General features: G+C 57.6%; 57 protein-coding genes and 1 pseudogene (2 of these 58 cut by a window edge). 36 read left to right on the top strand and 22 right to left on the bottom strand.

The window, feature by feature from the left end:
- Window positions 1-386 carry the 5' portion of an NfeD family protein gene (locus AAC060_RS10630; protein WP_339825917.1) on the bottom strand. The gene continues 94 nt to the left of window position 1, outside the view, so only the first 386 of its 480 coding nucleotides appear in the window; the start codon lies at window positions 384-386; its stop codon lies beyond the left edge, outside the window.
- Between the two features lie 26 nt (window positions 387-412).
- Window positions 413-1378: an SPFH domain-containing protein gene (locus AAC060_RS10625; RefSeq protein ID WP_339825914.1), complete on the bottom strand. Its 966-nt coding sequence runs from the start codon at window positions 1376-1378 to the stop codon at window positions 413-415.
- Between the two features lie 102 nt (window positions 1379-1480).
- Between AAC060_RS10625 and AAC060_RS10620 the strand changes: the two genes are divergently transcribed.
- The 5 genes from AAC060_RS10620 to AAC060_RS10600 all read left to right on the top strand — a co-directional run bounded on the left by AAC060_RS10620 (window position 1481) and on the right by AAC060_RS10600 (window position 6508).
- On the top strand, window positions 1481-2977 hold the full coding sequence (locus AAC060_RS10620) for a M28 family peptidase (protein ID WP_339825912.1): 1497 nt from the start codon (window positions 1481-1483) through the stop codon (window positions 2975-2977).
- A gap of 49 nt (window positions 2978-3026) precedes the next feature.
- Window positions 3027-4505: an IMP dehydrogenase gene (gene guaB, locus AAC060_RS10615; RefSeq protein ID WP_339825909.1), complete on the top strand. Its 1479-nt coding sequence runs from the start codon at window positions 3027-3029 to the stop codon at window positions 4503-4505.
- A 9-nt stretch (window positions 4506-4514) separates the two neighbouring features.
- Window positions 4515-4733, top strand: coding sequence for a hypothetical protein (locus tag AAC060_RS10610; RefSeq protein ID WP_339825906.1), 219 nt, complete (start codon window positions 4515-4517; stop codon window positions 4731-4733).
- Complete coding sequence (locus AAC060_RS10605) at window positions 4730-5908, top strand: RsmB/NOP family class I SAM-dependent RNA methyltransferase (RefSeq protein ID WP_339825904.1); 1179 nt, start codon at window positions 4730-4732, stop codon at window positions 5906-5908. Before AAC060_RS10610 ends, AAC060_RS10605 begins: the two co-directional genes overlap by 4 nt.
- 69 nt (window positions 5909-5977) lie before the next feature.
- Window positions 5978-6508, top strand: a complete 531-nt coding sequence (locus AAC060_RS10600; RefSeq protein ID WP_339825901.1) for a tetratricopeptide repeat protein — start codon at window positions 5978-5980, stop codon at window positions 6506-6508.
- A gap of 21 nt (window positions 6509-6529) precedes the next feature.
- Here AAC060_RS10600 and AAC060_RS10595 read toward each other — a convergent pair whose 3' ends face one another.
- From AAC060_RS10595 to AAC060_RS10585, 3 genes are all read right to left on the bottom strand, one after another.
- Window positions 6530-7480, bottom strand: a complete 951-nt coding sequence (locus AAC060_RS10595) for a DUF481 domain-containing protein (RefSeq protein WP_339825898.1) — start codon at window positions 7478-7480, stop codon at window positions 6530-6532.
- Window positions 7481-7501: 21 nt separating this feature from the next.
- On the bottom strand, window positions 7502-7987 hold the full coding sequence (locus tag AAC060_RS10590; RefSeq protein WP_339826334.1) for an RNA pyrophosphohydrolase: 486 nt from the start codon (window positions 7985-7987) through the stop codon (window positions 7502-7504).
- Window positions 7988-8206: 219 nt separating this feature from the next.
- The gene (locus AAC060_RS10585; RefSeq protein ID WP_339825896.1) at window positions 8207-9157 is read right to left on the bottom strand and encodes an alpha/beta hydrolase; all 951 of its coding nucleotides are present in this window, start codon (window positions 9155-9157) and stop codon (window positions 8207-8209) included.
- 182 nt (window positions 9158-9339) lie between these two features.
- Here AAC060_RS10585 and AAC060_RS10580 point away from each other — a divergent pair, with 182 nt between their 5' ends.
- The 7 genes from AAC060_RS10580 to AAC060_RS10550 all read left to right on the top strand — a co-directional run bounded on the left by AAC060_RS10580 (window position 9340) and on the right by AAC060_RS10550 (window position 18108).
- A complete protein-coding gene (locus AAC060_RS10580; RefSeq protein WP_339825894.1) occupies window positions 9340-11229 on the top strand; it encodes a 2-oxoacid:acceptor oxidoreductase subunit alpha in 1890 nt (629 codons plus the stop codon).
- Complete coding sequence (locus AAC060_RS10575; protein WP_339825892.1) at window positions 11226-12257, top strand: 2-oxoacid:ferredoxin oxidoreductase subunit beta; 1032 nt, start codon at window positions 11226-11228, stop codon at window positions 12255-12257. The genes AAC060_RS10580 and AAC060_RS10575 overlap by 4 nt, the downstream gene beginning before the upstream one ends.
- 142 nt (window positions 12258-12399) lie before the next feature.
- A complete protein-coding gene (locus AAC060_RS10570; protein WP_339825889.1) occupies window positions 12400-13392 on the top strand; it encodes a metal-dependent hydrolase in 993 nt (330 codons plus the stop codon).
- A gap of 14 nt (window positions 13393-13406) precedes the next feature.
- Window positions 13407-14798, top strand: coding sequence for a deoxyribodipyrimidine photo-lyase (locus tag AAC060_RS10565; RefSeq protein ID WP_339825887.1), 1392 nt, complete (start codon window positions 13407-13409; stop codon window positions 14796-14798).
- Window positions 14798-15583 (top strand): SDR family oxidoreductase, encoded by a 786-nt coding sequence (locus AAC060_RS10560; protein WP_339825884.1) that lies wholly within the window; start codon window positions 14798-14800, stop codon window positions 15581-15583. Before AAC060_RS10565 ends, AAC060_RS10560 begins: the two co-directional genes overlap by 1 nt.
- 55 nt (window positions 15584-15638) lie before the next feature.
- On the top strand, window positions 15639-16883 hold the full coding sequence (locus AAC060_RS10555) for a cyclopropane-fatty-acyl-phospholipid synthase family protein (protein ID WP_339825882.1): 1245 nt from the start codon (window positions 15639-15641) through the stop codon (window positions 16881-16883).
- A 19-nt stretch (window positions 16884-16902) separates the two neighbouring features.
- A complete protein-coding gene (locus tag AAC060_RS10550) occupies window positions 16903-18108 on the top strand; it encodes a serine hydrolase domain-containing protein (protein WP_339825879.1) in 1206 nt (401 codons plus the stop codon).
- Here AAC060_RS10550 and AAC060_RS10545 read toward each other — a convergent pair.
- Together AAC060_RS10545 and purF are read right to left on the bottom strand one after the other, a co-directional pair.
- A complete protein-coding gene (locus AAC060_RS10545; protein ID WP_339825876.1) occupies window positions 18101-18802 on the bottom strand; it encodes an SDR family NAD(P)-dependent oxidoreductase in 702 nt (233 codons plus the stop codon). The two genes, AAC060_RS10550 and AAC060_RS10545, sit on opposite strands and share 8 nt — an antisense overlap.
- A 2-nt stretch (window positions 18803-18804) precedes the next feature.
- Entirely contained in the window at window positions 18805-20328 is a 1524-nt protein-coding gene (purF, locus tag AAC060_RS10540; RefSeq protein WP_339825872.1) for an amidophosphoribosyltransferase, read from the bottom strand.
- Window positions 20329-20505: 177 nt separating this feature from the next.
- Between purF and hisI the strand changes: the two genes are divergently transcribed.
- The 5 genes from hisI (at window position 20506) to AAC060_RS10515 (ending at window position 24353) form a co-directional block, all read left to right on the top strand.
- A complete protein-coding gene (hisI, locus tag AAC060_RS10535; protein WP_339825870.1) occupies window positions 20506-20877 on the top strand; it encodes a phosphoribosyl-AMP cyclohydrolase in 372 nt (123 codons plus the stop codon).
- On the top strand, window positions 20874-21404 hold the full coding sequence (locus AAC060_RS10530; RefSeq protein WP_339825868.1) for a hypothetical protein: 531 nt from the start codon (window positions 20874-20876) through the stop codon (window positions 21402-21404). Before hisI ends, AAC060_RS10530 begins: the two co-directional genes overlap by 4 nt.
- A gap of 31 nt (window positions 21405-21435) precedes the next feature.
- Entirely contained in the window at window positions 21436-21873 is a 438-nt protein-coding gene (locus AAC060_RS10525; RefSeq protein ID WP_339825866.1) for a MerR family DNA-binding transcriptional regulator, read from the top strand.
- Between the two features lie 53 nt (window positions 21874-21926).
- Window positions 21927-23729 carry an acyl-CoA dehydrogenase C-terminal domain-containing protein gene (locus AAC060_RS10520; RefSeq protein ID WP_339825863.1) on the top strand — a complete coding sequence of 601 codons (1803 nt, stop codon included), beginning with the start codon at window positions 21927-21929 and terminating at the stop codon, window positions 23727-23729.
- Between the two features lie 351 nt (window positions 23730-24080).
- Window positions 24081-24353, top strand: a complete 273-nt coding sequence (locus AAC060_RS10515; RefSeq protein WP_339825860.1) for a hypothetical protein — start codon at window positions 24081-24083, stop codon at window positions 24351-24353.
- Between the two features lie 33 nt (window positions 24354-24386).
- On the opposite strand, the gene AAC060_RS10510 is transcribed toward AAC060_RS10515, so the two are convergent.
- The 3 genes from AAC060_RS10510 to AAC060_RS10500 are packed head-to-tail and all read right to left on the bottom strand — an operon-like array spanning window position 24387 to window position 27341.
- The gene (locus AAC060_RS10510; protein WP_339825858.1) at window positions 24387-25127 is read right to left on the bottom strand and encodes a dienelactone hydrolase family protein; all 741 of its coding nucleotides are present in this window, start codon (window positions 25125-25127) and stop codon (window positions 24387-24389) included.
- Entirely contained in the window at window positions 25124-26044 is a 921-nt protein-coding gene (gene cysK, locus AAC060_RS10505) for a cysteine synthase A (RefSeq protein ID WP_339825855.1), read from the bottom strand. Before cysK ends, AAC060_RS10510 begins: the two co-directional genes overlap by 4 nt.
- 16 nt (window positions 26045-26060) lie before the next feature.
- Entirely contained in the window at window positions 26061-27341 is a 1281-nt protein-coding gene (locus tag AAC060_RS10500; protein ID WP_339825853.1) for an MFS transporter, read from the bottom strand.
- Window positions 27342-27515: 174 nt separating this feature from the next.
- Here AAC060_RS10500 and AAC060_RS10495 point away from each other — a divergent pair, with 174 nt between their 5' ends.
- From AAC060_RS10495 to AAC060_RS10480, 4 genes are all read left to right on the top strand, one after another.
- Entirely contained in the window at window positions 27516-29234 is a 1719-nt protein-coding gene (locus AAC060_RS10495) for a DUF885 domain-containing protein (protein WP_339826332.1), read from the top strand.
- A 169-nt stretch (window positions 29235-29403) separates the two neighbouring features.
- Window positions 29404-30093: a L,D-transpeptidase family protein gene (locus AAC060_RS10490; protein ID WP_339825851.1), complete on the top strand. Its 690-nt coding sequence runs from the start codon at window positions 29404-29406 to the stop codon at window positions 30091-30093.
- A 282-nt stretch (window positions 30094-30375) separates the two neighbouring features.
- On the top strand, window positions 30376-30516 hold the full coding sequence (locus tag AAC060_RS10485) for a hypothetical protein (RefSeq protein WP_339825848.1): 141 nt from the start codon (window positions 30376-30378) through the stop codon (window positions 30514-30516).
- Window positions 30517-30552: 36 nt separating this feature from the next.
- Window positions 30553-30795, top strand: a complete 243-nt coding sequence (locus AAC060_RS10480; RefSeq protein ID WP_339825845.1) for a hypothetical protein — start codon at window positions 30553-30555, stop codon at window positions 30793-30795.
- Between the two features lie 363 nt (window positions 30796-31158).
- On the opposite strand, the gene AAC060_RS10475 is transcribed toward AAC060_RS10480, so the two are convergent.
- Window positions 31159-33477: a UvrD-helicase domain-containing protein gene (locus AAC060_RS10475; RefSeq protein WP_339825842.1), complete on the bottom strand. Its 2319-nt coding sequence runs from the start codon at window positions 33475-33477 to the stop codon at window positions 31159-31161.
- Window positions 33478-33575: 98 nt separating this feature from the next.
- Between AAC060_RS10475 and AAC060_RS10470 the strand changes: the two genes are divergently transcribed.
- Both AAC060_RS10470 and AAC060_RS10465 read left to right on the top strand, forming a co-directional pair.
- Window positions 33576-33896, top strand: coding sequence for a hypothetical protein (locus AAC060_RS10470; protein ID WP_339825839.1), 321 nt, complete (start codon window positions 33576-33578; stop codon window positions 33894-33896).
- A gap of 140 nt (window positions 33897-34036) precedes the next feature.
- Window positions 34037-34162 carry a hypothetical protein gene (locus AAC060_RS10465; RefSeq protein ID WP_339825836.1) on the top strand — a complete coding sequence of 42 codons (126 nt, stop codon included), beginning with the start codon at window positions 34037-34039 and terminating at the stop codon, window positions 34160-34162.
- Here the strand turns inward: AAC060_RS10465 and rsmD are convergent.
- Entirely contained in the window at window positions 34159-34701 is a 543-nt protein-coding gene (rsmD, locus tag AAC060_RS10460; RefSeq protein WP_339825833.1) for a 16S rRNA (guanine(966)-N(2))-methyltransferase RsmD, read from the bottom strand. The two genes, AAC060_RS10465 and rsmD, sit on opposite strands and share 4 nt — an antisense overlap.
- Before the next feature lie 138 nt (window positions 34702-34839).
- Window positions 34840-35652, bottom strand: coding sequence for a pseudouridine synthase (locus AAC060_RS10455; protein ID WP_339825830.1), 813 nt, complete (start codon window positions 35650-35652; stop codon window positions 34840-34842).
- A gap of 95 nt (window positions 35653-35747) precedes the next feature.
- Between AAC060_RS10455 and AAC060_RS10450 the strand changes: the two genes are divergently transcribed.
- Complete coding sequence (locus AAC060_RS10450; RefSeq protein WP_339825827.1) at window positions 35748-36527, top strand: DUF1223 domain-containing protein; 780 nt, start codon at window positions 35748-35750, stop codon at window positions 36525-36527.
- A gap of 73 nt (window positions 36528-36600) precedes the next feature.
- Window positions 36601-37935, top strand: coding sequence for an MFS transporter (locus AAC060_RS10445; protein WP_339825825.1), 1335 nt, complete (start codon window positions 36601-36603; stop codon window positions 37933-37935).
- Here the strand turns inward: AAC060_RS10445 and AAC060_RS10440 are convergent.
- The 8 genes from AAC060_RS10440 to purB all read right to left on the bottom strand — a co-directional run bounded on the left by AAC060_RS10440 (window position 37932) and on the right by purB (window position 45541).
- A complete protein-coding gene (locus AAC060_RS10440; protein WP_339825823.1) occupies window positions 37932-39254 on the bottom strand; it encodes a bifunctional folylpolyglutamate synthase/dihydrofolate synthase in 1323 nt (440 codons plus the stop codon). The two genes, AAC060_RS10445 and AAC060_RS10440, sit on opposite strands and share 4 nt — an antisense overlap.
- 33 nt (window positions 39255-39287) lie before the next feature.
- Window positions 39288-40142 (bottom strand): acetyl-CoA carboxylase, carboxyltransferase subunit beta, encoded by an 855-nt coding sequence (gene accD, locus AAC060_RS10435; RefSeq protein WP_339825821.1) that lies wholly within the window; start codon window positions 40140-40142, stop codon window positions 39288-39290.
- Window positions 40143-40242: 100 nt separating this feature from the next.
- Complete coding sequence (gene trpA / locus AAC060_RS10430) at window positions 40243-41037, bottom strand: tryptophan synthase subunit alpha (protein ID WP_339825818.1); 795 nt, start codon at window positions 41035-41037, stop codon at window positions 40243-40245.
- Window positions 41034-42269: a tryptophan synthase subunit beta gene (trpB, locus tag AAC060_RS10425; RefSeq protein ID WP_339825816.1), complete on the bottom strand. Its 1236-nt coding sequence runs from the start codon at window positions 42267-42269 to the stop codon at window positions 41034-41036. The genes trpA and trpB overlap by 4 nt, the downstream gene beginning before the upstream one ends.
- 87 nt (window positions 42270-42356) lie before the next feature.
- Entirely contained in the window at window positions 42357-43001 is a 645-nt protein-coding gene (locus AAC060_RS10420; protein ID WP_339825815.1) for a phosphoribosylanthranilate isomerase, read from the bottom strand.
- Window positions 43002-43136: 135 nt separating this feature from the next.
- The gene (gene pyrF / locus AAC060_RS10415) at window positions 43137-43811 is read right to left on the bottom strand and encodes an orotidine-5'-phosphate decarboxylase (RefSeq protein WP_339825814.1); all 675 of its coding nucleotides are present in this window, start codon (window positions 43809-43811) and stop codon (window positions 43137-43139) included.
- The gene (locus AAC060_RS10410; RefSeq protein ID WP_339825811.1) at window positions 43808-44158 is read right to left on the bottom strand and encodes a LapA family protein; all 351 of its coding nucleotides are present in this window, start codon (window positions 44156-44158) and stop codon (window positions 43808-43810) included. The genes pyrF and AAC060_RS10410 overlap by 4 nt, the downstream gene beginning before the upstream one ends.
- Window positions 44159-44233: 75 nt before the next feature.
- Entirely contained in the window at window positions 44234-45541 is a 1308-nt protein-coding gene (gene purB, locus AAC060_RS10405; RefSeq protein ID WP_339825809.1) for an adenylosuccinate lyase, read from the bottom strand.
- Between the two features lie 114 nt (window positions 45542-45655).
- Between purB and AAC060_RS10400 the strand changes: the two genes are divergently transcribed.
- Window positions 45656-46756 (top strand): ATP-dependent 6-phosphofructokinase, encoded by a 1101-nt coding sequence (locus tag AAC060_RS10400; protein ID WP_339825806.1) that lies wholly within the window; start codon window positions 45656-45658, stop codon window positions 46754-46756.
- Between the two features lie 15 nt (window positions 46757-46771).
- On the opposite strand, the gene radC is transcribed toward AAC060_RS10400, so the two are convergent.
- On the bottom strand, window positions 46772-47476 hold the full coding sequence (gene radC, locus AAC060_RS10395) for a DNA repair protein RadC (RefSeq protein ID WP_339825803.1): 705 nt from the start codon (window positions 47474-47476) through the stop codon (window positions 46772-46774).
- Between the two features lie 150 nt (window positions 47477-47626).
- On the opposite strand from radC, the gene AAC060_RS10390 reads away from it, so the two are divergent.
- The 10 genes and pseudogenes from AAC060_RS10390 to recO form a co-directional block, all read left to right on the top strand.
- Window positions 47627-50770 (top strand): YdbH domain-containing protein, encoded by a 3144-nt coding sequence (locus AAC060_RS10390; protein WP_339825800.1) that lies wholly within the window; start codon window positions 47627-47629, stop codon window positions 50768-50770.
- An 82-nt stretch (window positions 50771-50852) separates the two neighbouring features.
- A complete protein-coding gene (locus tag AAC060_RS10385) occupies window positions 50853-51038 on the top strand; it encodes a YnbE family lipoprotein (RefSeq protein ID WP_339689702.1) in 186 nt (61 codons plus the stop codon).
- 80 nt (window positions 51039-51118) lie between these two features.
- The gene (locus tag AAC060_RS10380; RefSeq protein ID WP_339826330.1) at window positions 51119-51433 is read left to right on the top strand and encodes a YdbL family protein; all 315 of its coding nucleotides are present in this window, start codon (window positions 51119-51121) and stop codon (window positions 51431-51433) included.
- A 333-nt stretch (window positions 51434-51766) separates the two neighbouring features.
- Window positions 51767-52117 carry an AtpZ/AtpI family protein gene (locus AAC060_RS10375; RefSeq protein WP_339825797.1) on the top strand — a complete coding sequence of 117 codons (351 nt, stop codon included), beginning with the start codon at window positions 51767-51769 and terminating at the stop codon, window positions 52115-52117.
- Window positions 52118-52162: 45 nt separating this feature from the next.
- On the top strand, window positions 52163-52915 hold the full coding sequence (locus tag AAC060_RS10370) for a F0F1 ATP synthase subunit A (protein WP_339826328.1): 753 nt from the start codon (window positions 52163-52165) through the stop codon (window positions 52913-52915).
- A gap of 40 nt (window positions 52916-52955) precedes the next feature.
- Window positions 52956-53174: pseudogene (locus AAC060_RS10365) on the top strand (F0F1 ATP synthase subunit C); the annotation flags it as partial.
- A 174-nt stretch (window positions 53175-53348) separates the two neighbouring features.
- A complete protein-coding gene (locus tag AAC060_RS10360) occupies window positions 53349-53834 on the top strand; it encodes an ATPase (protein WP_339825794.1) in 486 nt (161 codons plus the stop codon).
- Between the two features lie 23 nt (window positions 53835-53857).
- Window positions 53858-54385, top strand: coding sequence for a F0F1 ATP synthase subunit B (locus AAC060_RS10355; RefSeq protein WP_339825791.1), 528 nt, complete (start codon window positions 53858-53860; stop codon window positions 54383-54385).
- A gap of 136 nt (window positions 54386-54521) precedes the next feature.
- Window positions 54522-56459: an excinuclease ABC subunit UvrC gene (uvrC, locus tag AAC060_RS10350; RefSeq protein ID WP_339825788.1), complete on the top strand. Its 1938-nt coding sequence runs from the start codon at window positions 54522-54524 to the stop codon at window positions 56457-56459.
- On the top strand, window positions 56452-56522 hold the 5' end (the start) of the coding sequence (recO, locus tag AAC060_RS10345; protein WP_339825785.1) for a DNA repair protein RecO. Its footprint extends 664 nt past the window's final position; the window shows 71 of its 735 coding nt (coding positions 1-71); the start codon lies at window positions 56452-56454; the stop codon falls past the right edge of the window. The genes uvrC and recO overlap by 8 nt, the downstream gene beginning before the upstream one ends.

Here is a 56522-nt window from a genome sequence, read left to right as displayed (position 1 = left end):
CCTTTTTTCATGTTCGGCCCTTTGGCTTTCCATTCGCCATCGGCGACCTTCACCCGTCCGCTGGTGGCAGAAACCGCCTCCACAACGGTTACAGTCCGTCCGACCAGTTGCGCCGAACGGTTGTTGAGCAGCGGGCTTTCGCTTTCGACATTGTGCGTCAGATACCAGCGCCGCCCGCCGAGCACCGCGGCTATCGTCGACAGGCCAAATACGGTCAGCTGACCGGCAAAGGTCATGTCGATGAACAGCGACAGGATTCCGGTCACAGCCGCTGCTGCCGCCACCCAGATCAGGAAGACGCCGGGCACGAACAGCTCCGCCAGCGCAAGCAGCGCGGCTAGGCCCAGCCAGACATATTCCGGGTTGCTGATCGTGAAGTCATCCATTGCTTATGCTCTGCTTTCTCTTCGCCTCACTTGTCCTTGTTGTCGAAAGGACCTTTGCGCGCGGGTGGTGAAAACATCTGGGTATTTTCGCCGAGTGCTTCTTTGGCCAAAGCGCCAATGCCGCCCAATGTTCCGATCAGCTGCGTGGCTTCTATCGGGAATAATATGGTTTTGGCGTTCGGCGACGTAGCGAATTTTTCGACTGCCTTCACATAATCCTGAGCGACAAAATAGTTGATCGCCTGTGCGTTGCCGCCGGCAATCGCCTCGGACACCATCTGGGTTGCTTTTGCTTCGGCCTGAGCCTCACGTTCGCGGGCTTCTGCGTCGAGGAAGGCTGCTTCCTTGCGGCCTTCAGCCTGCAAGATCTGGCCCTGCTTCTCGCCTTCGGAGCGCAGGATTTCGGAAGCGCGTGCGCCTTCGGCATCGAGGATGTTGGCGCGTTTTTCACGTTCTGCCTTCATCTGTCGGGCCATCGCGTTGATGATATCCTGCGGCGGACGGATGTCCTTGATCTCGACCCGGGTGATCTTGATCCCCCAGGGCGTCGTCGCATCGTCAATCACGGTCAGCAGCCGGCCGTTGATCTCGTCGCGCTTGGAGAGTGTTTCATCAAGGTCCATCGAACCCATCACGGTGCGCAGGTTGGTGGTGACGAGGTTGAGGATCGCGTTGTAGAGATCATTGACCTCATAGGCGGCCTTGGCTGCGTCGAGCACCTGGAAGAACACCACGCCGTCGGTGGAGATCATCGCATTGTCCTTGGTGATGATTTCCTGGCCCGGAATATCAAGCACCTGTTCCATCATGTTGACCTTGCGGCCGACGCGGTAGAGAAACGCCGGATAGAAATTGAATCCCGGCTGGGCGGTCGTCGTGAAACGGCCAAAATATTCGATTGTATAATGATAGCCCTGGCGGACGATCTTGATGCTCGCAAAAAGATAGATGATGGTGACCAATAGCACCAATAATAATAGTGAAACGCCCATTTCCATTCTCCCTTGCGAACCGTCTCATTGTCATTGATTATTTGCGGGATAATGCCAAGGAAAAAGCGAATTATTCGGGTTGGAAAAAGGGTTGCTGTTACAATGCGTTTCATTGCCGCTTTCATTTTATCGGGTCTGCTTTTCTCCGGCGCGGCACGCGCGGAGGCGATTGGCGAGGCTGACCTGCTCAAGCATATCGAGATATTGGCGAGTGACGCGTTTGAAGGGCGACAGCCCGGAACCGTCGGCGAGAACAAGACCGTCAACTATATCGCCACGCAATGGGCGGAGGCAGGGCTGAGGCCCGCAGGGGAAAAAGACAGCTGGTACAAACCGGTGACATTGGTGGAGCGTGTGCCGGAGAGCTCCCGGATAGATTTCTCCGCTGCAGCTTCGGGCAGGGCGGTGCGATTGCAACAGGATGAGCTTATCTTGCGCGGCCGGGAGGCCTCCTTCCGGCAAGCCGATATGGCCGTTGTCTTTGCCGGCTATGCGGAGGCGGCAGAGGATAGCCCGTCGGTCGCGGGAAAGCTGGTCGTGCTGCCGAGCACGCCACCGGAAGACAGGGACGAGTTGCCGGATTTTCGAACTCGAAAAATGCAGTTGATCCAGGCCGGCGCGGTCGGGGTGATTTCGATCCTTGAAGATCAGGACCGCTGGTCGCGACTTCAGCGCTTCTATCAGCGAGGATCGACGACATTGGCTGATCCGGAAAATCATGCGGCGCTCGAAGGGGTGATCAGCCTCGACCAGTTCAGGAAGTTGATCAAGCAATCCGGACTTGATGCCGACAGGCTGCTGGAGGAGACCGCTTCCATCTCGGTGCTTGACCTTGATCTGAGCGCGGACGCGACGGCCAGGACCCGGGTTCGATCCTATGTGTCGCACAATGTGATCGGAAAAATCCCCGGCACCAGTCCTGCGAACGGGGCGGTGCTGTTCGTGGGGCATTGGGACCATTTCGGAATATGCCGGGTGGAAGATCCGCTGGCGCCCGAGCAAGACCGGATCTGCAATGGCGCAGTGGATAATGCCAGCGGCATTTCTTTGCTGATCGAAACGGCCAAGCGCCTGTCCGGCGGAGATCATGACCGGGACATATATTTTCTGGCGACCACCGCCGAGGAGAAGGGCCTGCTTGGTGCGCGGGCATTTGTCAGCGACCCGCCAATCGCACTCGAAAATTTCGTTGCGGTTTTCAACGCCGATACCATCGCGCTTTCGGACGACGGGCAGAAAATTGCAGCTGTCGGTCTGGGCCAGTCCGCGCTCGACAAGGATATCGAGATGCTCGCCGCACAAGAGGGGCGGGAGATTGACCGTAGCGGCAAATCGGATGCCTATCTCAAGCGTCAGGACGGCTATGTTTTTCTGGAGCGCGGCCTTCCGGCCTATATGATTACCAGCGCTTTCGCCGACGAGGACAGGCTCAAGGCCTATATTGAGGGGCCCTATCATGATGTTAGCGATGAGGTGAATGAGGGATTGATGCTGGCAGGAGCGGCTGCCGACGCCAATTTTCACGTCGCGCTGGGCCGTTATTTCTCCTCCACCGCAACATATCCCGGATTAGCCACTAGCGGCGGAGCCGATAACTGATTACATGGGCCGCCACAGAATCAAATTCAGACATCGGAAAGTGGCGACAATGAGCAGGTCAGGCAAACATAAAGAAATTCGATTGGGACTGACTTTTGACGACGTTCTGCTGCGGCCAGCCGCTTCCGAGATCGTACCGAGCCAGGCCAATACAAAAACCCGCCTGACCAAGCTGATCGGGCTCAATATCCCGGTTCTTTCATCCGCCATGGATACGGTGACCGAGTCGGACATGGCGATCGTCATGGCGCAGATGGGCGGCATTGGTGTTTTGCATCGCAACCTCACCGTCGAACAACAGACCGCTGCCGTGCGGCAGGTAAAGCGTTTTGAATCCGGCATGGTAGTCAATCCGATCACCATCGCACCCGATGCAACCCTTGCAGAAGCGCAGGCGACCATGGAGCAGAACCGGATTTCCGGAATTCCCGTGGTCGAGAAATCGGGCAAACTGGTCGGCATATTGACCAATCGCGATGTCCGTTTTGCCGAAAATCCCAAACAGCTGATTTCCGAGCTGATGACCAAGGACAATCTGGCGACCGTTCCGGCCGGGGTAAGTCAGGAAGAAGCGCGGCGTACGTTGCACCAGCGGCGCATCGAGAAATTGCTGGTGGTCGACAATGACTATCGCTGCGTTGGCCTGATCACGGTCAAGGATATCGAGAAAGCGGTCACCTATCCCAATGCCACCAAGGACGAAACCGGACGTTTGCGCGTTGCGGCGGCGTCGACCGTTGGTGAAAGCGGACTCGAGCGGACCCAGGCGCTGATCGATGCAGAATGTGATCTGATCGTGGTTGATACCGCCCATGGTCACAGCGCGATGGTTGCTCGGGCCGTGGAAGATATCAAGAAACGATCGAACAATACCCAGATCATTGCCGGTAATGTGGCCACCGCTGCGGCGACCCGCGCGCTGATCGACGCAGGGGCAGACGGTATCAAGGTCGGCATCGGACCCGGTTCTATCTGTACCACTCGAGTCGTCGCCGGCGTGGGCGTTCCCCAGCTGACCGCGATCATGGAATGTGCGGAAGAAGCCGAGAAGTCCGGTATCCCGGTCATCGCCGATGGCGGATTGCGGACATCGGGCGATGTTGCCAAGGCGCTGGCCGCCGGTGCATCTGCCGTGATGATCGGATCGCTGCTCGCCGGAACCGAAGAAGCGCCGGGCGAGACATTTCTCTATCAGGGCCGTGCTTACAAAAGCTATCGCGGCATGGGGTCGGTCGGCGCAATGGCGCGCGGATCGGCGGACCGCTATTTCCAGCAGGATATCAAGGACCAGATGAAACTGGTGCCGGAAGGTATCGAAGGGCAGGTGCCGTTCAAGGGCCCTGCGCGCGATGTCATTCATCAGCTGGTCGGCGGTGTGAAAGCGGCCATGGGCTATACCGGTTCGGCGACGCTCGAAGATCTTCGCGATCGGGCCGAGTTCATCCGGATTACCAACGCCGGATTGCAGGAAAGCCACGTCCATGACGTAGCGATCACCAGAGAAGCGCCAAATTATCCCACGCGTTAGGAGCTTTGCATGGATCTCATAATCGAGGCGAAAATATTGCTGCTGATGTTTGTCTGGCCTGCGGGGCAGACGGATGCCAGACCGCTTTGGACGAATGACGTTTATTCGACGTTCGAAAGTTGTGAGGAATCCGCTTCCGAGCGCAAGACGATGGTCGAGAGGGAATATGGATCGGATGCACGGATAGTATATTATTGTTTCGACGCCGACGATCGCATGGACAAGTGACCCCTTCGGCAAGGCTGCAAGCCGCGATAGAGATGCTCGACTGGATCATCGCCGCGGCGCGCGACAATGGGGCGTCTGCCGATAATATCGCGAAGAAATTCTTCAAAGAGCGCCGCTATGCCGGATCGGGTGATCGTCGCGCTATTCGCGAACTGGTCTATTCCGCCATCCGGCGCTGGGGAGACCGGCCGGAAAGCGGCAGGCAGGCCTTGCTTGGTCTGGTGGCGGAACAGCCCGAGTTGCGTGAGCTTTTTAGCGGTTCAAATTATGGCCCTGCGGCGATTGCAGAAGGTGAACCGGTCGCTAGCGGTGCGCAGATTCCAGACTGGCTGGCGGACAGGTTCGCCAGTTTGATCGACGAAACCGAACGAACTCCCTTGTTCGATCGTGCGCCGCTGCACGTCCGGGTCAACGGGCATCGCTCAACGGATATGGAAGTCAAATCGGCCTGGCCGGAAGCAGTCGCTTTGGCCTTGCCGCATGGTTATGAGCTTCCGGCGGGAAGCCAGCTGGAAGACAAGGCGCTCTTTCGCGAAGGCGCCATCGAGATTCAGGATCTCGGCAGTCAGGCCATCGCGATGGCAGGCGCTGCTGCCAAGCCGGCTCTGGTTCTCGATCTATGTGCAGGAGCCGGCGGCAAAACCCTCGCATTGGCGGCCATGCTGCCTCCGGAGAGCAAGATTATCGCAGCGGACACGGATCGCGGCCGGTTGAGCCGGATAGAGCCCCGCAAGCGCAGAGCCAGTGCCCGCAATATCGAGACAATTTTGCTCGCACCGGGCAATGAAATAGAATCGCTTGGCCATCTGAAAGCCAGTTGCGATCTGGTGTTGATCGATGCGCCATGCAGCGGGACTGGAACCTGGCGGCGCAATCCCGAATTGCGCTGGCGGATGTCGCCAAAGCGGCTCGATCACACGACAGAATTGCAGCAGCGGCTGATGGAGTTGGGTAGCGAGATGGTGAAGCCCGGCGGCAGGCTTGTTTACGCCGTTTGCTCGCTTCTTGATGCAGAAGGCGGTGACCAGACGGACAAGTTTCTCGAGAACCATCCGCAATGGCAGGAAATATCGATTGATTTGCCGGTTGGCCGCCCATATCGTAAAGGCACACTTCTCTCACCGCATCATGACGGAACGGATGGCTTTTATTTTACGTGCCTCGAAAAATTGTGAAAGCAAATCATGTTAAGCCAGCATGCAGGTGAATCTGGCTATGGTCGCGAGAGTTTATTGGAGCTGATTATGCGTTTTTCACCGGCTGTTATTGCCTTGTCTCTTGTTTTTGTTACTGTTTCCAGCGCCAGTTTCGGCCAGGCTGCCGATATAGAAATCAAGCAGCGCTCGGTCGAATATATGCAATTGGGTGAAGCCGCGCAGAAACGTGGCGAGCTCGATCTTGCAGCGGACCTTTATGAAACATCGCTGGTCGTCGATCCGCGCAATGGTTCGGCCTTCATCGCTTTGGCACAAATTGCCCGCGTTCAGCAGCTGCCTGGCAAGGCGATCCGCCTGTATCGCGAGGCTCTCATATTGGATCCGAACAATCTTGATGCACTGGCGGGGCAGGGTGAGGCTCTCATCCAGCGGGGCGCGCTGGAAAAGGCCCGCGTGAACCTGTCGCGGATTGAAACCTTGTGCCGGTCGAGCTGCTCACAGAATGACCAGCTGGCGTCTGCTATCAAACTGGCAGACAAGAAACCGGTCCTATCGGCCGAAGCGGTTACGCCAAAGCCAAAAGTTGGTGATGAAGAACCGGATACCGAAACACCCTAACGGGCGTCGTTTTCCAGACGTTTAGAAGTCATAGACCAATGTTGCGCGACTGAGAGTATCGGTTTTGATACTGCCAGCTGCAGGGTTGGTTTCATGTTCTATCGTATAGGAAAAGCGTGCTGAAAGTGAACCGAGAAGCTTTGCGTCAAGCGCTGAGGTGGCATTGAATGTTGTGTTGTCACTATCGATGACGGCAACGGCCGAAGTGAAGCCTTTTGCATCGCTGGCATAAGTACCACCGGCATCATGGGAAAATTTCAGATGGTCGGAAATCTTCCAGTCCAGGTCCAGCCCAACCAATGCGGCCAGGCTGCTTTTGCTCTCTCCGTCAGCAAAGTCGGTTATCCGGATTGCAGGGCCTGCCTTGATAGCGAGCCGCAAGTCTTTGGTTTTGACCAGCTCATAGCCCAGTCCGCCTGAAACGGTGTAGCGGGCAGAATATCCCTGAAAGCGGTCCCGCTCAAATTGCGCGAGGCCATAAGCGTAAAGGCTTTCGTCGAACTTGTAATTGGGCTCGATGGTTGCGCTCAACTGATCGCGGGTCGTTACGCCGGCACTGCGTTGATAGTCGGCGCGCGCCAGAAAATTCAAACGCCATTTTATGGCGTCCTTGGCCAGTTTGATGCCGCCGGAAAGACCCAGATTGCTGGTATTCCCGGTTGAACGAAAACCTCCAAGTTCCCCCTGGCCTTTCCAATGTTCAAAGAAACCGGCCTCTTGTTTCTCGCGCAGCTCGGCTTCGGCTTTTGCTGCAAGTTGCTTATTAAAGCTCGACATGATGGCATCGATTTCGGCGTGATCATCCGGATTAGTGGCTTTCGCCAGTTTTGCGACAGCCTGAACATCCTGTTTGTTGCCGGATGCAATGGCCGCGTCGATCATTGCTTTAACCGGTGCCGGTAGTACGGCATTGGCAGGCGTGGAAATGCTGGCCGCAATGATGATTGCGACTGCGGAGGCTGTTCTGGACATAGAAAATCTCGCTTACTCGAACTAAATCAGCGGTAGAAATTCTTTCAACACCGCACGATACAGGTCCCTTTTGAAGGGAACAATCAAATCTGGCAAGCCTTGCGGATCGGTCCATTTCCAGTTTTTGAATTCGGGCTGATCGGTCTGGATATCGATATGATCGTCCTCGCCGGTGAAGCGCATCAGGAACCAGCTTTGCCGCTGGCCGCGATATTTGCCTTTCCAGATCTTGCCGAGCAACTCGTCCGGAAGGTCGTAAAGATATTCTTCGGTGCTCCGGCCAATGATCTGGACAAGGTCAGTGACGACACCGGTTTCCTCACGCAGTTCGCGCAAGGCTGCAGCTTCGGCTTTTTCGCCTTGGTCGATCCCGCCTTGCGGCATTTGCCATGCGTCGGGATATTGGCTGTCGGCCGCGTCCAGTCGCTGGCCGACGAATACCTGGCCCTCCCGGTTGGCGAGCATGATACCGGCGCAAGGGCGGTATGGGAGATTGCTATAATCGATTTTACTAAGCCTTTCAAAAATGTCCTGCTGCGCGGGTTTCCCTGAAGAAGTCAGACGAATCCCTGTAGCGCGACAGGACAAGAAGTTTGGCGGCGTTTATAGCGCATTTATCGCTGCCTAACCAAGCTACACTTGATGCAGGCTTCAACCATTTGCATCCGCTGCAAATAATAGGGAAAAGCTACCGATATTCTGACAAATTCCGGCAAGCGTTCCGCTCTATGATTCCAGCGATGCGAGCAATGTATTCCAGGCTGCAATCATTGTGTCGACATCCTGCTGCGCTGACGGCACGGCCTTGCGGAGATTGATGAAGCCATGAACATTGCCGGCCATTTCGATGAAATGCGTGTTCACGCCGTGGCGGATCAAATCGGCAGCATAATCGCGTCCCTGATCGCGCAACGGATCCAGACCGGCGGTGATCAGCACCGTTGGCGGCGATTTGGCAAGGTCTCCGAGATAGGGTGATACGTGAATGTCATCGTCCTTCGGCGCATAATGGCTGTCGAAATATTCCATGCTCGCCTTGGTGAGCAGAAAGCCTTCGGCGAATTCGTCCATCGATCCACCCTCTGCATCCATGCGGGTCGCTGGGTAGATGGGGAATTGGGCGACGACAGGAACCGACGCTGGTTCGGTTGCGAATATTTGTCCGACCACTAACGCAAGATTACCGCCGGCGCTATCGCCGCAGGGGATCAATCCGCTGATCTTGAGTTTGAGCTGTTGCTGATTGTCGGCAACCCAGCGAGTCGCGGCGAGACTGTCCTGCGGTGCGGCGGGGAAGGGGGCTTCCGGAGCCATGCGATAATCAACCGCTATGACCGGGATGCCTGTTTCGCGCGCGATATAGGTGCAGAAACTATGGTGGGATTCCAGGTCGCCGATGACAAAGCCGCCGCCATGGTAAAACATGATGACGGGTGTCTCCGCGCTTCTTTCGGCCTGGCTATCATATAGACGGAGCGCTATATCACCCGCCGGGCCGGGGCAGGCGATATCTTCTATCCGCGCCAGATCGACCGCGTCTGCCTCCAGCATAGTGCCCATCATATTGTACATTTCACGGGCTGTGGCGGGTTCGACCTCTGACATGAGCGGCTGGTCCGACTGGGCCATCATTGTCAAAATCATCTGCACATCGGGGCGTACATAAGCGTCAGTCATCGATCATCTCCTAGCGTTTAACTGATCGATTAGATCAGGCTATGATCACTAGGCAAGCGCTAATCGGGACGCGCGTCCCAAACAAATGCTTTATCCCTATTAGTTTTTGTGGTTTGAAGCAGCGTGCATAGCTGCTCTAGAGCGGCTTATGTAATATAAATAAAAGGCACGGAAAATCCATTATGGCCACCGCATTGAAGCAGGAAGAATCGAATAGTCCCTCTCAAGACAACGCTGAAAATGTTGTTGTCCGTTTCGCCGGCGATAGCGGCGACGGGATGCAGTTGACCGGAGGGCAGTTCACCCTGTCGACGGCGCTGGCGGGGAGCGACCTTGCGACTTTCCCCGATTTTCCTGCTGAAATCCGGGCGCCACAAGGCACATTGTTCGGTGTTTCCGCGTTCCAGATCAACTTCGGCAGTCGCGCGATTGAAACCGCTGGTGATCAGCCCGATGTGTTGATCGCGATGAACCCGGCGGCGCTGAAGACCAATGTCGATGCCTTGCGGGCGGGCGGTCTGATCATCGCTGATGCCGGCGAGTTCGGAAAACGGAACCTCGACAAGGCGAAATATGAGAATAATCCGCTGGAAGACGGATCCCTGGCGAAATGGCAATTGCTCAAGCTGGATATTTCCGCGCTGACGCTCGAAGCGGTGAAGCCGTTCGGGCTGGGTAACAAGGAAGCCCTGCGCTGCAAGAATATGTGGACGCTGGGTCTCGCACTGTGGATGTTCGAGCGCGACCGGCAACCGATTGTCGAATGGCTGAAAGGCAAATTTGCGAAATTGCCGGATGTTGCGGAAGCCAATATTGCGGCGCTCAACGCGGGCCATGCTTATGGCGAAACGGCGGAGCTGTCTGGTGACGGTCTTGGCAGTGGCCATTTGACTTCGCGCACGGTCGGCGCCGCTCCCTCGGCACCGGGTAAATATCGCACGGTGACGGGCGCAGAGGCGCTGTCGCTCGGTCTGGTCGCTGGCGCGCAACTGGCTGGCTTGCCGATGTTCTTTGGCGGTTATCCGATCACGCCAGCTTCGGCGATCCTGCATCACCTGTCGCGGCTGAAAGAATTCGGCGTGACCACATTCCAGGCAGAAGACGAAATTGCAGCCATCGCGGCGGCGATCGGCGCGAGCTATGCCGGTAAACTCGGTATTACGTCATCCTCCGGTCCCGGCATTGCGCTGAAAGGCGAGGCGATGGGACTGGCGATCATGACCGAACTTCCTTTGGTCATTGTCAATTCGCAGCGCGGCGGACCTTCGACCGGACTGCCGACCAAGACCGAGCAATCGGATCTCTATCAGGCTGTCTATGGCCGCAACGGCGATGCGCCGATGCCGGTCATTGCAGCGCGCTCGCCCAGCGATGCCTTTGAATGCGCAATCGAGGCGGTGCGGATTGCGGTACAATATATGACCCCGGTCATGCTGCTCACCGACGGCTATATTGCCAATGCGGCAGAGCCGTGGAAAATACCGGATGTTAGTGGTCTCGAGCCATTCCCGACGACCTTCCTGGAAACGATGCCGGAAGGCGGATTGAAACCTTATTCGCGCGACGAGAAGCTGGCGCGGCCATGGATCAAGCCAGGTACGCCGGGCTTGATGCACCGTATCGGCGGCATCGAAAAGGGCATTGATACCGGGCATATTGATTATGGCGCGGCCAATCATCAGAAGATGACTGAAATCCGCCGCGACAAGGTGCTGGGCGTAGCGGACAGTATCCCGGATCAGGATGTTGCGCTGGGCAAGGCTGGCGGCAAGCTGGCGGTTGTCGGCTGGGGTTCGACCTTCGGGCCGATCCATCAGGCGGTCCGCCGGGCTGTTGAAGCGGGCAAGGATGTCGCCCATATCCACATCAGGAATATCTGGCCGATGCCGAAAAATCTCGGTGACTTGCTGAAAAGCTACGACCGTGTGATCGTACCGGAAATGAATATGGGACAGCTAAAAACCTTGTTGCGCGACCAATTTCTGGTTGATGCGAAACCGGTGACCAAGGTTTCCGGCCAGCCGTTTACCATCGCCGAGATCGAGACGGCGATTGAGGAGAATCTGTCATGAACGAGATGACCAAAATCACGACCACGCTGAAAGACTGGGAAACCGATCAGGAAGTACGCTGGTGCCCCGGTTGCGGCGATTACGCGATCCTGAAGGCCGTGCAGCGCACCATGCCCGATCTGGGTGCTGATCCGTCCAAGACGGTTTTTGTCAGCGGTATCGGCTGCTCCTCGCGCTTTCCTTATTATATGGAGACCTATGGTTTCCATACGATCCACGGTCGCGCGCCCGCGGTTGCAACCGGCGTGAAGCTGGCCAATCCGGAACTGGACGTCTGGATCATCACCGGCGACGGCGACGCGCTGTCGATCGGCGGCAACCACACGATGCACTTGCTGCGCCGCAATCTCGATTGCCAGGTGATGCTGTTCAACAATGAAATTTACGGACTGACCAAGGGTCAATATTCGCCGACCAGCCGTCAGGGCACGCAAAGCCCCTCGACGCCTTATGGTTCGGTCGACCGGCCCGCATCGCCCTGTGCCTTTGCGCTGGGTGCCGGTGCACGCTTCGTTGCGCGCGGTATCGATATCCACAAGGGCCTGCCCGACGTTCTCAAGGCGGCCCATGCCCACAAAGGCACGTCCTTCATCGAGATTTTCCAGAATTGCATCGTCTATAACAAGGATGTGTTCGAGGAATTTGCGGCGAAGAAAACCGCGGCCGACACGCAGCTGCATCTGATGAACGGCGAGCCGATGCTGTTTTCAAAGGGCACCAAGGGTATCACGCTGAATCGCAAGACGTTGCAGCTGGAAGTCGTCGATGTCGTCGATGGCGACTGGCAGGCAGCCGATGTGATCGTTCATGATGTCACCAACCGTTCGGTGGCGCATATGCTGATCGAAATGCAGTTCGGTGAATTCCCGATGGCATTGGGCGTGCTTTATGACGATCCGCGGCCGACGTTCGAAGCGGCTGTTGTCGCTCAGAATGAAGCTGCTGCGGCTGGCAAAACACCGGATTTGCAGGCTTTGTTGAGCAAGGGTCAGACCTGGACCGTGACCGAGGGTGGGCCGGAACTGTAAAGATTTTTGACTCGCACGAAGACACGAAGGCACTGAGACGCAGCCACTTTCACAGATGGTGTGAAGCGACTAGCCAATCAATATTATGATGGTTAGATCGGAACTTCCTTCGTGCCTTCGTGTCTTCGTGTGAGCAAAAAATTTGGATAACCTGACCCACAGCCTAGCCGGTGCCGTTCTCGGCCAGATGGGCCTCAAGACAAAAACCGGCCTCGGCATGGCGACGCTGATCATCGCCGCCAATATTCCCGATATCGATGCGGTGGCGACCTTGCTCGACGGGGTACAGCATTTGGCTATCCGGCGCGGGATTACCCACGGGCCGATCGCAATGCTGGTGCTGCCCTTGTTGCTGACCGGGATCATGATATGGTTTGACCGCTGGCAGACGAAGCGCGGGAAGCGGCCCGTGGACCGGTTACCGATCCATAAGGGCTGGTTGCTGGCTCTCGCCTATATCGGTTGTCTCAGCCATCCGGCGCTGGACTGGCTCAACAGCTATGGCATCCGCCTGCTGGAGCCGTTCTCGTCGCAATGGTTTTACGGTGACAGCATCTTCATCATCGATATCTGGATCTGGGTTGCGTTGATTGCCGGTGTCTGGCTTTCGCGACGACGGGAGAAAAAGGGCGGCGGCGCTTGGCAGCGTCCGGCATGGATCAGCTTTGCTACAGTCTGCGCCTACATCTTTGCCAATGGCCTGATCACCGGCAAGGCGGAGGCAGAGACCAAATCGCTGCTCGATAGTGATGTTGCTGAAACACAAGCCTCCGGTCCAATATCGGGCGCGCCGGAAATGGTTGTAGCCAATCCGCTTCCGCTCCAGTTCTGGAAGCGGGAAATATTATGGCGCAATGAATCCGCTTACGGGTCTGGATCCTATAGTCTTTTTGATGGGCTGGTATTGGGCGAGAAGCGTGGAATTCCCGGAAACAGCGCGTCTCTCGCACGGGAAATGGCAAGGTCCAGCACCGATGCGGCCGCATTTCTATTCTGGTCAAGGATGCCGGTCATCAAGGCGGTCGGTGCCCGTGTGACCATCAGAGACCAGCGCTTCATGGACCCGCTGGTCGGCGACCGGTTCACCGTCCGGGCCAATGTCCACAAGGACAGGTTGGAACAAGCGCTTCCCTGAGACATGGGAAGGATATGACAAAACCATCCATCATCTGGTTCCGCCGCGACCTGCGTCTGGCCGATCAAGCTGCCGTCATCGCGGCGGCTTCAAACGGTCCGGTCATTCCGGTCTATATTCTCGACGACGAAACGCCCAGACACCGCATCATGGGCGGGGCTTCGCGCTGGTGGCTGCACCGGTCATTGGAAGATTTGGAAGCATGTTTTCAGGCTTTGGGATCGCGTCTGATCCTGCGCCGAGGAGCCGCTGCAGAGCATTTGGCCGAAATTGTCAAATCGACCGGCGCGGATGAAATTCATGCCCTGCATCATTATGAGCCATGGTGGCGCAATGCCGAACGAATGTTGGAAAAGTCACTCGGCGATGAGGCGCGCTTGATCCTGCATGACGGCAATTATCTGCTGCCGCCCGGGACGGTTACCACAGGGGCCGGCACACCCTATAAAATCTACACGCCTTTCTGGAAGGCGCTGCGCCAGCATATGCCGCCGGGGGAGCCCGTTCCGGCACCCGATAGTCTCGATACACCGGACAGCTGGCCGGATAGCGATGCTCTGGGCGACTGGGGGCTATTGCCGACCAAGCCGGACTGGGCGGCAGCCTTCGGCGACCACTGGCAACCCGGCGCAGCGGGCGCGGCAGATAATCTCGAGGATTTTGCCGACAAGGCGGCGGGCTATGACGAAGGCCGTAACCTGCCGTCGGAGGAACTGGTGTCCCGCCTGTCACCGCATCTGCATTTTGGCGAGATCAGCCCGGCGACCGTCTGGAACCGGTTGGCGGGGCAGGGGAGCGCGGTGGAAACCTATCTCAAGGAGCTGGTCTGGCGCGACTATGCGCAAAATGTGATCGATCAATATCCGCAATATGGCGGCGAGAGCTATCGCGAGAAAATGCGCGCCTTGCCGTGGCGCGATATGGACGATGATGCGGTGAAAACTGACTTCAACGCCTGGTGCGAGGGCAAAACCGGCTATCCGATTGTCGATGCCGGGATGCGGGAATTGTGGGTGACCGGCTGGATGCACAATCGGGTGCGGATGATCGCGGCCAGTTTTCTGATCAAACATCTGCTGATCGACTGGCGCGAGGGCGAGAAATGGTTCTGGGACACTTTGGTCGATGCAGATTACGCGTCCAACAGCGTCAACTGGCAATGGGTGTCGGGCACCGGTGTCGACAGCAACATGTTCGTCCGGATCATGGCGCCGCTCAGCCAGTCGGAAAAGTTCGATGCCGGAGACTATATCCGGCGATGGGTTCCGGAATTGACCGAAATTGACAATCCCTATATTCATGATCCGGAAGAATCCGGATGCAAACCGGCAAATTATCCGGCTAAGATCATCGGCCATCGGGCAGGGCGTGAAAGGGCGCTCTCGGCTTATCAGGAGGTGAAATAATGACTGATCGGATGAGTGGAAAATTCTGTGTAGTGACCGGCGCCGCGCGCGGCATCGGCAAGGCGATCGCCAAGGCTTTCGTCGATGAAGGCGCGACGGTGCTGCTAACCGATTGCGATGAAGAGACATTGGGGGCGACCGGTGAGGAACTGGATTGCGAGACACTGGTTCTGAACGTGCAGGAGGAGGCCGAGTGGGCACGGCTTGCCTCTCTATATCCGGTTGCAGATGTTGTCGTAAACAATGCCGGTGTGACCGGTTTCGAAAATGGTATCGGTCCGCACGACCCGGAGAATGCATCGCTCGAAGACTGGCGCGCGGTGCACCGTGTCAATCTCGACGGGACCTTTCTCGGTTGCCGCTATGCGATCCGGGCAATGAAGGCCAAGGGCAATGGCTCGATCATCAATATCTCGTCGCGATCGGGGCTGGTCGGTATTCCCGGCGCTGCCGCCTATGCCTCCTCCAAGGCGGCCATTCGTAATCACAGCAAATCGGTCGCGCTCTATTGTGCGCAACAGGGCTGGCAAATTCGTTGCAATTCGATCCACCCGGCCGCGATCATGACGCCAATGTGGGAACCGATGCTGGGCGAAGGCGCCGCGCGGGCGGAGTCGGAAGCCGCCCTGGTCCGCGACACGCCGTTACGGCGCTTCGGCAAGGGTAGTGAAGTGGCGGCTATCGCTGTTCTGCTGGCATCCGACGAAGCGGGTTATATCACTGGATCGGAACTGAATATCGACGGCGGCATTCTCGCCGGGTCCGCAGCCGCACCGGGAAGCTGAACTAAGGGATAGTTCTACGTTGCCAAGCGCTTAGCGCTGGTCCATATTTGCGCCCATGAACGTCGAAACTCCCAAACGCGGGCAACATCTGCTCGATGCGCGCAAACGCTTCGCCACCGGCGGAGGATTTTTCGCGCGCCTGTTCGCGCCCGGCTTTCATCATATTCTCGACCGGATCGATGCCGGCATGGACCATGGCACGTTCGAGGGAAAACTGCCCGACGGGACCACCAGGATATTGGGCGGCCGTGGTGAAGGACCGATGGCGGAAATAAACCTGCACAGCTGGAACGCACTGCTGCGGCTAATCAACGGCGGGTCGGTCGGCTGGTACCGGGCCTGGGAACTTGGCGAATGGGACAGTCCCGATCTGGTGTCGGTGTTCGACCTGTTCACCCGCAATCGAAAGGGGCTGAAAAGCACAGGACGTGCATCGGGTTTCTTCAACTGGGTCGTCAAGCGGCGGCACCAGAAGCGCGACAATGACAAAAGGCGCGCGCGGCAGAATATTCAATATCATTATGATCTCGGCAATGATTTCTACCAGCTCTGGCTGGACGAAAGCATGAGCTATTCCAGCGCCATTTTTGCCGATCCGGCAGATAGTCTGGAGCATGCACAGCGCAATAAAATTGATGCAATAGCGCAGCGATTGGCGACCAAGACCGGTAACAGCGTGCTGGAAATCGGCTGCGGCTGGGGCTCGCTGTCGGGCAGTCTGGCGCGCGACCATGGTCTGGAAGTGACCGGCATTTCGCTATCCGATGAACAGACGGCATGGGCGCGGGATCATCATCCGGAGGCGCAATTTCTGATCCAGGACTATCGCGATGTCGAAGGGCAGTTTGATGCCATCGCCAGCGTCGAGATGGTTGAAGCGGTCGGCCAGCAATATTGGCCCGATTTCCTCGACTGTATCGCTCGCAATCTGAAGCCCGGCGGCCGGGCGGCCCTGCAATATATCTGTATCGCGGACGATATTTTCGAACAATATGCAGCCAGTGCCGACTTCATCCAGACTTATATTTTTCCCGGTGGCATGTTGCTGTCGGAGAGTCGCTTTCGCGCGCTGGCCGAAGCCCGGGGCCTGCAATGGACCGATCAGAAAAACTTCGGCCTCGACTATGCGGAGACGCTCAAAATCTGGGGCGAGCGCTTTGACGAGGCGGTCGATCGCGGGGACTTGCCGACCGGTTTTGACGAGCATTTCGTCCGGCTGTGGCGCTATTATCTCGCATATTGCGAGGGCGGGTTTCGTGGTGGCGGCATCGATGTCGCTCAGGTAACGTTGATAAAATAATGAAAAAACGGGGGAGTGAATGATGAAATTATTGGGGACACTGGCGCTGCTGAGCGCAACCTGCCTGAGCCTGACGGCGTGCGAGCAGGTGCAAAAAGTGGCGGCGGATGCTGTTGGCCTGCCGACCGACAAGAATATCCTGTTCTGGACCGATGCGCAGCGGGACAAGGCGTTCCGGATGATGGACACATTGGTGCCGTCCAACACCATCGAGGCAGGCGAGAATCCTAAGGTCTTGGAAACGGGCACGGCTCTGCCGGACAGTTTCGAGGTTGCGGGCAAGCCTCTGTCGATAGACGAATATATGGAACAGCAGAGACTGGCCGGGATGGTCATTTTGCAGGACGGCAAAATCCGCAAGGAAGAATATCGCCGCGATTTCGACAAGGATGACCGATGGACCTCCTTTTCGGTCGCGAAGTCGCTGGTCTCGACTCTGGTCGGCGCGGCTATCAAGGACGGACATATCAAATCGCTCGACGATCCTTTGACCACCTATATCCCCGAGTTGAAGGGCAGCGGCTATGACGGGGTGACGGTGTTGCAGCTGTTGACCATGACGTCGGGTGTGAAGTGGAACGAGGATTATGCCGATCCGGAATCGGATGTGGCCTTGTTCAACAATACCAAGCCGGTCGACGGGATGGATCCTATCATCGTCTATATGAAGACGCTGAAGAACGAAGCGACGCCGGGGACACGTTGGCAATATAATACCGGAGAGACCAATTTGATCGGTGTCCTGGTGGCCAAGGCAACGGGCAAGACCTTGTCTGAATATTTGTCCGAAAAGGTCTGGCAACCCTATGGAATGGGGCAGGATGCCGAATGGTTGCTCAACGAGGGCGGCAAGGAAATCGGCGGCTGCTGCATCTCGGCGACGGTGCGTGACTATGCGCTGTTCGGGCAGTTCGCGATGAATGGCGGCAAGATCGGAGAGACCTCTGTTGTCCCGGATGGCTGGTTTGACAAGGCCGGTACAAAACAGGCGGACATTGGCGCCCCGGGTCGCGGCTATGGTTATCAATGGTGGACCTTTGACGACGGCAGTTTTGCCGGACAGGGTATTTTCGGCCAGGGAATCTTCATCGATCCGGCGCACAAGCTGGTCATTGCGACCAACGGCAACTGGCCGAGCGCATCACCCGACGAGCAAAAGAACCAGCGGATCGCGTTTTTTGAAGCGGTGAAAAAATATGTGAGTGCAGAACCGCCGGTTAGCTGATCCGGAAATGCTCGCCGGTGGCAAAGTCGCTGGCGAGTATTTCAACCAGCCGTGCGGCGACGACCGATGGCAGTTTGACACTGGCCGGATCTTCGCCCGGATAGGCATTGGCCCGCATTTCGGTGCGGGTCTTGCCGGGGTCGATAATTGCGGTGCGAATTTTTCCCAGATTGCGCATTTCTTCACCATAGCTGAGCACAAGTGTCTCAAGCGCGGCCTTTGATGCACCATAAGCACCCCAAAATGCCCGGGGCTTGCGCCCGACACTGCTGGTGATAGCCAGCAGGCGGGCATTTTCGCTCTTCCGCAACATCGGATCGAATCCGGCGATCAGCGCTTGCTGCGCGATCAGATTGAGCGTCAGAATCTTGTTGAATTCCTTGCCATCAATCGTCGGAACCGGTCCGAGCGATCCGAGCATCGCCGCGTTGAGCACGAGAATGTCGAGACCGTCCCAGCGACCGGAAATCGCGGTGGCAAGACGGCCGATACTGTCGCCATCGGTCAGGTCGAGCGGCGCGATGGTCGCGTTGCCGCCAGCGAGATGGATCTGTTCCTCGAGCTTCTCGAGTCCTTCGGCGTTGCGCGCCGTGATCACGACATGGGCGCCTTCCTTGGCCAGTGCCAAGGCGGTTGCCGCACCGATACCGCGGCTTGCACCCGTAACGAGCGCCAGTTGGCCTTCAAATTTCATAGTCAGTTCGCTGATTGTTTGAGGCGAGGCAGGTCGCCGGATGGTTCATGGTCGCGAGCCGTGCCCGATGAGTCGGAACGCTCGTTGAGCATCGACAACTGGTCAGTTTCTTCCTCGCCATCGCGGTCGGTGAGAACGGTCGGATAGGCGCCGGTGAAACAGGCATCGCAATATTGCGGCTGGATGTCGTGGCGGGTTTCTTCACCAGCGGCGCGGTAGAGGCCGTCGATCGATACGAACGCCAGGCTGTCGGCCTGGATGAATTCGCGCATTTCCTCGATCGATTTCCGGGCAGCGAGCAGTTTTTCCCGCTTCGGCGTGTTCACGCCATAGAAGCAGCTGTGCATCGTCGGCGGGCTGGCGATCCGCATATGGACTTCGGCTGCACCGGCTTCGCGCATCATCTGGACGATTTTCAGGCTAGTGGTGCCGCGCACGATCGAGTCGTCGACCAGCACGATTTTCTTGCCGTTGACCAGCGGACGGTTGGCATTGTGCTTGAGCTTGACGCCGAGATGGCGGACGCCGTCGGTCGGCTGGATGAATGTGCGGCCAACATAATGCGAGCGGATGATGCCGAGTTCGAACGGAATGCCCGATTCTTCGGAAAAACCGAGGGCGGCTGGGGTGCCGCTGTCCGGAACCGGAATGACATAATCCGCGACCACCGGGCTTTCGATCGCCAGCTGCGCGCCAATGCCCTTGCGGACGCTGTAGACCGAGCTGCCATCGACAATCGAATCGGGCCGCGAGAAATAGACATGTTCGAAAATGCAGGGTCTGGCCTGATTCTTGGGAAAGGGACGATGCGAGCGCAGTTCACCGTTGGTGACCACGATCAGTTCGCCGGGTTCGACGCTGCGGACATATTCTGCGCCGACCAGATCGAGCGCGACGGTTTCGGACGCGAAGACATAGGCTTCGCCGATCCGGCCCATGACGAGCGGACGGATGCCGAGCGGATCGCGGCAGGCAATCATGCCTTCGGCGGTCATGCAGATCAGCGAATAGGCACCTTCGACCTGTCTCAGGGCATCGATGAACTTGTCGAGCAACGTGCGATATTTGGATGTCGCGACGAGATGGATGATGACTTCGGTATCGCTGGTCGACTGGAAAATAGAGCCATGGCGAACCAGCTCGTCCCGCAATGCCAAGGCATTGGAAATATTGCCATTATGGGCGATGGCAAAACCGCCGGAAGCAAGGTCTGCTTCGAGCGGCTGGACATTGCGCAAGGTGCCTGCACCGGTGGTCGAATAGCGGACGTGGCCACAGGCGGAATCGCCGCGCAGACGGTTGATAATCTCTTCGCTGTCGAAATTGCCTGCTACCGGACCAAGCGCACGGTGGCTGTAGAATTCCTTGCCGTTGCGGCAGGTGATGCCGGCGGCTTCCTGTCCGCGATGCTGGAGAGCGTGGAGGCCGAGCGCAACCATGGCGGCTGCGTCGTCGATGCCGGCGATCCCGAACACGCCACACTCTTCCCGTAGCTTATCGTCATCAAACGGGTGGGTTGTCAGCATATCTCACCTGGCATGTTATTGGACGGGCGCGGGATGCCTGCCATATAGGTACGAAAGGCTGCTTTGTCTGCCCCCAATGTCATAAAATCATAATATTGCTCGATTGGGCAGAAAGGGGCTCCGCCTATCGCGCCATTAGCCGTTGCACGGGAACGGATCGCGCCTTAATCCACTGCCATGACAAAAAGTGAACATGATCGAGAGACCGGAAATGCGCTCCAGCCGAAATATGATTCGAACGGCTTGATCACGGCTGTTGTCAGTGATGATTCATCCGGAGAACTGCTGATGCTGGCCCATATGAACGCCGAGGCGCTGCAGCTGACCCAGGAAAGTGGCATCGCGCATTTCTTTTCCCGCAGCCGCCAGCGCCTTTGGAAGAAGGGCGAAACATCGGGCAATATATTATCGGTGACCGAGATGCGGATAGATTGTGATCAGGATGCGCTCTGGATCAAGGCTGTGCCGGCGGGTCCCGCCTGCCATACGGGTCAGAGAAGCTGCTTTTACCGGAAAATCGTCGACGGCAAGCTGGAGCCGGTCGTTTGAGTCGCTGTCTTCCCCTGATATTGGTTCTGGTTCTGGCGGGCTGTGGCCAGGGGCAATCGAGTCCTGAAAAGCCGGACGCCGAACTGCCTGCGCTGGAACAGGCCGCGATCGATGCGGGCGTCATACCCGATGTCCGCAACGTCACACTTTCCGGTGCCTTTGAACGGCGAAGCGATCTGGGGACCGACCGTTTTTGCGCGGTTGGCAATGATGAGAACGGCTATCAGGTCGGGATGATCGCGATGTTCGGGCCGGCCACCAAGTGCGAAGGCATGGGCGAGGCGGAACGCGATGGAGAAAATATCCGCATAACCCTCAATAGTGGAGAAAAGTGCAGCTTTACCGCTCGTTTCGATGGCGTTGAACTGAAATTGCCCGGTGCGATGCCAAAGGCTTGTGCGAGCTATTGCAGCCCGCGCGCCGGCTTTAACGGAGTCAGTTTTTATCTGGTCGGCGAGGGCGATGCGGTTGCCCGTTCCACTCGTGGCAGTGATTTTGAAAATCTCTGTCCGGGTGCCGAGGATTGACGTTTACGTTAGCGTAACCTATAAGGCCTGCATGTCACAATCGCCAAACCACGCCGAAATTGATACGCCCGATCTGCAAAACCGGGAAGCCTATACGATATCCGACCTGTCGACAGAATTTGGCGTCACCGCACGTGCGTTACGATTCTACGAGGACGAAGGGCTGATCGCCCCGAATCGCAAGGGCCTGTCGCGCGTATATAATAAACGCGACCGGGCGCGCCTTGCCTGGATCATGCGGGCGAAGAATGTCGGATTCAGCCTGACCGAAATCCGCGATATGATCGACCTCTATGATCTTGGCGACGGCCGGAAGACACAAAAGCAGGTTACCATCGAGAAATGTCAGGAAAAGGTGGATACGCTGAAGAAACAGCGCGCCGACATCGACAGCTCGATCAAGGAACTGACCAGCTTTATCAAGACTGTGCAGGGCGCCATGACAGACGTAAAAGCGCAGCATCAATAGAGGATAGACGCCGGTAATGTCCGGCACACCCATTTGAGCAGAAAGAATATATCATGCCCAGTTATACCGCACCGATCGGCGAAGTCCGGTTCATCCTCAACGAAGTTCTTCATCTCGAGAATTATTTGAATCTCCCCGGTTTTGAAAATGCGACGCCGGAAATGGTCGACGCGATCCTGACCGAGGCCGGGAAATTTTCCACCGAGGTTCTGCATCCGCTCAACCAGTCCGGCGATGAAGAAGGCTGCACACGTCACGAAGATGGTTCGGTCACGACGCCAAAGGGTTTCAAGGAAGCCTATCAGCAACTGACCGACGGCGGCTGGACAACCTTGTCGTCGCCCGAAGAATTTGGCGGGCAGGGACTGCCGCGCGTGGTCGGCAATGCGGTCATGGAGTTCATGGTCTCGGCCAATCAGGCGCTGGAAATGTATACCGGCCTGACCCAGGGCGCGATTGCTTCGATCCTCACCGAAGGCAGCGAAGAGCAAAAGCAGACCTACGCCACCCAGATGATCTCCGGCAAATGGACCGGAACCATGAACCTGACCGAAGCGCATTGCGGTACCGATCTGGGTCTTATCCGCACCAAGGCGGAACCGATGCCGGGCGGAAGCTATGCAATTACCGGACAGAAGATTTTCATCTCTGCCGGCGAGCACGACATGGCTGAAAATATCATCCACCTCGTATTGGCCAAGACACCGGGCGCTCCCGACAGTTCCAAAGGCATTTCGCTTTTCATCGTTCCGAAATTTCTGGTCAACGAAGATGGCACGCTGGGCGAGCGCAATGGCGTGAGCTGTGGTTCGATCGAGGAAAAAATGGGCATCCACGGCAATGCGACCTGTGTGATGAACTATGACGGCGCCACCGGCTATATGGTTGGCGAAGAGAATAAAGGCCTGCGCGCGATGTTCATCATGATGAACGCGGCGCGTCTCGGCGTTGGTCTGCAGGGGCTGGCGCAGGGCGAAATCGCTTATCAAAATGCGGTTGTCTACGCCGGTGACCGGCGTCAGGGCAGGGCATTGACGGGAGCACAGGATCCCGAAGAAAAAGCGGACACGTTATTCGTGCATCCCGACGTGCGGCGGATGTTGATGGACGGCAAGGCGTTCACTGAGTCGATGCGCGCACTGGTGCTCTGGGGCGCATTGCAGGTTGATCTGGCTGACAAGGCCGAGACCGAAGAAGAGCGGCAGCTGGCCAATGATCTGGTCAGCCTGCTTACACCGGTCGTCAAAGGCTATGGCACCTATATGGGCTATCAGATCGCCACAGAATCGCAGCAGGTTTACGGCGGCCACGGCTATATTCGCGAATGGGGCATGGAACAGTTCGTGCGCGATGCGCGGATTGCAATGATCTATGAAGGCACCAACGGTATCCAGGCGATGGATCTGGTCGGTCGCAAGCTCGGCCAGAATGGTGGCCGTGCGGTTCAGGCCTTTTTCAAGGTTGTTGCCGACGAGATTGCCGAAGCAAAGGGCCACGAAAAACTGTCCAAATTTGCCGAAGCTCTGGAAAAAGCCAATGGCGAACTGCAGAAAGCGACGATGTGGTTCATGCAGAACGGGATGACCAACCCGAACAACGCCGGTGCCGGTGCTTATCATTATATGCATATCATGGGCATAGTGTCGCTCGGACTGATGTGGTTGCGGATGAGCAAGGCGGCCCAGGCCACGCTCGAGGCGGGTACGGATAATCCGAAATATTACGAAGCCAAGCTGGTCACCGCGCAATATTTTGCCGAGCGTTTCCTGCCGGACACCGGATCGCTTCGCCGCAAGATCGAGGGCGGCGCTGATTCGATCATGGCGCTCGACCCCGAAATGTTCGCGGTCGCCTAGGCGATCCGATCAGTCAGGCGGCTTCATTCTGCTCCGTCTGCCGACGGGTTGTTCTCCAAATACCAGAGCTTCGCCGGGCATCCTTTACGAAGGGTGACCGGCGAATGTCCTGGATCCGTTCGCCGGAACATATCGCGGAATGTGATCGTTATGCGACAGGCTGTGGTCGACGTCCCGTTGCAATTCCAGTGGCTATCGAGTGCGACAGATCGTGCTTATTTGAAGATAGATAGCTAAAATCAACGACTTAGCTGCAATTCGGCCCATATGGTCGATGCTGGCTGGACCCGGGTGCGGGGCTGCCTCACAACAGCTGTGACAGGGGAATGATCTGCATAAGGAGTATATGCAATGCATTCCAAAATAGCCCTCAATGGCCTCCGCCGTATGACACCCTATCTGATGACCGTCGGATTGGGTCTATCTGTTGCCGCCAATGCAGCACAGCCTGAAGTTTCGGACGAAGTGCCGTCTGAAATTCCGGCCCCGACCATCGATGCCGATGGTGATGGAGTCATGGACGCCTGGGACCGCAGCGGCGACGGTCAGCCGGATGCCTGGGATACCGATGGTGACGGCCAACCCGACGCGCTCGACAATGACGGTGATGGCAAGCCGGACTAGGTCAGCTATTCGATAAACTGAGAAACACCGGGCCTATTGCTGGTCCGGTGTTTTCTTATTTTCAAATACCTCGTCAAACATGCTGAGCATCGCGGCCTTGCTTTGCCGGTCGGCTGATGCATTATATTGGACCGCCTCCATAGCCCCCGATGCGCTGTTGATATCGGTGAATCCGTGGAGAACGCCGGAATAGATGTGCACATGACAATCGGCGCCGGCGATATCCATCTCTTCGAGAAAGGCGCGCATTTGCTTGGGAGGAACCAGTGGATCGGCCCGGCCATGGAAGACCAGTATCCGCGATTTTATGGTCCCGCGCTTGGCCGGTAGCGGTGTCGCCAGCAGGCCATGGAAGCTGACGGCCAGAGCGATATCTTCACCGGAGCGCGCCATTTCGAGTACGATTTCACCGCCCATACAATAGCCGATCGCGCCGATCCGGCTATTGCTCAGCCTCGATCGTGTCCGCAATTCTTCAAGCGCGCAGCGGAACCGTTCCCGATAATATTCTGCGTCTGCGCGCAATTCGTCCGCCAGCACCCGCGCTTCGCGCATATTCTCGACATGGCCTTTTCCATAAAGGTCACAGACCATCGCGCTATAGCCCAAAGAGGCAAGCCACCGGGCGTGGCCTAGCATCTGTTTGCTCGGTCCGGCGATGGTTGGCACGATCAGAATACCCGCGCGCGGATAGCGGCTGGGTTGCGCCATATAGCCGACCAAATCTACATCACCATGCCGGTAGGTGAACTGCTGGACCTCTATCGAACTCATTCTTCGGGCAAAAACTCTGGGACGGATAGATAGCGTTCGCCGGTATCATAATTGAAACCGAGGACTTTCGCACCTTTGCCCAGCTCGGGCAGCTTCTGGGCAATTGCGGCGAGAGTCGCGCCGGATGATATGCCGACGAGCATGCCTTCTTCCTTGGCGGCTCGCAGTGCCATTGCCTTGGCATCACCGGGATCGACCTGGATCGCGCCGTCGATGCTTTTCGTGTGCAGATTGCCGGGGATGAAGCCGGCGCCAATGCCCTGAATCGGGTGAGGGCCGGGCTGACCGCCGCTGATCACCGGCGAGTTTGTCGGTTCGACGGCATAGACTTTCAAATGGCTCCAATGTTCTTTCAGAACTTCCGCGACGCCGGTGATATGGCCGCCGGTGCCGACTCCTGTGATGATCGCGTCGAGCGGATCATCTTTGAAATCATTGAGGATTTCGATTGCCGTGGTGCGCTTGTGCACTTCAAAATTGGCAGGATTTTCAAATTGCTGCGGCATCCATGATCCGGGTGTCTGGTCGACGAGCTCTTGCGCCCGCTCGATCGCGCCCTTCATACCTTTTTCTTTGGGGCTCAGGTCAAAGCTGGCGCCATAAGCGAGCATCAGGCGGCGCCGTTCGAGCGACATCGACTCGGGCATGACGAGAATGAGCGTATAGCCCTTGACCGCGGCGACCATCGCCAGTCCGACGCCGGTATTGCCGGATGTCGGTTCTATAATGGTGCCGCCGGGCTTTAGCGCACCGGATTTTTCGGCGTCTTCGATCATCGCAAGGCCAATCCGGTCCTTGATCGATCCGCCCGGGTTCGAGCGTTCCGATTTGATCCAGACATTGGCGTCACCGAACAGGCGCTGCATCTTGATATGCGGCGTATTTCCGATGGTTTCGAGAATATTGTTAGCAATCATTACCCTGCACTCCTGGTTATTTTGTCATTCTTGCAACCGGTTCCGTTTGCAGTTCATCCGGCGGGTCAAATGTTTTGGCAGCACCCAATTGCGGGAACAGGCGCGACCAGAGTCCGGTCACCACTATAGCACCGGCTCCGCCGGCGACAATGGCGGCAATTGGTCCGACCAGAACCGCAAGGCCACCGGACAGGGCATCGCCGAGTTCGTTGGATGCGCTGATCGTCATCTGGCTGACCGCACCGACCCGTCCGCGCTTGGCGTCCGGCGTGTGCAACTGGATCAGCGAGCTGCGGACATAGACGCCGAACATGTCGGCAGCGCCACAAATTCCGAGACAGGCCATCGAGAGATATAGATTGGTGCTGAGACCAAAGCCGATCGTGCCCAGTCCGAACACGGCCATCGCGCCGAGCATGCTATTGCCGACATTCTTGCTGAGCGGAGCAAAGGAGAAAATAAGCGCGACAATCACCGCGCCGACGGCCGGGGAAGCGGCGAGCAGTGACAGGCCGATTTCACCGGCGTGCAATATGTCCTTGGCAAAGACCGGGATCATCGCGGTTGCACCGGCGAGGAACATGACCAGCAGATCGAGTGTGATCGCGCCGAGCACCAGCTTGTTGGTCCAGACATAGGCCAAGCCGTCGCCGACCTGTTGCAGCGGGCTTTTGGTTTTGTCTGCTGCGGCGCGCGGTACCGGTCCGATCAGGAACATCGCCAGTGTCGCCAGCGCATAAAGTCCGGCGCAGACAAAATAGGGCAGGGCTGCGTCGACCTTGTAAAGTGGCCCCGCCATACCCGGACCGGCAATGACACCAACCTGCCAGGCGATGGTCGAGAGCGCGATAGCGCGCGGAATCGAGGCTTTCGGGACGAGATTGGGCGCCAGCGAGGTGATCGCCGGCCCGAGAAATGCCCGGCAGACACCCAGCAGTACGGCTATAATATAAATGGTCCAGAGCGTGATACTGCCGGTCGCGGTCAGCAGGCCCAAGGCGAGCGCAATCAACGCCTGTGCCGCCAGCACGATGCGTGCGATCCAGCGGCGATCCATATGGTCGGCAACCCATCCGACCAGCGGTGTCAGGATGAACAAAGGCACGAACTGGAGCAATCCGAGCAGGCCCAATATGCCGGCCGAGGCGCTGACCCCCATGTCTTCGCGGGCCAGATTATAAGCTTGCCAGCCAAGGATCAGCATCATCGCATAAAGCGCAAACATTGCCGCCAGTCTCGAGAACCAAAGGTAGCGATAATTGGCTATGGTAAAGGGATGGGGTGCGGTGCTGATCACAGTGTGACTGCTAGCGTTTCCCGTAACTTGCTGCAATCAATTCGTGCCCCGAACAGAAAGATTTGGGAGCACCGCAGTTCGTCGAATAAGGCTGGCCAAGCGACCGGCGACTATGCCAATCAACGGTCACGGAAATGATCGAATGAAATATTCCCCGGGGAGATGAAAATGAAGATGCGCAATCTGTTGCTGGCGGTATCGCTGGCCGCCTTGACTGTAACCGGATGCAAGAAAATCGAGGACGAGCCGGTCGCGGCCATGGAGATTGATCAGGACACGGCCTGGGGTAGCTATCTTTCAGGCTTTCTCGAGGGCTATTTCCCCGTCAACCCGACCTTTGCCGTCTATCAGGGCAAACATGAGTTTGACGGCCAGCTTCCCGACTGGAGCGCCGAAGGCCTCAAAAAGGCCGTCGACATCCGCAAAAAGGCGATTGTCGACGCGCAAGCGATTGATGCCAAGGATCTGAGCGACGCGGAAAAATTCGAACGGGACTATCTGGTCAGCGTGATGGAGGGTGAACTTTTCTGGCTGGAGACAGCCGACTGGCCGCATAAAAACCCTGCTTATTATGTCGGAGCGCTGGATCCCAATGTCTATATCGCCCGGCCCTATGCCGACGCTGCAACGCGGATGAAGGCATTTATCAAATATGCCAATGCCGTTCCGGCTGCTGCTGCTCAGATCAAGGACAATCTGAAACTGCCGCTGCCTGAAACCTATCTCAAATTCGGTCAGGCCGGCTTTGGTGGTTTCGCCGACTATTTTACCGGTGACGCGAAGGCGGCTTTTGCCGAAGTTAAGGACCCCGAACTGCAGCGCGAATTTGACGTTGCTGCGGCTGCGGCTGCGGCGGCGATGAAGGATCTGGCCGGTCATATCGGTTCGGTTCCCGCGACCAAAGACGGCTTTGCGCTGGGAGCAGAGAAATTCGCAGCGATGGTGAGCAAGACCGAGGGCGTCAACATCTCGCTCGACGAGCTCGAAGCCATCGGCCAGGCCGATCTCAAGCGCAATCAGGCGGCTCTGGCCAAGGCTTGCGCTGCCTTTGCGCCGGGCGCGAGCATCGTCGACTGTTTCGCGAAAATGGCCGCGAACAAGCCGGAAAACGGTCCGGTGCAGGAAGCCCGCGACCAATTGCCGCCCTTGCGCGAATTTCTGATCGAGAAAGATCTTGTGAGCATTCCCGGCACCGAAGTCGCGCAGGTCGAGGAATCGCCGCCCTATAACCGTCAGAATAGCGCCTATATCGACATTCCTGGGCCTTATGAAAAAGGCCTGCCGAGCGTCTATTATATCTCGCCGCCGGACCCGTCCTGGGACGAGGCCACTCGCGCTGCCTATATTCCCGGTAAGATGGACCTGCTCGGCACCTCGATCCACGAAGTATGGCCGGGCCATTTCCTGAATTTCCTCCACGCCAATCGCGCTAAATCGATCTTCGGAAAATTGTTCGTCGGCTATGCCTTTGCCGAGGGCTGGGCGCATTATACCGAAGAGATGATGGTCGAAGCGGGGCTGCACGATGGCGATCCGGAAACCAAAATCGGGCAATTGTCCAACGCGCTGCTGCGCAACTGCCGCTATCTGTCGGCCATCGGCCTGCACGCGCGGGGGATGACGGTGGAACAGAGCCTCAAGATGTTCCAGACCCAATGCTATCAGGATCTCGGCAACGCGACCCAGCAGGCGGCGCGCGGCACTTATGATCCGGCCTATCTCAATTACACGATGGGCAAGCTGATGATCCGCAAGCTGCGCGAAGACTGGACTGGCGGCGATCGCAGCAAATGGAAGGCTTTCCACGACGAGTTCCTCAGCTATGGCGGTCCGCCGATTCCGATGGTGCGCAAGGCGATGATGAAGGAAGCCGAGGCAAAAGCGGTTTTCTAGCGACAATGGCAACGAAGGGCACCTGCCAGCGCGGTCGCCACTCGTTGCCCGTTAACGCTGGTCTTTAACATTCCCGCGGCCGCCGTGCCGCAGCGGGACGGCCCGAAAATCAGGGATTTTTCCTCGCGAATCCATGGTAAATGCTTCCTTAACAAATGGAGCATTGGCGATGGTCGAGAAAATTGCATATCGGGTGAGCGCATCAATTCTGCTGCTGGCAGCACTAGCGATTGTCGCCATGCTGGTGATGGGCCTGACCCGCGCCGATGCCGGTTCCTCTTCCGTGCCATCGACGCCAGTTGTCGAAGATGCAGCTTCCGGACCGGTCGAGCCGAATATATCCGCGACCGAGCCGATTGCGGCGGATCGGATCGAAATTGCCGACAAACTACCCCTGAACGACAAGTTCGTGGTCAAACGCATCCTCCAGATCGACGAACCTTTCGTCCATGGCTATTATAAATGGGATGACGAAGGCGTGCCGGAAGGCGAACTGGTCGTGACCGTCGATCTCAAGGCCGAGAGCATTTCCGTCTTCCGCGCCGGCTATGAAATAGGCGCGGCGGTGATTACCTTTGGCGATTCCGAAAAGCCGACCCCGACCGGTGTCTTTCCGATCACCCAGAAGAGCAAGGATCATGTCTCGAACATCTACGGTTCGCCAATGCCTTATATGCTGAGGCTGACCAAAGACGGCGTCGCGATCCATGCCTCCGACGTCAAATGGGGCTGGGGCACGCGCGGCTGTGTCGGCGTACCGCACGAATTTGCGCGGCTGTTGTTCGAACAAGCCAAGCTTGGCGACCGTGTGATCGTGACCAACGGCAAGATGATGGGTGTCGGCGACGCCATTTTGTGAGACCGGTGCATGTCTCGCAATGATCGCGTTTAACATCGCATTGGCCTTACAATAGCCGTCATCCCTTCCTATATAAAGAACAAGCCTTCGTGATTGCAGGATTGCAGTCTTGACGGGCATTGTCTCTTCACGCTCAGAAATGATTCTGATCGGCTTTCCTGAGGCAGGCCATCATTCGCATTATTATCGTTTGAGTTTGTTCGCCGACAGTCGATCCGGTTGGTCGCCTCCTTGAGATGACCGGCCAGCTGCCGACCGAACATCACCCCGGAAGGAAATATCATGGCCAAATCACAGAAGAAATCCAATCGCGAAGTCCGCAAACCCAAAGCCGAGAAGAAAAAGACCAATGCGTCCAACCCTTCGGCCAAGGCAGGCGTTGTAGCGGGCCTTGAAAATATGAAAAACAATCGCGGGTCCTAGAATGAACATCGGGGCGCGAAAAAGAGGAATCCAGTCATGCGCGTAAAAGCATCAACATGCCGCGAACAAGAAGCGCGGCAGCTTGATCTCGCCGCCAATGATCCGTTGGAAAGCCGCCGCATAGTCGCGGCGGCCGCGGCAAAGGCGTGGGGTCTCGAAGCGATCCAGGCCGAAAAACGCGAAGCCGGTCACCTGAGCCCGCGCGACAAGGTAGACGCGGAAATCGCCCGCGAATTCGCCGAGGAAACAGAAGCCGACGCGCTGGAGGACGAGGCCTGATATGGAGCTTCGACTGATAATAGCTTATGCTTTGATCGCGCTGCTGGTTGGCGGCATCGGGACGGTTGTTTTCGTTGTGCGGAAGAAAAACAAGAAAAAGCGCGGGGGGTATTGAGGCCGGATTCAGGCTGCCAGCTGCCGTTTTTCTACCTTCGCAAAATTCGGAAATTGGCATCGAACCAATTTCCTCATAAACCACCCCTGACCCCTCCTTTGAAAAGGAGGGGGTGAGAGCAGAACCGTTCTTGTTGCGCCTGTCGAACCGCGGTTTATTGCCAGCAATGGTCGTTAGCTGCGCTGGCCTTCGGCTCGACAAGCTCAGGACGAACGGATTAGTCGAGCGATCAGCGCGAACGCTAGCCCTCAAGCCACCTCCACAAACGAATCCAGCACCCTTTTGTCACCGCTCTTCTCGAACGCGATCTCCAGCTTGTTGCCTTCCTTCACCTTCACTTCGCCATAGCCGAATTTGGTGTGGAAGACGCGCATGCCGACCTTGACGTCGTCGCGACCCTTGTTGCCTAGCGATACGGCGCTGCGGCGGGCTTCTTTTATGATGCGGGGGTTTTTGTCGAAATTGGAGGATGCCGCGCGTTGCCAGCCGGGACCGCGTTTGCCGGCTCTGGTGGCGTTGGCCGCCGCGAGATGGGAGAAGGGGTCGCTATTCTCGCTCCAGTTGGCGCGCCACAGGCTTTCGCCGCCGCTCATGCTGCTTTCCTGTTCGATATGCTCTTCGGGCAGTTCGCCGATGAACCGCGACGGGATCGCGCTGTTCCACTGGCCGTAGATCCGCCGGTTGGCAGCGTGGAAGATCGTGCATTTCTTGCGGGCGCGGGTGATCGCGACATAGGCGAGACGACGTTCTTCCTCGAGGCTGGCATTGCCGCCTTCGTCGAGGCTGCGCTGCGACGGGAACACGCCTTCTTCCCAGCCGGCGCAAAAGACATATTCATATTCCAGGCCCTTGGCGCCGTGCATGGTCAATATGGTGACCTTGGCCTCGTCGTCGCGCGCGTCATTGTCCATGACCAGCGAAACATGTTCGAGAAATTCGCCGAGCGTTTCATATTCTTCCATCGCGCGGGCGAGTTCGGTCAGGTTTTCCAGCCGGCCGGCGGCTTCGGTCGAGCGGTCGGCCTGCAACATCGCGGTATAGCCGCATTCGTCTAGAACGATCCGGGTCAGCTCGGCGTGATCGGTGACGCCGGCCAGTTCGCGCCAGCGCCCGAAATTGCGCATCAGCTCGAGTAAAGTGCTGCGCGCACGGGGCGGCAGTTCGTCGGTATCGCAAATGCTGAGCGCAGCGGCGGGCATCGATATGCCCTGGGCGCGGGCGAGGCGGTGTACCTTTTCCACAGTTTTATCCCCAAGGCCGCGCTTGGGCATATTCACGATCCGCTCGAAAGCGAGATCGTCGGCGGGCTGGGCGATCACTCGCAGATAGGCGAGGGCGTCGCGGATTTCCTGGCGCTCGTAAAAGCGGAAGCCGCCGACAATCTTGTAGGGCATGCCGATCGAGATGAAACGGTCCTCGAACTCGCGGGTCTGGAACTGGGCACGGACAAGGATTGCGACATCATTCAGCGACGCCTGCTTGATCTGCTGCAGCGCTTCGATCTCATCACCTGTGCGCCGGGCTTCCTCGGGGCCATCCCAGACGCCGATGACCTGCACCTTGTCGCCTTCGGTTTCCTCGGTCCACAGGGTCTTGCCGAGGCGGCCCGAGTTGTGGTTGATCAGCCCGGACGCGGCCGCCAGAATATGGGGGGTGGAACGGTAATTCTGCTCCAGCTTGACCACCTTGGCTTCTGGGAAATCCTTCTCGAAACGCAGGATGTTGGCCACTTCCGCGCCGCGCCAGCTATAGATCGACTGGTCATCATCGCCGACGCAACAGATATTCTGGTGGCTCTGGGCGAGCAGCCGCAGCCAGAGATATTGCGAGCTGTTGGTGTCCTGATATTCGTCGACGAGAATATATTTGAACCGTTCCTGATAAAGCTTCAAAATCTCGCGGTTGGTCTTCAGCAGATTGAGAATATGGAGCAGAAGATCGCCAAAATCGCAGGCGTTGAGGATCTTGAGCCGGGCCTGATAGGCGGCATAAAATTCCTGCCCGCGACCATTGGCGTAACGTTCATTTTCACTGGCATCGAGATCCTGCGGGTTCAGCCCCCGGTTTTTCCACTGGTCGATCAGACCGGCGAGCATCCGCGGCGGCCAGCGTTTCTCGTCAATCTCTGCCGCGCGGATCAGCTGCTTGAGCAGTCGTAGCTGGTCATCGGTATCGAGAATGGTGAAATTGCTCTGCAGGCCGACCAGTTCGGCATGACGGCGCAGCATTTTTGCGCCGATGCTGTGGAAGGTGCCAAGCCACGGCATGCCCTCGAAACTCTCGCCGACGATCGCGCCGATCCGTTCCTTCATCTCGCGGGCGGCCTTGTTGGTGAAGGTCACCGCTAGAATCTCGCTCGGCCAGGCTTTGCGCGAGAAGACGATATGGGCCAGCCGGCGGGTGAGGGCAGCGGTCTTGCCGGTACCTGCGCCAGCGAGCACCAGGACGGGGCCTTCGGTCGTGAGAACGGCTTCGCGCTGCGGCGCGTTCAATCCTTTCACATAAGGCGGATCGGATTCTTGCGGATGTTTGACAGGTTCGGACACGCGTGAACAGTTAGGGAACATCGGCGACGGCGGCAAGTGGATTAGGGCCTGTTCGGGAACTTTTCCCGATCCGGATCATTGTAACATAACCGGATCCACCGAGAATGAAGGAGATTGAAATGAGCAAGCGATTGATATGGACCGCTATTGCGGCAACCGGATTGATGATCGGCAACGCGGCCAATGCAAATCAGCCTGAAGACGCCGCACCGGCCACGAAACCCGTGGCCGCAAAGGACGGCAAAACCGTGACGGTTGACGGAAAAGAGGTCGCTGTCTGCACAAATGATGTGCTGGACAGTTGCATCAACCCGCGCGAGGCCGGCCTGAACTGGGGCAATCGGGCGCTGGATTACTGGCCCGGAAAGCCCGCCAGTGACAAGAGTCCTGCAACCGACGAACTGCCAGCCACTGATGGTGATTCTCCCATCGACCAATAAAATATTGCATCCGGCGGGGGCGCTGATGAAGCGGCCCCGCCTCTATTCATACCCCTGAACCAAAGGACAGGTTGATAAATATGTTGCAACGCACCATTTGTTAACTAATGGACGTCAAAGCATCCCCCACGGAGTATGAAATGAGCAAGAGACTGACCGCAAGCGCAATTGTCGCTACCCTGTTGATGGCCGCTACGAGCTTTTACAGCGTCGCGCAGCAAGGCCATGTCGAAACAGCATCCATGACCGCGTTGATGGGCGGCTAAATGCCTTCCGGGCGCAGGAGATGAATCCGCGCCTTGCTACTGTTACGCACAGTATCCAGACTATATCCCTTTACGACAACATCCTCGTTCCGGCTGGTTTCAATCGCGATCCAGCTTGACGGCGCGAACCAGCCGTGGCGGCCGAGCTTGTCCAGTGCCACCGCGCCAGCGCCTGATTCATAAGGCGGATCCATCAATATCAGATCATAAGGCTTTCTGGCCTGGCCGAGATGCAAAACCGACCCGATCCGGACATCGGCGTCGGCGCTGAGTGTATCAATATTCTTTTCCAGTGCCCTGATCGCATCGCGGTCCTGTTCGACGAAGGTGCAATGCGCAGCTCCGCGCGAAAGGGCTTCGAGGCCGAGCGCGCCGGATCCGGAAAACAGGTCGAGAATTTGCAGATCTTCGAAATCGCCGAGGCGGCTGGTCAGCATGGAAAACAGCCGTTCGCGCGTGCGATCGGCGGTCGGGCGGGTTATCTCGCCCTTCGGCGCAACGATATTTCTGCCCCGCCATTTTCCAGCAATTATACGCATTTTATTCCATTCGTCCCGAGATTGTCGAAGGAGCGGACTGGTCGCTCAGCAGTGATTCGGCAGGCTCGACACGGACGGACAAGAGCGCGTCAGCAACCGACGAGCGTTCGCTACCAAGGGTTAAGAGCAAGTCTATCCTCATTTCAGCGATTTGCGGAACTGGACCAGATCATGCTGCCGCACGACCTCGATCTCGCCCTTGTCCAGATCGCCGAGCACGAAAGGGCCGTAGCGGGTCCGGATCAGGCGCGACACTTCCAGGCCGAAATGTTCCAGGACCCGGCGTACTTCGCGGTTCTTGCCTTCGGTCAGAGTCATTTCGATCCACTGGTTGCGTCCGGTGCGCCGCTCAAGATTGGCGGTAATCGGGCCGTAATGCATGCCTTCGATGGTGATCCCGCGATAGAGTTCCTCAAGCTGGTTCTGGCTGATATCGCCGAACGTCCGGGCGCGGTAAGAGCGTTCGATACCGTTTTTCGGCAATTCCATCTCGCGCTTGAACTCGCCGTCGGTGGTCATCAGCAGCAGGCCTTCGGTGTTCATGTCGAGGCGGCCGATTGGCATCACCCGTTCCATGTCCGCAGGCAAGACCTCATAGATAGTCTTCTTGCCGGAAAAATCGCGCTCTGCGGTCAGATAGCCATTGGGCTTGTGGAAGCGGTAGAGTTTTGCGGGCGACGGTTCCGCCACTGTATTGCCATCGACGGTAATGCCGGTCAGATTCTTGAGCAGCAGAGAGGGATGCTCGACTATATTGCCGTTCAGGGCAATCCGCCCATCATCAATCATACGCTCGATTTCGCGCCGCGATGCGACGCCGGCGCGGGCGAGAAGCTTGGCAATGCGCTGCCCTTCGCGAACTTCGGTCGACGGCGCTGCTGGCGTCCCTGCGGGCTTTGCTCCGGGGGTCGGTTTTGCGCGATATATCTTGGCTGGTTTTTCTTCGGTCATGGTCGAGACGCATGGCGGAAAAATGCCTCGGCTGCAATCTGTAACCTATGGTGTCGTGACTGCGAATGCCTATTGTCACCCGTTCGGAGTTGGAAATGAGAAAGATTGTTATATGTGCGTTGATTGGCGGATCGGCTTTTGCCGGTTTTATCGCCGCGCAACTGGCACCGACCTCTGCCGCCAGCACGGTTCCGGTGACAAAAGTCGCAAGTCGCGCCGATGCTGCCGGAAGCTCCAATCCGGTGGTCATCGAGCTTTTCACCAGTCAGGGATGCTCGTCCTGTCCCCCCGCAGATTTGCTGGCCAGACGGCTGGCAAAAGACGACTCCCTGCTGGTGATCACCCGACCGGTGACCTACTGGGACCGGCTTGGCTGGAAAGATACGCTGGCGAAAGAGAGTAATACCGCGCTGCAGCGCGCTTATGCCGCCAAGCGCAATGAAGGATCAGGGGTCTATACCCCGCAAATGGTGGTCAACGGCGGCGGTGGCGCAGTGGGTTCCCGCGAAAATGATATACGCTCGCTGGTCCGGCGGGCCGACCGGTCCGGTCCCTCTATTACGGTTGCGGCCGGTGCCAGCGGAGAGATGATCGTCAGGATCAGCGGCAAGTCCGACTATCTCGCCGGCGTTTCACTGATCGCGCTCAGCTCCTCGGAGACCGTGCGCGTCGGGCGCGGCGAAAATGGCGGACGGACCATGCATTATGTCAATGTCGTCAAGGCCGAACGCAATCTCGGCAGCTGGCGCGGCAAGACAATGAGCCTTGCCGTGTCACCGGAGAAATTCCGGACAAACGGTGCGGACAAATATGCGATTGTCGTTCAGCGTCCGGGAGCGGGGCCGATTGTCGCGGCAAAGCTGCTCGATATCTGAGACACGATAAAATCAAGCTGGCATTCAGGTGAATAGGCGCTAAAGATTCCTCCTGTTCGAGGGAGAATTTGGCGTGAGTGAGCAAGCAGCAGTATCGGGTTGGCGCGGACGGCTTCCCGCCGGAGTTCGACCCTATAGCGAAGCGGCCCCTTTGGCAGCGCTTTTTCTGGGTGTTTCCTCCGCCCTGCCGCTCACTATGATCGCGGCGACTTTGACCACCCGTTTGGCGCAGGCGGGGATTGAAAAATCGACCGTCACCGCCTTTGCGCTGACCTTTCTCGCCTATAATTTCAAATGGCTCTGGGCGCCGATCATCGACGTTGTCAAATTGCCGATCATCGGCCGGGTCGGGCAAAGGCTGTCCTGGCTGATCGTCACTGCGGCGCTGGCCATGGCAGCGATTATCTATCTCGGCTCGCTCGATCCCTCCAAGGATATAGCCGCTGTCGCGGTCGCCGCGATCATGGTTGGTGTAGCGGGCGCTACATTCGACGTCGTGATCGACGCTTACCGCATCGAATTGCTCGAACCCGAGCAGCTGGGTGTCGGTTCCGGCATGTCGCAATATGGCTGGCGCATCGGTGCCGCAACAGCCGGCGCGGTAGCGCTGGTGGTAGCGGCGCGGACCAACTGGTCGATCGCTTATTATGTCTGTTCGCTGTTCGCTTTATTCGCCGTCATCGTCGGCCTGATCATGCGCGAACCGAGCCGCCGCCAGGAACCGATGGCGCTGAAGGGACCACTGGAAGCGGCGAAAGCCTATGTCAGCCCGCTGGTCGAATTTTTCAATCGCTCCGGTGCCCTGCTCGTCCTGCTGTTCATTCTGGTTCACAAGATCGGCGACACTCTGGCCAATCTGACCTTCCGGCTGTTGTTCGAAGATCTTGGCTTCACCAATGACGAGATTGCTTTTTACGACGTCAGTCTGGGCTTCTTTGCCTTTCTGATAGGCATTTTCGTCGGCGGCATGGTCTATTCGCGCCTCGGCATGAAAAAGGCGGTCATGCTGAGTCTGATCCTGATGGCGGTCAGCAATCTGTCCTTTGCCGCGCTTGCCGCTGCAGGCCACAGTAACTGGGGTATGGCGGGAGCAATCGGTTTCGAAAATTTCGCCAGCGGTGTCGGCGGTGTCGCGGTTGTCGCTTATCTGTCGGCGCTATGCAATCTGCAGTTTACCGGAACCCAGTTCGCGCTGCTATCAGCGGCGGCCAGCATATTGGGTCGCTTCCTGACGGGAACGACCGCCGGTTCACTGATCGAGGGCATGGGCTATGTGAACTTCTATCTGCTGACCACCGTGGCGGCCTTGCCGGGGGTTATCATGTTCTGGCTGATGATCCGCTATGGTCTGGTCGACCGGTCGCTGGGTACGGCTGGCTCGGTGCATGCGGATGAAACGCCGGATTAATCCGGTACTTGTTCGTTCGCTTTCAGAACGTCGCCCACCAGATAGAGCGATCCTGCGATCAATACGGTCTTGCCCGCGCCAAGCGATAGAGACTCTAGCGCGCTCTTGATGCCGCTTGCCTCCGTCATCGGGGCGTCGGCGTCCGGATAATCGCCGAGAGCGTGCGATTCATGGCCGGGTACGGGGATCACCGTTACGCTGGCCAGCTTCTCGTGCAGCGGCGTGATGATCGCGGCGGCATCCTTGTTTGACAGCATTCCGATTACCAGATCGATTGATCCTGCTTCATAATCGGCAAAATATTTGGCCAGCGCCAGTCCGGCGCTGACATTATGGCCGCCGTCGAGCCAGACTTCTGCGTCGGAGGGCAGCAAATGGGTCACTGGTCCGGCGATCAGAAAATGCATCCGGCCCGGCCATTGCGCCCAGCCCATGGCGGCCTTGAGCGCGGCGTCGGAAATGGCGATCTTGTCCTGATGGCGCAGCATCGCGATGGCGAGCGCGGCATTGTCGGCCTGATGCGCGCCGACGAGAGCGGGCAGGGGCAGGTTGAGCTTCCCCTTGTGGTCCTTGTAGTGGAGCTGGCCTTCGTAAATGGCTGCACCCCATTCATCGCCGCGCGGGAAATGCTGCGCACCGATATTTGCAGCATGGTCTGCGATCACGTGCAGCATGTCGTCAGCATATTTTTGCGTGAGCAACGGCGCGTTTTTCTTGGCGATGCCGGCTTTCTCCCAGGCGATACGAACCATCGGATCATCCGGCGTGCCCTCTTCGGGAGAAAGCAGAAAACCTTCGTGATCGATGCCGAGCGCCGCTATTCCGGTGGCGACCGGGCTGGAGATCACATTGGTCGCGTCGAGCCGTCCGCCAAGGCCGACTTCCAATATACAGGCATCGGCCGGTGTTTCGGCGAAGGCGAGGAAGGCGGCTGCCGTCGTTGCTTCAAAGAAGCTAGGGTTGATATCCTCGCTGATATCGAGAACCCGGGCGAGCAGGGTGGCGAGATATTCATCCTCGATCAGCTTGCCCGCCAGCCGGATCCGTTCGTTGAACCGGACCAGATGCGGGCTGGTATAGACATGGGCTTTCAGCCCCTCCGCTTCGATCGCAGCGCGCAGGAAAGCGCAGGTCGAGCCTTTGCCATTGGTGCCGGCGACGTGAAAGATGGGGGGCAGCCCATCCTGCGGGTTGCCGAGCCGGACAAGGACCTCGTGGATTCTCTCCAGTCCCAGCACATCGCGCCCGGGCGAGAGCATTTCGAGCCGGTCGAGCTGTATCTGGACTGCCGGATGATCCGACTTTGCGCCGTCTGCCATTATCTCCCGTCCCCTTTCAGGGGTGGGGCTTTCTCAAGCCGCCTCTTTCCATGCCATCAGATAGCCTAGGATCTGGGCCAGTTGTTCACGCAATTCCTTGCGATGCACAACCATGTCGATCATGCCGTGCTCGAGCAGATATTCCGCGGTCTGGAAACCCTCGGGCAGTTTTTCGCGGATGGTATTCTCGATCACCCGCTGGCCGGCAAAGCCGATCATGGCGCCGGGCTCTGAAATATGCACGTCGCCGAGCATCGCATAGCTGGCGGTGACGCCACCGGTCGTTGGATCGGTCAGGACAACAATATAGGGAATGCCTGCTTCCCGCAGCATCGAAATCGCGACCGTGGTCTTGGGCATTTGCATTAGCGACAATATACCCTCCTGCATCCGCGCGCCACCGGCGGCGGTGAAGATGATATAGGGGCATTGGTCCTTCAGTGCGCGCATGGCACCGTCGACAAAGGCCTGACCCACGGCCAGCCCCATCGAGCCGCCCATGAAGGCAAAATCCTGGACACCGACGACGCAGGGAATGCTCTTGATCGTGCCCTTGACGTTGATCAGCGCGTCCTGCTCGCCGGTCTTGGTTCGCGCGTCTTTCAGCCGGTCGACATATTTCTTCTGGTCTTTGAATTTGAGCGGGTCTTCCTGAACCGGCGCCCAGGGAATCATTTTCCAGCTATTCTCGTCCATGATCTGGGCGAAGCGGGTCATCGGTCCGATGCGGCCGTGATGCTCGCATTTCGGGCAGATATGCATGTTATCCTCATATTCCTTGAGGAACACCATCGCTTCGCATTTCTTGCATTTGTGCCAGAGATTTTCGGGCGTTTCACGCTTGGTGATCGACGCGATCTTGTTGCGGACATTGCTTAGCCAGGACATGATTTACCCTTATCGTTTATTTCGTTCGTCTCGAACATGGCCGAGAGATTTTCTGCACACAGGCATCTCGACTTCGCTCGATGCGACCGGTTTTTCAAATTCAAGTCTTTCGAGCCACCCTGATAGCATCGGAAAGCGACTTAACATAGTCCCTGACATGAGGGGCTGCGCCTTTGCCATGTTCGGCGACAATCTCGACGATCGCGGAGCCGACTACCACGCCATCGGCGACGCGGGCGATCTCGGCAGCCTGTTCGGGTGTGCGCACACCAAAGCCGACCGCAACCGGCAGATCGGTACCGGCTTTCAACCGGGCGACCGCTTCTTCGATGCTGGCCTGTGCCGCCTGCTGCTGGCCGGTGATGCCGGCGACCGAAACATAATAGAGAAAGCCGCTGGCGTTGTTCAATATGGTGGGCAGGCGCACGGCATCGGTGGTCGGCGTGGCAAGACGGATAACCGCGACATCCTTGGCGCGCAGCGCGTCGCCGAGACTTTCGTCTTCCTCGACCGGAATATCGACGCAGATCACGGCATCGACACCGGCGTCAACACAAGCATCGGCGAACCACTCGGAGCCCCTGATCGTCATCGGATTGGCATAGCCCATCAGCACCAGTGGCGTATCCGGATGACGCTGGCGAAATTCCTTCGCCATTTTGAAGATATCGGCGGTCCTGGTGCCGGCGGCCAGACTGCGGATATCCGCCGCCTGGATCGAGGGGCCGTCGGCCATCGGATCGGTGAACGGCATGCCGAGTTCAATAACATCGGCCCCGCCTTCGACGAGGGCGTCAAGGATGGCGCCGGTATCGGCAGGGGTCGGGTCGCCAGCGGTGACGAAGGTGACTAGCGCTGCGCGGTCGGACGGGAAGGATCGGGAAAGGCGGGTCATATCTCCGTGCCCAAAGCCTCGGCGACGGTGAAAATATCCTTGTCGCCGCGCCCGCACAGGTTCGCGAGGATGATCTTGTCGCGATCCATTTTCACCGCTTCGCGCACCACCGCCGCAATCGCGTGGCTGGGTTCGAGCGCCGGAATAATGCCTTCGGTGCGGCATAGAAGCTGGAAGGCGTCGAGGGCTTCTACATCGGTGGCGCTGTCATAGTCGACGCGGCCGGATTCCTTGAGCCAGCTGTGCTCCGGACCGATGCCGGGATAGTCGAGGCCGGCGCTGATCGAATGGGCTTCGGTGATCTGGCCATCCTCGTCCTGCAGCAAATAGGTCTTGTTGCCATGGAGGATGCCGGGGCCGCCGCCGGCGAGGCTTGCGGCATGTTGCTTGTCGAGACCATGGCCCGCCGCTTCGATGCCGAGCATCTTGACGTCCGGATCGTCGAGAAACGGGTGGAACAGGCCGATCGCATTGGAGCCGCCGCCAATCGCCGCTACCAGCATATCCGGCAAGCGTCCGACGCGATCGAGCATCTGGGCGCGGGCTTCCTTGCCGATCACGCTCTGGAAATCGCGGACGAGCTCGGGATAGGGATGGGGACCGGCGGCGGTGCCGATGATGTAGAATGTGTCGTGGACATTGGCGACCCAGTCGCGCAGCGCTTCGTTCATCGCATCTTTCAGCGTAGCCGCGCCGCTGGTCACTGGAACCACTTCCGCGCCGAGCAATTTCATCCGGAACAGATTGGGTTTCTGTCGCGCGACATCGGTCGCGCCCATGAAAATCGTGCAGGGCAGGCCAAAGCGGGCGCAAACCGTTGCCGTCGCCACGCCATGCTGACCGGCGCCGGTTTCGGCGATGATCCGCGTCTTGCCCATGCGCATGGCGAGCAATATCTGGCCGACGCAATTGTTGATCTTGTGCGCGCCGGTATGGTTGAGTTCGTCGCGCTTGAACCAGATTTGCGCGCCTTTGCCTTCCGGAGCATCCTTGCGGACTTCCTCGGTCAGGCTTTCGGCATAATAGAGTGGCGAAGGGCGGCCGACATAATTTTGCAGCAAGTCGTTAAACTGCTCCTCGAACGCCGGATCGGCCTGCGCCTCGCGATAATGTTTTTCGAGATCAAGGATCAGCGGCATCAGCGTTTCGGCAACATAGCGTCCGCCAAATTCGCCAAAATGGCCGCGGTCATCCGGCATGTTGCGGAAGCTGTTGGGAGGTGTGTCGTTCATGGGTTCGAAATTTCCGTTCGCATCGAGCGAAGTCGAGATGCATCAGTGATCGGCCTGTGTCTCGACTACGCTCGACACGAACGGATGCTATTCGGCTTCATCATATTCCCGAACCGCTTGGCAAAAGGCGGCGATTCTGTCCACTTGTTTGACGCCGGGCGCGGATTCGACGCCCGAGGACACGTCGACCAAGGGGGCGTGGGTGGCATTGAGCGCGGTGATGACATTGTCGGGATCAAGCCCGCCGGCGAGACCCCAGTCGATCTGGTGATCATGACCGGCGAGCAGGGACCAGTCAAAGGAGGTGCCGGTGCCGCCGGGCAAAGCCTTGGCCGGAGCGTCGAACAGCAACCGGTCGGCAGCGCCAATATAGCGGCTGGATTTCGCCAACGTCGGCTTGTCCTTCACGCCGAGGGCTTTCCAGATTTCCAGGCCGCTATTGTCCGCGACCAGTTTCAGCCAGTCCGGCGTTTCGCTGCCGTGGAACTGGATGACGTCGGGTTTGACCACGCTGATTGCCTGGCCGGTGGCTTTCGGGTCGGCGTTGACCAGCAACAGCACCGTCTTGATCCGGTTGCCCGCATATTGGCGGAGCTCGGCTGCGCGTTCGAGCGACACATGGCGCGGGCTTTTTGCGAAATGGACCAGACCTATATAGTCGGCGCCATTACTGATTGCCGCATCGATGGCGGCTTCGGTGGAGAGGCCACAGATTTTGATTTGGGTTTTCATGGAGAGGCTATTAGCGAGGCAATCCATGTTCGTCATCCTGAACTTGTTTCAGGACCCCTTCAGATTGCGCATTGGCGTGGGAGGTCCTGAAACGAGTTCAGGATGACAATTCTGCCGATCTAGGGAAGCGTTGCCTTAAAGCGTCGCTTCAATCGCCCGCGCCGCCTCTCCGGGATTGTCCGCTCCGGTAATCGGCCGTCCAATCACCAATATGCTGGCACCATTGTCTCTGGCTTGGCTCGGCGTCACCGCGCGTTTCTGGTCGCCCATCGCGCCGCCTTTCGGACGCAGGCCGGGGACGACGAAAAATCCGTCTTTCCAGATTTTGTGCGCCGCAGCCACTTCATTGCCGGAACAGACGATGCCATCCAGTCCCGCTTCGCGAGCAAGGCCAGCCAGTCTTTCGACCTGATCATGTGGTGTACCCGTATAGCCGATCCTGCCCATATCATTCTCGTCGAGAGAGGTCAGCAATGTGACCCCAACAACCTTGGTATGTTCGTTTGCCGCGGCCTTGGCATCTTCCATCATCGCCCGTCCGCCGGAAGCGTGGATCGTCACGATGGCAGGCTCCAGCATGTTGATCGCCTGCATCGCCTTGGCGACCGTATTGGGAATGTCGTGCAATTTCAGATCGAGAAAAATCGGCAGATCGAACTTCTGGATTTCGTGCACGCCATGATGGCCATGGGCACAGAAAAACTCCAGCCCGAGTTTCAGCCCTCCGACATGTCCTTTTACCGATTGTGCAATCGCTATCGCCTGGTCGAGATCGGGCGTGTCGAGGGCAACAAAAATGGGGTTGGTCATAGGCCTGTCGCTTTGTCGGTGCTGACCGACGACACAGCCGGGGCGGGTTCCGCTTTAGCTGCCGCTGCCGGAGCGGGTGTCCGGCTGGCAGGCGGTGTTGGCACGACCGCCGGTCTTGCGGCGTCTTCCAGCGTCTTGATCCGGCGGGAGAGTCTCCATTTGGAGCCCCTCAGCAGCAGCCATGTGGGGACGAAGCCAATCAGGAAGGCGCCGACCACAAAGGTCGAGACCCGCGCTTCGACAACCGCAGCGCCGAGATCCAGCGAAGACCGTGCCTCGTTGGTCCACCAGAAAATGAAGGTCGCCACCAGCAGAAGAACCCAGAACAGGATTTTGATAAATTGCATGATTCAACCTTTTCTCTGTGCTGAGGCTATCCTAGCCCCAAAAAAGGCAGGTGGCCAGACGATATAGGCCGGATGCTAAGCTGTCGCTCCGAATACCCGGTCAAAAATAGTATCGACATGCTTGAAGTGATAATCGAGGTTGAACCGTTCCTCCAGCTCTTCGTCCGACAATTTGGCAGAGACATCGGGATCGGCCTTGAGCAGGTCAAGCAAGGCGACTTGCCCGTCCGATTCCCAAACCTTCATCGCATTGCGCTGGACGATACGGTAGCTGTCCTCGCGGCTGATGCCTGCTTGCGTCAGCGCCAGCAAGACTCGCTGCGAGTGGACAAGACCGCCCATGCGGTCGAGATTTTTCTGCATCCGTTCAGGATAGATCAGCAGCTTGTCGATCACGCCAGTCAGCCGCACCAGCGAAAAATCGAGGGTGATTGTCGCATCCGGTCCGATCATCCGTTCGACGGAACTGTGCGAAATATCGCGCTCGTGCCACAGCGCGACATTTTCCATCGCGGGCAGGGCGTAGCTGCGGACCATGCGGGCGAGGCCGGTGAGGTTCTCGGTCAGGATCGGGTTGCGCTTGTGCGGCATCGCGCTCGAACCCTTTTGGCCCGGCGAGAAATATTCTTCGGCCTCGAGCACTTCGGTGCGCTGCAGATGGCGGATTTCAACCGCGAGCCGTTCGACCGACGAGGCAATAACGCCGAGCGTGGCGAAAAACTGCGCATGACGGTCGCGCGGGATGACCTGTGTGGAGATTGGTTCCACCGTCAGGCCGAGCTTCTCGGCGACATGCTCTTCGACCTTGGGATCGATATTGGCGAAGGTGCCCACCGCGCCGGAAATGGCGCAGGTAGCGATTTCCTTGCGCGCGGCGACCAGCCGTTCGCGGTTCCGTTCAAATTCGGCATAGGCTTGAGCGAGTTTCAGACCAAAGGTCACCGGCTCGCCGTGGATGCCGTGGCTACGGCCGATGGTCGGGGTGAATTTATGTTCGAACGCGCGCTTCTTGATCGCTGCGAGCAACGCGTCGATATCTGCCAGCAATATGTCGGAAGCGCGCGCGAGTTGCACCGCGAGGCAGGTGTCGAGGACATCGCTCGAGGTCATGCCCTGATGCATGAAGCGCGATTCTTCACCGACATTTTCCGCAACATTGGTCAGAAAGGCGATGACGTCATGTTTCACTTCGCGCTCAATCTCGTCGATCCGCGCGACGTCAAACTTGCCCTTGGCCCAGATTGCGGCAGCCGCTTCCTTTGGTACGACACCGAGTTCCGCGAGGGCATCGGTGGCATGGGCTTCGATTTCGAACCAGATCTGGAATTTCGATTCGGGTTCCCAGAGGGCAACCATTTCGGGGCGGGAATAGCGCGGGATCATTTTTTGTTCCTTGGACAAAGGGCAGCTTTGCGGCAATGAGGTGCCACGATTTGCGGCCCCGCTAGCACCTCCGAAATGAGTCGGCAATGGAGCGGCGGAAACAGGGAGAATAAAATGCGACTGGCAGTGCTCACCGGCGGCGGCGATGTTCCGGGCCTCAATCCGTGCATCCAGTCGATTGCAACTTCGGCGTGGCAGCGCGGCTGGGATGTGGTCGGTTTGCGCCGGGGCTGGGAAGGGGTGCTGGAGATTGACCCTGCCGATCCATGGGCGAACGAGAATAGCGTGATGATGCTGGACAGGGACCGGGTTCGCGGGATTGACCGGCAGGGCGGCACGATATTGCACAGCTCCCGCTGCGATCCACGGGTTACGGACCAGGGCGACCAGACGCAGAAGGTTCTCGACGTGCTTGACGCGCTGAAGATCGATGTCCTGATCACCATGGGGGGTGATGGTACGCTTCGCTTCTCGGCCTATCTGTCCGGTCTGGGCCGCAACGTCATTTCGATTCCCAAGACGATGGACAATGATGTCCATGGCACCGACTATTGTATCGGCTTTTCCACCGCCGTGACCCGCTCGGTGCAGGCGATCAACTCGCTGCGGACCACGGCCGCCAGCCATGAGCGGATTGCGGTAATCGAACTCTTCGGCCGGCGATCCGGCGAAACGGCCTTGCTCTCCGGCTTTCTTTCGCAGGCTGACCGGACGGTGATCGCCGAAGTGCCTGCCGATATGGATGTGCTGCTGCCGTTGCTGCTCGCTGACAAGGAAGCCAATCCTGAATCCTATGCCATCTGTCTGGTGTCCGAAGGGGCCAAGCTCTCGGGCTCGACGGATTTTGCCGACGAAATCAACAAATCGAACACCAGCCGTACCGGCCTTAACATCGGCACCCAGCTGGCGCGCGAGATCGAAGCGCGCAGCGACGAGCGGACAATCGTGCAGGAGCTTGCCTATCTGATGCGCGCAGGCGAACCGGACGCAATGGACCGGATGGTCGGCTTTGCCTTTGGCGCTTTGGCAGTGCAGCTGATCGAGCAGGACCGGATGGACAATATGGTCTGCCTCACCGACGGCAATTACGGGACGGTACCGATCGGCACATTGCTGGAGGACAGCAAGGGGGTCAATGTTTCCGGCCTTTATGACGCCAATCTGTATCGCGCCAATCTGATCCAGGTCGAGGGCATGCCGATGTTCCTTTATTGAACGGGACCTATTTCACTAGATTAATCCCTTCGACCGAAAGGATGTATGGCCGTCTTTGCCAATGATGATATGGTCATGGACCGCGATGCCAAGCGTAAGAGCCGCGTCGCATATATCCCGGGTAATCGCGATATCCTGCCGGCTCGGGGTGCTGTCGCCGCTGGGGTGGTTGTGGACGAGGATGATCGCTGCTGATCCCAGAGCAAGCGCGCGCTTTATGACTTCACGGGTATAGATGGCCGCCTGATCGATCGATCCTTCGCTGACCAGCTCATCGCGGATCAGCCGGTTCTTGCTGTCGAGATGCAATATCCGCACCCGTTCGTGATCGAGATGCGCCATGTCGGCCCGCAGATAATCGAGCAAAGCCTGCCAGCTCGCCAATATCGGTTGTTCCCGCACCGGCGCGGAAATCAGGCGTAATGCGGCGAGCTGGACAATTTTTAGCGCCGCGACGCTGGTCTCGCCCATGCCGGGGAAATTTCCTAATGCATCGGCGTCAGCGACGAGAAGGCCTGGAAACCCTCCAAATTCCTCGATCAATTGTTTTGCGAGTGGCTTGGTGTCGCGACGCGGAATGGCGAGCGCGAGCAGATATTCAACCAGTTCGTGATCGTGTAATGAATTGCCCTGACCAGTTAGAATCCGCTGGCGCAGCCGCGCGCGATGGCCGCTGCGGTGCTGCGACGAGCTTGACTGGATTTCATGTTCCGGGGCCATGTGTTGTTTATAATCAGAACAAACGGAGAACTTATTCGATAAGCAGAAAACAGGCCGAATATGTCCAATATTGGAATAAAGGTGTGAAAACTCGTCTCTTCAGACACTTGTACATTGCAACTTAAGGAAGACTTATGCATTTCAGCCGCGATGGATGAAGAAATCGCAAATGACCCTGTCGGTCGCCGCTCCCGGTTTCGACTGTTCGGCGGGATATTGCTTGTTCTGATTCTGCTCGCGCTGGTCGTCCTGTGGATCAGCCGGACCACGCTCGCCGACAATGTCATCCAGTCCGAACTGAACCAGATGGATGTCGCGGCCAGCTACGAGATTGAAGATATCGGTCTACGCAAACAGGTCATTCGCAATCTGGTGATCGGTGATCCGGAAAATCCGGACATGACCGCCGAATTGGTCGAAGTCGGCAATAGTCTGTCTATGGGTGGTGTGGGTATCAACTGGGTTCGGGCAAGCGGGGTAAAGCTGTTCGGACGGCTGGAAAACGGCAAGCTCAGTTTTGGCGAACTCGACAAATTTACCGATCCCGAGGATGACAGTCCGCTGGCGCTGCCGGATATGTGGCTGGGGCTGAGCGATGCAAAGCTGCGGATCGACAGCGAATATGGCGTCATCGGGCTGGCGCTGAACGGTCAGGGCGAGTTGCACGATGGCTTCAGCGGAGAAATCGCGGCGATCAGCGAGAATCTGGCCGCGGGCGGCTGCGCGATAGAGAAGCCGACCTTTTTCGGCGAGATCGCGATTCGCGGCAAGAAACCTCATTTGCAGGGGCCGTTGCGGCTGCCCGGCGTGAATTGCAGCGATCTCGACCTGACAGCAGAAGATTTCGCCGCTCAGATCTCGGTTGATCTAGGTGAGGATTTGGCCAGCTGGTCGGGTAAAGTCGGTTTGCTCGGCGGGCCGCTTCGCTATGCCGATTATAGCGGTCAGGAAATCAGGGCTTCAGTGACTTTGGCCGGTGATTTCAAACAGAGCAAAGGCGACGTCGATCTGACCGCAAGCGGGTTGAAATCACCATATGGCCGCGCCGATAGCTCGAGGATCAAAGGGCCGTTCGCGCTCGGCTATGGCGCCGGGCCATTGACCGCGAGCTATGCCGGGCAGCCGGAAATTCGCGGTGTTCAGGTGGCGCAAAATCTGTTGCGGCAGGCGGGCAGCCTGTCGGCATCGACAACAGGTACGCCGGTTGGCCCAATTGTAGACCGGCTCGCAAAAGCCGTTCAGCAGGCTGGAAATCAGCTGGATATATCCAGCGACATCAAATTTTCGAAAGCGGCCGGGCAGACGACGCTTTCGCTCAATGCGCTTACCGCTCGCTCGCGTTCCGGCGCTACGCTGGACCTGAGTGATCCGTTGCTATTGGCCTTTACCGACAAGAATATCCGGATGTTGGCTGATGGAAATATAAGGCTGGAAGGCGGCGGTTTTCCCAACGCCAAATTTGTCCTAGACGACGGCAGCCTGTCACGCGGATTTTCCGGACGGCTCGAAATGGCGAATTTTCAGGCCGGTTCGGCACAGTTGAAAATTCCTGCCATGGCCTTTTCGCCAACGCGGCAGGGCGGGACCAATGTCGACGGACGGATAATTTTGACCGGGCCGCTGGGTGATGGACAGATAACCGGGCTGCAAGTGCCGGTTAGCGGTTATGTATCGCGGAACGGCAATTTTGCTCTGTTCCGCCAATGTATCAACCTGCAATTTGCCAGCCTCCGCACTGCATCCCTGAACGCAGGGCCGACCAGCGCGCGCCTATGTCCGCAAGGCGATGCCATCGTTTCCGGTAACGGATCGGGCGTGAATATCGCGGCCAATGCGCCTTCGCTCAAGCTGAACGGCGATGTTGGCGGTACGCCACTGGCCATTTCGAGCGGCGCGCTCGGATTTTCACTGGCCAACGGCTTGAAGGCACAAAATGTCGGTGTCCGGCTGGGAACGGCGGGCAGTATGACGAGCCTCGACATGGCCGTGCTGACCGCGGCTTTCGGGCGCAATCTTTCAGGCCGGATCGAGGGAGCCTCCGGAAAGGTCGCCAATGTCCCGCTGCTGATGGAAAATGTCGAAGGGGACTGGCGCTATGAAAATGGCAAATTCCTGGCCGACGCCAGCCTGCTGGTCCGCGACGAGCAACCGGTGGAACGGTTCCGGCCATTGGTCAGCAACGACGCCAAGCTGGGTTTTGACGGCAGTGACCTGACGGCAACCGGCTGGCTTCGGGAACCGGAAACGCTGACCGCTGTTGCGGCCATCGATATCGTTCATGCTCTGAAGAACAGTGAGGGCAGGGCACTGATCGACGTGCAGTCGCTGATGTTCAACGACAAGCTGCAGCCGGAACAGCTGACGTCGCTGACTCTGGGGGTGATCGCCAATGTCCAGGGTGAAATATCCGGCGTCGGGCGGATTTACTGGGATGCTTCTGAAAACGGCATTAAAAGTACCGGGACCTTCCGGACCAATGGCCTGAACCTCGCGGCGGCCTTTGGGCCGGTCACCGGCCTGTCAGGCGAAATCAATTTCTCCGATCTGCTCGCGCTGGAAACTGCACCAGGCCAGATTGTGACCCTGTCGGAGGTAAATCCCGGCGTTGCGGTCTTTAACGGACAAATCCGCTATCGTTTACTGCCGGACTTTAAAATGCAGGTCGAGGGCGGCCAATGGCCTTTTGCGGGTGGCCAGCTGTATCTCGAGCCAACCATATTGGATCTCAGCGAAGAGGCGGAAAGACGGCTGCAATTCACCGTCGAAGGCGTTGATGCCGCCCAGTTCCTGACCCAGTTTGATTTCGAGAATATGACCGCAACCGGCGTATTTGACGGCAAGCTGCCGATGGTCTTCGATCAGGACGGCGGCCGGGTCGTCGGCGGTTATCTGGTGGCGCGGGAAGGCGGCGGAACGCTCGCCTATGTCGGAGAGCTGACCTATGAAGATATGGGCACCATGGCCAATTTTGCCTTCAACGCGCTTAAATCGATCAAATATAGCAATCTCACGATTGGTATGGATGGCGACATCGCTGGCGAAATCATCACCGAGGTGAAATTTGACGGGTTGCAACAGGGCGATGATGCGAGCCGCAATTTCATCACCAAGCAACTTGCCCGTATTCCGATCCAGTTTAACGTCCGGATCCAGGCGCCCTTCATGCAGTTGATGAGCAGCGCCAAATCCTATTATGAACCGGAAATACTGGTCGGGCAAAATCTGCCGGCACTGCTGCGAGCGCAGGAGAACCGGGCCAAAGCCGCGGTGAAGGTTCTAGAAGAAGATGAATAGTCCATTCAGCCAGGGGAAAGCGATGATGCTTTATCAGACAAGTCAATTGACGGATCGTCCATATGGTGCGATTCGGCGCAATATGAGGAGTTTAACCACTGCCGGCCTGATACTGGGGGCATCAATAGGGCTTTCGGCCTGCGTGCAGGTCACTGCGCCGGACAAGCCGATTGTCATCAACCTCAATATCAACATCAAGCAGGAAGTGGTCTATCGTCTTGACGGCGATGCAAAAAGTTTAATCAACGAGGAAGCGGATATTTTCTGATGTTTGACTATGTAAAGAAAAACAAGGCTTTGGCTGTAATCGGCGGACTAGTTTTAACGGCGGTTGTCGCCGCACCCGTGATGGCGCAACGCGATCCTGCCTATGAAGCGGCGCGGTCAGCCGGTAAGATTGGCGAAAAGCCGGACGGCTATCTTGGCTATGTGTCTTCCCCTTCTCCTGCAATCAAGGCGCTGGTCGAGGATATCAATATCAAACGCAAGGCGGCCTATACCCGCAAGGCACAGGAAACCAATTCGACGGTCGAGCAATTTGCTTTCACCTCGGGTTGCAACCTGATCATGCGCACATCGGCCGGCGAAAAATATCAAACGCCGAGCGGCACCTGGAATACGCGGGACAGTTCTGATCCGGTGCGCGATTCGCGTTGCCCTTGAGCTAGGCCACAGAAAATTACCAGAGAAGGGCGTGTCAGCTATGCTGGCGCGCCTTTTTTTGTCATGGGCCGGTCGGTTGGCCGAATTACAATCGCGGACGTAAGTCCAATGCTATCCGCGCGCGATCGATATTTCTTATATCAACTCTTTTCCGGCCATCGGGAGAAGGCTCCGGTGCGCGAAAATCCCCTTATAAACTAGCTAATTTCCGCATTGCAGCATTGCTGTTGACTTGGGAACGCTGCTTTCCTAAACGGACCGCGCCTTGGCGGGTCGGCCTGCTGTTATCTATGGCTCTTTTTGGCGCCCTTCGGGGTTTTTATAGGAGTTGTAATGGCAGCAAGCGAATCTGATCGGGATCCCCTCGAAGAGGATGTGCGGGTTTCATCGCTGGATGAGCGACTGGAAACAGCACAGAATAGAGAGCGGATCAAAGCGGGGCACCGGAACAAAGGGCCAGACGAAAGTCAACGGCTCGGCGCAAGGGTGCTAAGCTATTTGATCGGAGGCGTGGCTGCTGGTTTCCTACTCGGGTGGCTGTTTGACACCTGGCTGGGAACGACGCCATTGTTCCTGTTGCTATTCTTCTTCCTAGGGATCGGAGTAGCGTTCAGGAAAATTTATATGATTTCGAGCCAGCCGGTGGATGACATCGGTACGGCGTTACCAGATGATGATGATTGACGATCAGGGGTTAGATTAGTGGCTACCGAAGGCAAAATTGATCCTATGCACCAGTTTGAAGTGCAGCCCATCTTTGATGGCTTCACTCTTTTTGGTCAGCAGATTAGCTTCACCAACAGCGCGCTATGGATGTTCGTCGTTCTGGCGCTTCTCTATGTGTTCATGATCGGTGGAATGAAGCGCGAGCTGGTTCCCGGTCGTTGGCAGGTGATGGTTGAGGGCGTGGTCGGTTTTATCGACAATATCATTGCCAACAGCATCGGCCCCAACGGCAAGAAATATACGCCTTGGGTCTTCACCTTGTTCATGTTCATTCTATTTTCAAATCTGCTCGGCATGATGCCCTTCGGAATCATTCCCGGTATTCACCCGTTCACGGTGACCAGCCAGTTCACCGTCACCGGCCTGTTGGCGGCGATCAGCTTCTCGATCGTATTGATCGTCGGTTTCTGGAAACACGGCTTCAAGTTTTTCGGCCTTTTTATCCCGCACGGCACGCCGTTGTGGATGATGCCGCTGATTTTTTCGGTAGAGCTTCTGTCGTTCCTCGTCCGTCCGTTCAGCCTCGCGTTGCGGCTGTTCGTTGCGATGATTGCTGGCCACATTCTGATCAAGGTGTTCGCAAGCTTCGTGGTCCAGGCCATCGACGCGGGCGGTGCCTCGTGGGGTATCGCGTTGCTGAGCATCCTCTTCATCGCATTTGTCAGCGCGCTGGAACTTCTGGTATGCGCAATCCAGGCCTATGTTTTCGCTCTTCTGACATCTCTGTATATCAGCGATGCGGAAAATCTTCACTAAGTCACTTTCAATCCTAATTTTTCAATACGGAGTTTAAAAAATGGATCTCGCTTCTGCACAAGTAATCGGCGCTGGTATCGCTGCAATCGGTATCGGTGTTGCTGCATCCGGTGTTGGTAATGTTTTCGCATCCTTCCTCGAAGGCGCTCTGCGCAACCCATCTGCGGCTGACGGCCAGCAGGGACGTCTGTTCATCGGCTTTGCTGCTGCTGAATTGCTCGGACTGATCGCTTTCGCTGTTGCGATGATGATTCTCTACGCTCCACCAGAGGCAACTCCGGTTGAAGCTGTAGTTGTCGAAGCAGCGGCTGTTGACGCACCGGTAGCTGAAGAAGCTGCGGTCGTAGCGCCAGCAGAATAATCGTTCGGGCGGGCTGGTTTTGCCAGCCCGCTTGACCTTGTCTATTTAGCGTTTCGAACTGTCAGGTGAATAATGCCTCAAATTAGTCAGCTTATGGAAGTCTACGGCAGCCAGTTTTTCTGGTTGTTGATCGTCATCGGCATCATCTATTTCGGCATCGCCAAGAATATGGTGCCGAAAATCAGCAAGACTGTTGATGATCGTCAAAAACGGATTTCCGACGATCTTGCTGCGGCGCAAGCCGGCCAGGACAAAGCCGAGCAGATCGAAGCGGATTATCGCACCAGCATCAATGATGCTCGGACCGATGCTGTCTCGATCGTTAATGACGCCAAAGCCAAGGTCGCGAAGAAGAATGAGGCCGCTATCAAGCGTGCGGATACCGCTCTTGCGAAAAAAGCGGATGAAGCCGATGCTGCGCTAAAGACTGCGCAGAGCAGCGCTTTGAAGGAAATTGAAGCCGTGGCGGCAGAAGCCGCTCAGGCTATTGTGAAAACGGTTTCCGGTGCCAAGGTTACCGCGACCGATGCAAAAAAGGCGGTCAAGGCCGCTTTCTAAGCGCCTGCTGAAGGAGATAGAATATGCTATTGACTATTTTGGCTGAAGGCGCTGGAGCTGTCGGACCGTTGCAGGATCCAACATTCTGGGTGGCGGTTGGCGTTCTGATCGTATTTGCAATCATGTTGTGGACGAAAGTCCCGAAAATCGTTGGCGGGATACTGGATAACCAGATCGCCGAGATCAAGAAAACGCTCGATGAAGCTGCCAACCTCCGCAAGGAAGCAGAAGCGCTGAAAGCAGAATATGAAGCGAAGACCGCTGGTGCTCAGGCTGAAGTCGAAGCGATGATGGATAGCGCCGAGAAAGAAGCTGCTCTTTTGGTAGAACAGGCAACGACTGACACGAAAGCGTTGCTGGCCCGCCGCAAGAAAATGGCAGAAGATAAGATCGGTGCGGCAGAACGTTCTGCTATCGCAGCGGTTCGCGCCAAGGCTGCTACTGCTGCAACCCAGGCGGCGCAGGCACTGATTGCTGCGCGCCATGACGCAGCTGCGGACAAGGCTTTGATCGACAAGGCCATTGGCGATATCGGCAAAACGCTGAACTGAGCCGCTGGGCCTCCGCTCAGGCGGAGACCCGGTTTTCAAATCTGATTTCACATCACCGTTCCGGATTTCTGCTTTTGCGGGAATGCCGGAACGATTGATTCTGGCATTGCGTCCCATGCCGCCCTAGATATGCTCCATGTCCAAAGCCGACCGTCCCGATCATCCCAATGCTGCTTCCCGTTTCAACGAGGATAAAGCGACCTATGCGGTGCGTGGGGAGGGCGATACGCCCGATCTCGAAGCCGGGATGGCGGCGATCCGCGAGGTCCTGAATACACTTCCCACACGGCCCGGCGTCTACCGGATGCAGGACAAGCGTGGCGACGTGCTCTATGTCGGCAAGGCGCGCTCGCTAAAGTCCCGGGTTGGTGCCTATGTCCAGATGAACCGGCTGCCGCAGCGATTGATGCGGATGGTTGCACAAACCCGCTCGATGACAATCGTCACAACCGGCAGTGAAGCCGAGGCTTTGTTGCTCGAAGCGCAACTGATCAAGAAATTCCGGCCCGCTTACAATGTGTTGCTGCGCGATGATAAGAGCTTCCCTTTCATCCTGCTCCGCGACGACCATGATTTTCCGCGGATTACGAAACATCGCGGCGCGCAGCGGATCAAGGGGCAATATTTTGGTCCGTTCGCCAGCGCCGGCTCGGTCAACCAGACGATCAACGCGTTGCAGAAGCTATTTCTTTTGCGATCCTGCACCGATAGTTTTTTCAACAACCGCTCGCGGCCTTGTTTGCTCTATCAAATCAAGCGCTGCTCCGCGCCCTGCGTCGACCGGATCGGCAAGGAAGATTATGCCGAACTGGTCGAGGATGCGCGCGATTTTCTCTCCGGCAAATCGACCGATGTGCAGCACAAGCTGGGTGGCGCGATGGAGAAAGCCTCCGAGAGTCTCGATTTCGAAATGGCGGCGGTTTACCGCGACCGGCTGAGAGCGCTGACCTTCATTCAGGGCAGTCAGGCGATTAATGCGCAGGGATTGCCGGATTCCGATATTTTCGCGCTGGCGGCCAAGGGATCGACCGTCTGTATCCAGGCCTTTTTCATTCGCGGGGGCCAGAACTGGGGCCATCGCAGCTTCTTCCCCGCCCACACCACCAGCGTCGAGATTGAAGAAGTCTTCTCCAGCTTCCTGATGCAATTTTATGAACAGATGCCGCCGCCGAAACTGGTCTTGCTCGACCGGGAATTGCCGGATGCGGAGCTGCTGGCGGAAGCGCTGAGTACGAAGGCCGACTATAAGGTCAGCGTATCGATGCCCCAGCGCGGGGATCGACGGAAATTGCTGACGCAGGCCAGCCGCAATGCCGAGGATGCGCTTGATCGGCGTCTGGCGGAAACCTCCACCCAGGCGAAGATCATGCGCGAGATGGTCGAACTGCTGGAACTGGACGCGGTGCCGGATCGTATCGAAATATACGACAACAGCCATATCCAGGGTACGAATATGGTCGGGGGCATGGTCGTTGCGGGACCCGAGGGTTTCCGCAAGAACGCCTATCGCAAATTCAATATCAAAAACCCCGATATCGTGCCGGGCGACGATTTCGCGATGATGCGCGAAGTGCTCGAACGGCGCTTCTCGCGCGCGCAAAAGGAAGACCCGGACCGTGCCAAGGGCGAATGGCCCGATCTGGTGCTGATCGACGGCGGCAAAGGCCAGATGAGCGCGGCACGCGGCGCGCTCGCCGAAATCGGTGTCGAGGATGTCGTGATGATCGGCGTATCAAAAGGACCGGACCGCAACGCGGGGCGTGAGACGTTCCATCTTCCCGACGGCCGTCAGATCAACCTGCCGATGAACAGTCCGGTGCTCTTCTATCTCCAGCGGCTGCGCGACGAAGCCCACCGTTTCGCCATTGGCGCGCACCGGACCAGACGGGCCCAATCCGTCGGCCATAGCTCTCTCGACGATGTGCCGGGCATAGGACCGTCGCGGAAAAAGGCACTGCTGCTGCATTTCGGGACGGCTCGTGCTGTGAAGAATGCCTCGCTCGATGATCTGCAGGGCGCACCCGGCGTGTCGGCAACGGTGGCGCAGAAGATTTACGACTATTTCCATGGCTAGTCTCCGCACCTCCGCGATCATCTGCTCGGTCCGTTCCCACGGCGAACATGGCGCGGTCGTGCG

The organism is uncultured Parasphingorhabdus sp. (genome assembly GCF_963975555.1).
Taxonomy (GTDB): Bacteria; Pseudomonadota; Alphaproteobacteria; order Sphingomonadales; family Sphingomonadaceae; genus Parasphingorhabdus.
The sequence above is the reverse complement of the archived record's forward strand: the minus strand, read 5'-3'. Positions and strand labels throughout refer to the sequence as shown.

Coding starts and splice junctions, on each gene's coding strand:
- accD (WP_339825821.1), bottom strand. CDS start 40,142: ATGTCCTGGCTAAGCAATGTCCGCAACAAGATCGCGTCGATCACCAAG.
- AAC060_RS10515 (WP_339825860.1), top strand. CDS start 24,081: ATGCATTCCAAAATAGCCCTCAATGGCCTCCGCCGTATGACACCCTAT.
- AAC060_RS10600 (WP_339825901.1), top strand. CDS start 5,978: ATGCGTTTTTCACCGGCTGTTATTGCCTTGTCTCTTGTTTTTGTTACT.
- AAC060_RS10400 (WP_339825806.1), top strand. CDS start 45,656: ATGCGACTGGCAGTGCTCACCGGCGGCGGCGATGTTCCGGGCCTCAAT.
- radC (WP_339825803.1), bottom strand. CDS start 47,476: ATGGCCCCGGAACATGAAATCCAGTCAAGCTCGTCGCAGCACCGCAGC.
- AAC060_RS10575 (WP_339825892.1), top strand. CDS start 11,226: ATGAACGAGATGACCAAAATCACGACCACGCTGAAAGACTGGGAAACC.
- AAC060_RS10490 (WP_339825851.1), top strand. CDS start 29,404: ATGGTCGAGAAAATTGCATATCGGGTGAGCGCATCAATTCTGCTGCTG.
- pyrF (WP_339825814.1), bottom strand. CDS start 43,811: ATGACCAACCCCATTTTTGTTGCCCTCGACACGCCCGATCTCGACCAG.
- AAC060_RS10355 (WP_339825791.1), top strand. CDS start 53,858: ATGCTATTGACTATTTTGGCTGAAGGCGCTGGAGCTGTCGGACCGTTG.
- guaB (WP_339825909.1), top strand. CDS start 3,027: ATGAGCAGGTCAGGCAAACATAAAGAAATTCGATTGGGACTGACTTTT.
- AAC060_RS10360 (WP_339825794.1), top strand. CDS start 53,349: ATGCCTCAAATTAGTCAGCTTATGGAAGTCTACGGCAGCCAGTTTTTC.
- AAC060_RS10545 (WP_339825876.1), bottom strand. CDS start 18,802: ATGAAATTTGAAGGCCAACTGGCGCTCGTTACGGGTGCAAGCCGCGGT.
- purB (WP_339825809.1), bottom strand. CDS start 45,541: ATGATCCCGCGCTATTCCCGCCCCGAAATGGTTGCCCTCTGGGAACCC.
- AAC060_RS10510 (WP_339825858.1), bottom strand. CDS start 25,127: ATGAGTTCGATAGAGGTCCAGCAGTTCACCTACCGGCATGGTGATGTA.
- AAC060_RS10595 (WP_339825898.1), bottom strand. CDS start 7,480: ATGTCCAGAACAGCCTCCGCAGTCGCAATCATCATTGCGGCCAGCATT.
- trpA (WP_339825818.1), bottom strand. CDS start 41,037: ATGACCCGCCTTTCCCGATCCTTCCCGTCCGACCGCGCAGCGCTAGTC.
- AAC060_RS10525 (WP_339825866.1), top strand. CDS start 21,436: ATGTCACAATCGCCAAACCACGCCGAAATTGATACGCCCGATCTGCAA.
- AAC060_RS10610 (WP_339825906.1), top strand. CDS start 4,515: ATGGATCTCATAATCGAGGCGAAAATATTGCTGCTGATGTTTGTCTGG.
- AAC060_RS10585 (WP_339825896.1), bottom strand. CDS start 9,157: ATGACTGACGCTTATGTACGCCCCGATGTGCAGATGATTTTGACAATG.
- AAC060_RS10410 (WP_339825811.1), bottom strand. CDS start 44,158: ATGCAATTTATCAAAATCCTGTTCTGGGTTCTTCTGCTGGTGGCGACC.
- AAC060_RS10555 (WP_339825882.1), top strand. CDS start 15,639: ATGAACGTCGAAACTCCCAAACGCGGGCAACATCTGCTCGATGCGCGC.
- rsmD (WP_339825833.1), bottom strand. CDS start 34,701: ATGCGTATAATTGCTGGAAAATGGCGGGGCAGAAATATCGTTGCGCCG.
- AAC060_RS10465 (WP_339825836.1), top strand. CDS start 34,037: ATGAGCAAGAGACTGACCGCAAGCGCAATTGTCGCTACCCTGTTGATG.
- AAC060_RS10450 (WP_339825827.1), top strand. CDS start 35,748: ATGAGAAAGATTGTTATATGTGCGTTGATTGGCGGATCGGCTTTTGCC.
- AAC060_RS10520 (WP_339825863.1), top strand. CDS start 21,927: ATGCCCAGTTATACCGCACCGATCGGCGAAGTCCGGTTCATCCTCAAC.
- AAC060_RS10560 (WP_339825884.1), top strand. CDS start 14,798: ATGACTGATCGGATGAGTGGAAAATTCTGTGTAGTGACCGGCGCCGCG.
- AAC060_RS10385 (WP_339689702.1), top strand. CDS start 50,853: ATGAGGAGTTTAACCACTGCCGGCCTGATACTGGGGGCATCAATAGGG.
- purF (WP_339825872.1), bottom strand. CDS start 20,328: ATGCTGACAACCCACCCGTTTGATGACGATAAGCTACGGGAAGAGTGT.
- AAC060_RS10580 (WP_339825894.1), top strand. CDS start 9,340: ATGGCCACCGCATTGAAGCAGGAAGAATCGAATAGTCCCTCTCAAGAC.
- AAC060_RS10495 (WP_339826332.1), top strand. CDS start 27,516: ATGCGCAATCTGTTGCTGGCGGTATCGCTGGCCGCCTTGACTGTAACC.
- AAC060_RS10625 (WP_339825914.1), bottom strand. CDS start 1,378: ATGGGCGTTTCACTATTATTATTGGTGCTATTGGTCACCATCATCTAT.
- hisI (WP_339825870.1), top strand. CDS start 20,506: ATGACAAAAAGTGAACATGATCGAGAGACCGGAAATGCGCTCCAGCCG.
- AAC060_RS10455 (WP_339825830.1), bottom strand. CDS start 35,652: ATGACCGAAGAAAAACCAGCCAAGATATATCGCGCAAAACCGACCCCC.
- AAC060_RS10550 (WP_339825879.1), top strand. CDS start 16,903: ATGATGAAATTATTGGGGACACTGGCGCTGCTGAGCGCAACCTGCCTG.
- cysK (WP_339825855.1), bottom strand. CDS start 26,044: ATGATTGCTAACAATATTCTCGAAACCATCGGAAATACGCCGCATATC.
- AAC060_RS10480 (WP_339825845.1), top strand. CDS start 30,553: ATGCGCGTAAAAGCATCAACATGCCGCGAACAAGAAGCGCGGCAGCTT.
- uvrC (WP_339825788.1), top strand. CDS start 54,522: ATGTCCAAAGCCGACCGTCCCGATCATCCCAATGCTGCTTCCCGTTTC.
- AAC060_RS10380 (WP_339826330.1), top strand. CDS start 51,119: ATGGCGCAACGCGATCCTGCCTATGAAGCGGCGCGGTCAGCCGGTAAG.
- AAC060_RS10485 (WP_339825848.1), top strand. CDS start 30,376: ATGGCCAAATCACAGAAGAAATCCAATCGCGAAGTCCGCAAACCCAAA.
- AAC060_RS10620 (WP_339825912.1), top strand. CDS start 1,481: ATGCGTTTCATTGCCGCTTTCATTTTATCGGGTCTGCTTTTCTCCGGC.
- AAC060_RS10390 (WP_339825800.1), top strand. CDS start 47,627: ATGGATGAAGAAATCGCAAATGACCCTGTCGGTCGCCGCTCCCGGTTT.
- AAC060_RS10440 (WP_339825823.1), bottom strand. CDS start 39,254: ATGGCAGACGGCGCAAAGTCGGATCATCCGGCAGTCCAGATACAGCTC.
- AAC060_RS10370 (WP_339826328.1), top strand. CDS start 52,163: ATGCACCAGTTTGAAGTGCAGCCCATCTTTGATGGCTTCACTCTTTTT.
- AAC060_RS10375 (WP_339825797.1), top strand. CDS start 51,767: ATGGCAGCAAGCGAATCTGATCGGGATCCCCTCGAAGAGGATGTGCGG.
- AAC060_RS10420 (WP_339825815.1), bottom strand. CDS start 43,001: ATGAAAACCCAAATCAAAATCTGTGGCCTCTCCACCGAAGCCGCCATC.
- AAC060_RS10565 (WP_339825887.1), top strand. CDS start 13,407: ATGACAAAACCATCCATCATCTGGTTCCGCCGCGACCTGCGTCTGGCC.
- AAC060_RS10470 (WP_339825839.1), top strand. CDS start 33,576: ATGAGCAAGCGATTGATATGGACCGCTATTGCGGCAACCGGATTGATG.
- AAC060_RS10475 (WP_339825842.1), bottom strand. CDS start 33,477: ATGTTCCCTAACTGTTCACGCGTGTCCGAACCTGTCAAACATCCGCAA.
- trpB (WP_339825816.1), bottom strand. CDS start 42,269: ATGAACGACACACCTCCCAACAGCTTCCGCAACATGCCGGATGACCGC.